Genomic DNA, 49,842 nt, shown 5'->3' with positions numbered 1-49,842 from the left:
TCAAGTTGAGAGTGGGGTATATATAGTTAAAATATTTTAAAAACGCTACGGTACTGCTTGTATAGTTTTTTTGCAGCCTCTGTCTGCGTAGGCTCAGCAAGCAAGAAAAAACTATACAAGCAGCGTGTGGTGTATCGATATTACTTTTCATTGACTATAGTTATCAAAAAGACATAAAAAAACCGCTTATCAATTAAGATAAACGGTCATATGACATTTACTCAGCGAAACGCTAATTATAGCTGCGCTTGCACGTAATCAATGGCTTTTTGAACAGTCGTTAATTCTGCTGAATCTTCATCAGGAATCGTGATGCCAAAGTCGCTTTCGAATGACATAACCAATTCAACTAGGTCTAATGAATCAGCACCTAAGTCTTCCATGAATGAAGCATCGTTGTTGATATCTTCAACGTTCATACCTAATTGTTCCGCTACGGCAGATTTAACTCTTAGCTCGATATCATTACTCATGTAGATTTCTCCTTTTTGATCTATTATTTTGACAAATTGCCATCGTGTTTTGATAAAGCACCATGGCAATATATATAAAATGGGCTGGTCAAATTATCATGGCTGTCAGAGTGCCTGATAACAAATTATACATTTTGACGGATGTCTGTTAAAACCTAGCTATCATACAGGGCTTTGACAAAAAAGTATTCGCCATTATAGCACCCTTTATTATAGTTTACACTCGTTCACAGAGTTTTTTATTATCAGTATGTAACGCCCACACAGTTCAGTTATTGCAAGTATTGCAGCTAGGATTCAAATCCTAACCATTACATGTACATGCCACCATTGACAGGAATAACAGCGCCGGTGATATAGCTGGCCTCATCACCTGCTAAGAAAAATACGGCTGCGGCTATGTCTTCTGGCTGGCCAAGGCGGCTAATCGGTACCGCATCAAGCATTGAATTGAGTAAGCGCTCATCAAGCTCATCGGTCATATCGGTTTCAATAAGGCCTGGAGCGACACAGTTAATCGTTACTTGTCGTGAGCCGATTTCGCGCGCCAGCGTCCGACTAAACCCTTCAACGCCCGCTTTAGTGGCAGCATAGTTAGATTGACCTGCATTGCCCATTTGTGCAACCACAGAGGTGATATTGATGATACGGCCACGGCGCGCTTTCATCATACCGCGTACCGCTCGCTTACTCATACGATAAACCGAAGTCAGATTGGTATCGACAACATTGTCCCAATCTTCATCTTTCATACGCATCAATAAGCCATCCTGGGTAATACCGGCGTTATTGACCAGTACTTGCACGGCGCCGTAAACGCTTTCGATCTCTTCAAACAGCTTATCAATCTGCGCCGTATCGCGCACATCTAACACACGTCCAATACCGCCACTGTCATTTAGGTAATCTTCGATAAGCGCTGCGCCTTTTTCGGTGGTAGCGGTGCCAATGACAAAGTGCCCTTCTTTGGCAAAACGTTTGGCAACGGCTTTACCAATACCGCGGCTCGCGCCCGTCACCAGTGTAATCGTACGGCTCATGATAATACCTCCATCAATTTATCTAATCGGGCGGGCTTGTCGGTCGGATAGCTGGCAATAGGGTGCGCCTGACGCTTAGCCAAGTTGCTGAGAACATTTCCGCTACCGCATTCGATTAATATGTTAATTTGTTTGTCCGCCAGTTCTTGCATGGTTTTTGACCAGAGGACGGGTTCACTTAACTGCTCGGTTAATGCTTGCTTGATAGCGACTGCATTGCTTTCAACGCGGGCATGACGGTTTTGAATTACGGGAATGGCCGCTTGATCGAACTGAATGGCCGCCAACTCGTCAGCCAAGGCACTGGTCGCAGGTTCCATAAGGGCACAATGCGACGGCACACTAACCTTTAATGGGATGGCTTTTTTGCCGGTATTTTGTACTTTATCAATCACCGCATTGACGCCTGCAGCATTACCTGAAACCACCACTTGACCTGGACTATTGAAGTTTGCGGCCCCAACAATAGCGTTATCAACATGTTCGGTTGCTTGCTCACATAAGTTTTCGACGCGGTGATCTTCAAGGCCCAGCACCGCGGCCATTGCCGTATCGACACCAACCACCGCCTCTTGCATCAACTGACCACGTTTATGCACCAGCTTTACCGCATCCGCAAGGGATATCACCCCAGCAGCACACAAGGCGCTATACTCGCCCAGCGAGTGACCCGCTAAGTAACAAGGCTTATCTTCTATTTTTTGTTGTAGGATGCGCCAAATTGCCATGCTAGCCGTTAATAATGCTGGCTGGGTGTATTGAGTCTGGTTAAGTTTGTCCTCGTCCTGACAGATTGCCCATAAATCTTCGCCAAGCGCAGCGCTCGCTTCAGTAAAAGTATCACGAATTTCAGGGTACGTTTCGGCAAGCTCACTGAGCATACCGACAACTTGCGAACCTTGCCCTGGGAACAGGACGGCAATACGGGTGGGTTGTTTTTTTATCATATCGGGTACAGAGGCCATAACCAATATTCCTTATTTAATTGGAAATACCCCTAAATGAATGGGGTTTATTATAATATTAAAGACTAATGAGAAGGTTTATTCTAGGAGCATTTGCTATCATTATTCCTTTAAGACAGCTGATTGCTATTAAACTATACACTGATGCAGACAATTAGCATAGCCGTCAAAAATCTGAAGGTCTAAAATGAGGTATTTCTAAAACCTATACCTGATAAAAAATGCATAACAAAAAGCCAAGTTATCTAGCCTCATAATATATGATAGCGAAATAACTTGGCTTTCGTTTACTCAAACTGCTTGCGCGATAATAACTGTGTAAAATCAACGATAGTCATCAGAACTACCATCATTTTGCACCAACCATCAATGAGCAAATAACTTAAGCGTCTTGACTAACTTTGAAAAGCTGGCGACCACGATAGAAACCATCTTTAGTCATGTGATGACGACGATGTTTTTCACCAGTAGTAGCGTCGATGCTTAATTCAGCCACTTCCATACGATGATGTGAACGGCGCATGTCACGACGAGAACGACTTTTACGACTTTTTTGAACAGCCATGATATAGCTCCTATACTTAAAAGGGTTAAGCTTGAAATTCAGCTTTAATCGATACCGACAGAGGCTATATAATCACCACAACCTAAGTCTTACGCATCATTAGTTAAATAGATTGCCACACGTATTAAAGTGCTGACTACGTCTAAAATCTATAGTTCGTTTGCGAAGCCAGCTTCTCTCTGCCAGCGGCAGGTTGCTAGAATGCAATAAACGGGACATTATACGCATGTTTAGCGAATTAATAAAGCCCTGCTTTTCACTCTTGGGCAAAAAGCTGATAAAAGGTGGAAAGTAACGATTTACCGACGTTATACTGCCAATTATTCGGCTATAACTTGCCTTTTAACGAAGCTAACGCCGCAAAAGGATTTTCACTTTCCTCTTCTTCTGGAATGTCACCAAACTGCTCAACGCTCATCTCACAATCATCATGTTTTGGCGCCATCGGCGTTTTTAGTAAAATCTCATCTTCGATCAATTTTTTAAACGGTAATAAACGCTCTGGGGCAGGCTCAGTGATAATTTCATCAAGCAATAGATAATCCTGCTCTTCACCAACCAAGCGCACTTGGCTCTCATTATCAAGTAGGGCGATATCGTAATCATCGGTCAAATCGATAGCGACGGGTTGCAAGCAGCGCTGGCAGGTCAACCATACCTCACCCGTTAAGGTAAAAGATAAATGCAACACGTTATTGTGGCGATATAGATCGGCTTTAAGCTGAAGGTTTGACTGCTCATGCTCGGTCGTCAATATGGCATCGAGGCGCTCAAAAGAACGCGGCGCAACCTGTCCCGACCATTCAAAACCGCTGTCTTCCCACTTACTTAAAGAAATATCTTCTGGCAAGTTGGACGACATCGCAGCTGCTGTTTTGTCAGCCTGAAGCGCTGACGGCTTGTTTATTGGAGTGCTTGACATGCGCGGCCTCATTCATCAAAAACGGTGTATAATATTGCCTGCCATACTAACGGAAAGCGCCGTTTAGCGCTAGGGCTAGTATGTTAAGATTTTTTGAACCTGATTTCAGCAATAATTCCAGCACTGTTTTAAGCACTGATTTTGATAGCAGTCTTTGTACTGGTTTCTCCTCTTTCTTCATATTACTTTTCGTCTATACAAAGCTCTCTCTGTTTCACTTATTTTATTTGGTTAATATTTTTATATGATATCGCCTGTTGTTGCTCCTAACTTTTCTCGCTTGCTTACTGCGTCTGACGCCAAACAGTTGCTAAAACGCCTAAATTCATTAGAAAGTAAAAAATCTGCTGCGCCCATAAATCCTATCGCACAGTTACCGCTGCAAGAATTGTCAGAACAATGGCAACAACTTATTCACGCTCCACTTATAAACAGTGCTGAGGATAAGGAAAAAGTGGCGACCGATTGGCTGATAAACTTATTTAATATGCTATTTTCTCATCAACAAGTTATCCTCGTGCGCGGTGATAGCGAACCAGAATACTTTCCTGCCAAGGATAATGAGGCCGCACGCATTGAGTTTGCCCATGGTTTCTTTCAAAGCGCCTTGCATGAGCTAAGCCACTGGTGCGTCGCTGGCAAAGAACGTAGAAGGCTAAGCGACTTTGGTTACTGGTACGCTCCTGATGGGCGCACAAAGGCGCAGCAACAGGCGTTTGAGCGCGTAGAGATTAAACCACAAGCATTAGAATGCTTATTTACTTTAGCGTGCAATCGTAACTTTCAAGTATCACAAGACAATCTGTTTGCTGACTTTGATACCAGCAGCAGCACCTTTGCACAAGACGTGTATCAGCAAGCTAAAAACTATATTACCGACCCGCACACCCTGCCGCGCGACGCTAAGACGTTATTGCAGGCGTTATTACGTATTTGTACTGCTGATTAATTTAGAAATATTCCTTTGCTTAGTTCCTTAGCGCTTACTTATCTTTGTTAAGCCAGCATTTATAGCGTTAACGTTTCCCTACTCATATTAACGCCTTGCTAATAAACTTATATTTGCTTTACGTTATACTATCTTAATAATAGCCCTATCTCAGTAGCAACGCTATCTTTTGATAGCGTTAATCAAAAAGTGCACTATTAAGGTTAATCAAATCAAACAAGTTTATCTGTTAGAAAATTCCGTATAAAGAAATCTATAATTATAAAATAAGGAACCATTATGCAAGTATTTTACATTCATCCCGACAACCCGCAGCCGCGGCTTATTGAACAAGCGGCGGACTTATTACGCGGTGATCAACTGCTTATCTACCCTACCGATACCAGTTATGCGTTTGGTTGCCGTTTGGGCGCCAAAGACGCGCTAGAGAAACTAAAACATATCCGTGAGCTTGACGATAAACACCAATTTACCTTGTTATGCCGCGATTTGAGTGAAATTGCCAACTATGCCACGGTGGATAATGTACAATTTAAACAGCTAAAAGCGCATACCCCGGCGCCGATTACCTTTATTTTAAACGCCACCAAAGACGTTCCTAAAAAATTGGCCCATCCTAAGAAAAAAACCATCGGCATACGGGTACCAAGTAACCCCATTGCACAAGCACTGCTAGCAGCGATGGACGAGCCTATTCTAACCAGCTCCTTAATATTACCGCATCGCGATGAGATATTGGACGATCCCTTTGAAATCGAGGAACTACTTGGTAGCCAACTGGATGGTTTAATCAACGCAGGTATTAAGACCACCAAGCTGACTACCATCGTAGATATGACCAGTAAACAGCCTGAGATTGTCAGACAAGGTGCTGCTGACGTCAGCTCGCTGGTGTCATAAATAAAAGCTTTTATAAATAAACACGCATAAAAAAAGCTCCAAATAATTGGAGCTTTTTTATTATAAGACTTTATTACACAATTCTATTACACGATGAGCGTATAAAATTAGTCGCGATCAACCAATTCTACATAAGCCATTGGCGCATTGTCACCATCACGGTAACCGCATTTTACGATACGCAAATAACCACCTGGACGCGCTTGGTAACGAGGACCTAGCGTGCCAAATAATTTGCCTACCATAGCTTTGCTACGCATACGGCTAAATGCCAAACGGCGATTAGCAACGCTGTCTTCTTTAGCCAAAGTGATCAATGGCTCAGCAACACGGCGCAATTCTTTTGCTTTTGGTAAAGTTGTTTTGATCAGTTCATGCTCAAATAATGAGTTGGTCATGTTCTGAAACATTGCCTTACGATGACTGCCGGTACGACCCAGCTTGACTCCACTCTTACGATGGCGCATAGTCAAAAATCCTTAAAGTTTAACGGCTACGATAAGAAAAGCGATCATCAACACGAAGGTCAGCTGGTGGCCAGTTATCTAGGCGCATTCCGAGCTCTAAATCTTTAGACGCTAATACGTCCTTGATTTCCGTCAATGATTTCTTACCAAGATTTGGGGTTTTTAGAAGTTCAGTCTCTGAACGCTGTACCAAATCACCGATATAGTAAATGTTTTCAGCTTTCAAGCAGTTGGCTGAGCGAACCGTTAGTTCAAGATCGTCCACAGGGCGTAAAAGCACCGGATCAACCTCTTCTTTTTCTTTCACAGGCTCAGGCGCTTCTTCAGCTTCTAGGTCAACAAAGATAGAAATCTGTTGTTGTAAAATAGTGGCTGCTTTACGAATTGCTTCTTCTGGATCGATAGTGCCATTAGTTTCAAGCTCGATGATAAGACGATCAAGATCGGTACGTTGTTCTACACGTGCGTTCTCAACCTGATAAGCAACACGTAGTACTGGACTAAAACTTGCATCAAGTTTTAAGCGTCCAATCGCTTTAGTGTCGCCATCTTCACGGCGCTGGTTTGCTGGCTCATATCCACGACCCATTACCACACGCAAACGCATCTTAAGATGACCACGATCGCTTAATGTACCCAATACCAAGTCTGGATTGATAATGTCGACATTATGCGGCAACGTGATGTCTGCAGCAGTAATAGTGCCTGGACCTTGTTTATCCAAGGTCAAGAATACTTCATTTTGGTCATGAAGCGTGATTGCCAAGCCTTTTAAGTTTAAAAGCAAATCAAGCACGTCTTCTTGTAGTCCTTCAAGCGTTGAGTATTCATGGTCAACACCATCAATCTCAGCTTCAATGACTGCAGCACCAGGTAATGAAGATAACAAGATGCGACGTAAGGCATTACCTAAGGTATGCCCAAAGCCGCGTTCTAACGGTTCGAGCGTGACTTTCGCAATCGTTTCATTAACCGTATCCACGTTAATGGCGTTCGGCGTTAGAAACTCAGTTGCACTTAGCATCATGATGTCACCTCGATTTATTAAACTGGTTTAATGAACGTTGATAGCTCAATGCTATTTTTATAACATCGAGCAGTACGTTACTTACTTAGAGTATAGCTCAACGATCAAGCTTTCGTTGATTTCAGCAGGTAGATCAATGCGATCAGGCGCTTGTTTAAACGTGCCTTGTAGTTTGCTGTGGTCAACGTCTAGCCATTCTGGAATACCACGTTGTGTCGCTAGTTCAATAGCGTTTTTAATACGTAGTTGTTCGCGAGACTTCTCACGGATAGCGACGACATCACCATCTTGCAACTGAATTGATGGAATGTTCACACGAACAAACTCATCACGGCCAGCTTTTTTTACCATAACAGTGCGATGGCTAACGAGCTGACGCGCTTCAGCGCGAGTTGAGCCAAAGCCCATGCGATAAACGACGTTATCAAGACGACTCTCAAGCATCGCTAGTAGGTTTTCGCCAGTAGCGCCACGCTTACGAGCGGCTTCTTTATAGTAGTTTGCAAACTGACGCTCTAATACACCGTAGATACGCTTAACTTTTTGTTTTTCGCGTAACTGTAGAGAATATTCTGAGCTCTTATTACGGCTAACACCATGTTGACCAGGTGGACGAGCCGCTTTTTTCGTTTTTACGTCATATGGTTTAACACCAGACTTAAGGCCTAAGTCTGTACCTTCACGACGTGATAATTTGAGTTTTGGTCCAATATAACGGGCCATTGTTATGTCTCCTATAAGCTCTTATGATAAAAAGCTTCGTCTTTAATATTAGACGCGGCGCTTTTTCGGCGCACGGCAACCATTGTGTGGGATTGGGGTTACATCAGAGATGCTGTTAACTTTATAACCCAATGCACCAAGTGCTCTTACCGCAGACTCACGACCCGGTCCTGGTCCTTTGACCAAAACGTCGATATTCTTAACACCGTATTCTTGAGCTGCTTTACCAGCAACTTCAGCTGCAACCTGAGCTGCAAAGGGTGTAGATTTACGTGAACCACGGAAGCCTTGTCCACCTGAAGTGGCCCAAGCCAGTGCATTACCTTGACGATCGGTAATCGTAACAATGGTGTTATTAAAAGACGCATGGATATGGGCAACGCCCTCCGATACTGAACGACGAGTCACTTTTTTGCGACTACGAGTGTCTTTAGCCATCTTTTAGCTTCCTAAGTTAATTATTTTTTAAGAGGGCGTGTCGGACCCTTGCGAGTACGAGCGTTGTTCTTGGTATTCTGACCTCTAACTGGTAGGTTACGACGATGGCGGATACCACGGTAACAACCAAGATCAACCAAGCGCTTGATATTCATTGACACTTCACGACGAAGATCACCTTCAGTCATGTAATTTGCAACTTGTGCACGGATAGCATCTAACTGTGTATCATCTAACTGGCTAACTTTAGTAGTAGGGGCAATGCCAACTGCTTCTAAGATTTTCTGAGCAGTGGTACGACCTATACCAAAGATATAAGTTAGTGAAATAACAGCATGCTTATTATCCGGAATGTTTACGCCGGCAATACGAGCCATTGATTTCTCTCCATTAAAGAAAAATAAGCGTTATTTATCAATAAGGCGTTATTTTTCAGATTTGTTGCTGTCAATACCAAAGCTTTTATAATTTTTATCGCTGCTTCGACTTAACAAGTCTATTCATTGACCATTTATAAAAGATTTCGCATAAACTACGGCAAGTGGCGGATGATATCGCATCCGCCGTCATTTTTCAAGTGTTAATTTTATAAATAGGATAAGTTTAGCGCCTTATCCTATTAAGACATTAACCTTGACGTTGCTTGTGGCGAGGTTCTGCGGTACAAATAACATGTACACGGCCTTTACGGCGCACAACTTTACAGCTACCACAAATCTTTTTAACTGATGCTTGAACTTTCATAGCATACTCCTTTGAGATATCGTACCGCTCATTTAAGATTGAGTGGGCGATTGAATTAATGTCTGATCATGATATTGATGGGTCATCAAATGCGCTTGGATTTGCGAGATGAAGTCCATTACTACAACCACCATAATCAGTAATGACGTACCACCAAGTTGAAACGGTACACCAAACGATGACTGCACGACCATTGGCATTAAACAAATAACCGTCATATACATCGCGCCAATAAAGGTCAGTCGGTTTAATACATGATCAAGGTAACGCTGAGTTTGTTGTCCGGGGCGAATACCTGGGATATACGCACCACTACGTTTAAGGTTTTCGGCGACTTCACGCGGACTAAATACCAATGCCGTGTAAAAGTAACAGAAGAAAATAATCATTGCACCAAACAGAACCAAATATAGCGGCTGTCCTGGAGACAACACTAATGCCATATTTTGTAATATCTTTTGGGTAAAGGTAGGATCAGCAGACTGACCCACCCACTGCCCCAAACTTGCTGGGAACAACAATAACGAGCTGGCAAAAATGGCGGGAATAACCCCGGCCATGTTTAGCTTAAGCGGCAAGTGTGACTGCTGCTGAGCATAAATTTTGCGCCCTTGTTGTTGTTTTTGGGCATAGTTTACCGGAACACGGCGCTGCGCACGTTCAATATAAACGATACCAGCAGTCACTGCGACGCCTAACAATACAAAGATAAAAAGCACAATCAAGTTCATTTGCCCTTGATTGACCTGTTCGATAGACTGCGAAATCATACCTGGCGTACCAGCCACAATACTCGCAAAAATGAGCATTGAGATACCATTACCTACGCCGCGCTCTGTAATCTGCTCACCAAGCCACATTAAGAACATAGCGCCTGCTACCAGTGAGGTAACCGCTGGAATATAAAACGTCAAACCAGTAGATAAGGTAAGATTCTGACTGATTAAGCCAGCACACATTCCTAATGACTGTACCAGCGCTAATCCAAGCGTGCCTTGACGGGTGTACTTGTTTAGCTTACGTCGTCCCGCTTCGCCTTCTTTTTTGAGGGCTTCAAGCGATGGCAACACTGCAGACATCATTTGTACAATAATCGATGCTGAGATATATGGCATGATACCAAGCGCCATGATGGACATACGCTCTAGTGCACCACCTGAGAACATGTTAAACATGCTCAAAATGGTATTTTCGTTGCGCGAAAACAGATCAGCCAAATTAACCGGATTGATACCCGGTACAGGAATATGCGACCCTAAACGATAAACAATCAATGCGCCGATTAAGAATAATAAACGCGTCCATAATTCATCATACTTACGTATAAATGCAAATGGATTGAGCGGTATACCAGTCGATGACATTGATTGTTTTGACACGTTATTACTCCTCGATGCTACCACCAGCAGCTTCGATTGCTTGCTTGGCGCCTTTAGTCACTTTGATACCTTTAAAAGTATAAGCTTTAGTGACTTCGCCTGACAACATAATACGCACGCGTTTCATGTCATGACGGATAACGTTAGCTGCTTTTAATGTTTCAATGCTAACCACATCGCCTTCGACTTTGTTCAGTTCAGACAGACGAACTTCAGCAGTTGTCATCGCCATTTTACTGGTGAAGCCAAATTTTGGTAGGCGACGATATAAAGGCATTTGACCACCTTCAAATCCTGAGCGAATGCTAGAACCTGAGCGCGATTTTTGACCTTTTACACCGCGACCACCGGTTTTGCCAAGACCTGAACCGATACCACGACCACGACGTTGGGCAGTTTTTTTCGCGCCAACACCTGGTGATAATTCATTTAATCTAAGTCCCATTACGCTTCCTCCACTTTTACCATGTAGTTGACGCGATTGACCATACCACGGGTTGAAGGAGTATCTTCTACTTCAACAGTATGACCAATACGGCGTAAACCCAATCCTTTCAAGCTCGCTTTGTGGCTCTTGAGGCGATGGGCACCCGATTTAAATTGAGTGACTTTCATTTTTTTCATCGTAACTCACCTAGTTTCTAAGTTAACCCAAGATTTCGTCTACAGATTTACCACGTTTTGCTGCCATCTTTTCTGGAGTTGACATATCACGTAAACCGTTGAACGTTGCACGTACAACGTTTGCCGTGTTGGTAGAACCATGAGATTTCGTTAAAACGTCTTTAACACCGGCAACTTCTAATACCGCACGCATTGCGCCACCAGCGATTACGCCAGTACCTTCAGATGCAGGCTGCATGTAGACTTTACTAGCACCATGACGCGCTTTGATCGGATGGAACAAGGTTGCACCATCAAGCTCAACAGTAATCATGTTGCGCTTAGCAGCTTCTAGAGCTTTTTGGATAGCAGCTGGCACTTCACGTGCTTTACCACGACCAAAACCAACACGGCCATTGCCATCGCCCACTACGGTTAGCGCAGTGAAAGAGAAAATACGACCACCTTTAACCACTTTTGCAACGCGATCAACGGTAACTAAGCGTTCTACTAGACCGTCAGTCTGTTCATTTTTATCATTTTTATCATTTCTAGCCATGATTAAAACTCCAATCCGTTTTCGCGAGCAGCTTCAGCTAAAGCTTTTACTCGACCATGATATTTAAAACCACTACGGTCAAAGGCAACTTTAGTAATACCAGCTGCTTTTGCGCGTTCTGCGATCAATTGGCCCACAGACGTCGCTGCATCAACGTTACCAGTCGCACCTGAACGTAAGCTGCTGTCTAAGGTAGATGCCTGAGCAATCACTTCACCACCGTTCGGAGAGATAATTTGGGCATAGATGTGTCTTGGGGTGCGGTTAACCGTTAAGCGATTAACGCCTAAGAAACGGATGTGCGCACGGGTTTTCTTTGCTCGACGTAGACGAGCTGCTTTTTTATCAAACATTTCAACTCACCTTATTTTTTCTTGGCTTCTTTGCGAATCACATGCTCGTCACTATAACGAATACCTTTACCTTTATAAGGCTCTGGTGGGCGGAAAGCGCGGATATTAGCCGCTGCTTGACCAAGCTGCTGCTTATCGTTTGATTTTAAAACGATTTCAGTTTGCGATGGCGTTTCAGCTGACACACCTTCAGGTAGCGTATATTCTACTGGATGTGAGTAACCAACGTTTAACGTTACTTTATTACCAGTAGCTTGAGCGCGATAACCAACACCAATAAGTTGAAGGCGTTTTTTGAACCCTTCATTGACGCCTATTACTAAGTTGTTTAGTAAAGAGCGCATGGTGCCAGTATGCATCATGGCTTCTTTTGAATCGGCTGCAGGTGAGAGAAGAATTGCATCATCTTCCTGTTTTAGCTCGACCAATTCATGCAGGCGTAAAGACATATTGCCATTTTTGCCTTTAACTTCGACCTGCCGATCGTTCAAAGTAACACTTACGCCGCTAGGCAGTGCTACTGGGGCTTTAGCCACACGAGACATAGGAATATTCCTTAAAAAAATTAACTTGCTTTTATTAGCGAAAAAACTAACAGGCTAAAAAGCGTGTTAGTTTAGCATAATTGACTGCATTAGGCACCCATCAATGTTAAAAAATATTTATTATAAAATTGATAAGTACCCAATGATGATCAAGTAGACTTTATCGTCGCGTTACCGCTAGCAATGATTACTAATTAGGCAACGAATGCAACGATTTCACCACCGATACCAGCAGCGCGTGCAGCACGATCGCTCATGATACCTTGGCTCGTTGATACGATAGCAACACCCATACCTTGTTTAACAGTAGGGATAGCGTCTTTACCGCGGTGCTGGCGTAAACCAGGACGGCTATAACGTTGAATCATTTCGATGACAGGGCGGCCTTCGAAGTATTTCAATTCGATGGTTAACGTTGCTTTGTTGTTGTCTTCTTCAGTCACAACAGCGCTGGCTACATAACCTTCACTCACCAATAGGTCAGCGATTGATTTACGTAGTTTAGAGCTCGGCATTGCTACCGATACTTTATTAGCCATTTGTGCGTTACGAATACGGGTTAGCATATCCCCAACGGTATCTTGCATACTCATATCGTTACTCCTTACCAGCTTGCTTTACGAACACCAGGCACATCGCCTTGCATGACACGCTCACGCAGCATATTGCGTGATAAGCCAAACTTGCGGAAGTAACCGTGAGGACGACCTGTGATAGCACAACGGTTGCGCAGACGTACTGGTGAGGCATTGCGTGGTAGCGCTTGTAGCTCTAACATCGCGTCCATACGCTCTTCGTCTGATGCGTTGATATCACTGATAATTTCTTTTAGCTTGATACGCTTTTCAGCATACTTAGCAACCATTTTTTCGCGTTTTAATTCGCGGTTAATCATGCTCTTCTTTGCCATAACGTCTTTACCTTATTTAAATGGGAAGCCGAATGCTTTAAGCAACGCACGACCTTCTTCATCAGTACCAGCTGACGTGGTGATGGTCACATCCATACCGCGGATACGATCAATCTTGTCAAAATCTACTTCTGGGAATACGATTTGTTCTTTGATACCCAATGAGTAGTTGCCACGTCCGTCAAAGGCTTTAGGTGAAAAACCGCGGAAATCACGAATACGAGGAATTGCAATGGCAATGAGACGATCTAAAAATTCGTACATTTGCTCACCGCGTAGCGTTACTTTACAGCCAATTGGCCATTCTTCACGAATCTTAAAGCCAGCAACTGATTTGCGCGCTTTAGTGACGACAGGTTTTTGACCGGCGATTGCGGTCATGTCAGCTACTGCACCTTCAAGCAATTTTTTGTCTTGAGCTGCGCCGCCTACACCCATGTTAAGTGTGATTTTAGTGATTTTAGGCACTTGCATCACATTCGCCAAACCAAGCTCTTCTTTGATTTGCTGCTTTAATTCTTCGTTATATAAAGATTTTAATCTTGCCATTACCATTACACCCTTAGTGTCTTACGCAGTCGCCACTACTTCACCGTTCGAACGATAGACGCGTTGTTTTTTGCCGTCTTCATCGAACTGATAAGTAATACGATCAGCTTTTTGGGTTTGCGCATTTAATATTGCGACATTTGAGATATGCAAAAAAGCTTCTTGCTTAACAATACCACCCTCGCTACCAGTTGCCTGGTTTGGCTTCTGATGTTTGGTGACAATATTAATGCCTTCGACTTTAATACGATCGTTTTTTACAGCTAGTACAGTACCTTGTTTGCCTTTGTCTTTCCCAGCAATCACGATAACTGTATCGCCTTTACGTAATTTTGACATGGATTACCTCACAATACTTCTGGTGCTAGTGATACAATTTTCATAAACTGATCACCACGTAGTTCACGAGTTACCGGTCCAAAAATACGAGTTGCTATCGGTGCTTTGTTTTGGTTTAACAATACCGCAGCATTGTCATCAAAACGCAGAACTGAACCATCAGGACGACGAACGCCTTTTTTGGTACGTACAACTACAGCATTCATCACGTCGCCTTTTTTGACACGACCACGCGGAATGGCTTCTTTAACCGTTACTTTAATAATGTCGCCAACTGATGCATAACGACGATGAGAGCCACCCAGTACTTTAATGCACTGAACTCGTCTTGCACCGCTATTGTCTGCAACTTCCAGCATCGATTCAACCTGAATCATAGCGTTACTCCACACGTATGAGCAATAAAAACCAGTTGCTGCCGCTAGCACAGTATGAGTAGTCGGCATTTTAATAATAATAACCGCTGCTACTCTTAATGTGAGTGATATACGCTCGGCGCAATCAGCATCCTTAAAAAGGCGGCTATTTTAACAGCTTCTGGCTTTTAATGCAATTTACTTAGATTTTTTCTACTTTTTCAACCACATCAACCAAAGTCCAAGACTTAGTTTTTGAGATTGGACGCGTTTCTTTGATGCGGACAAGGTCGCCTTGTTGGCAAACGTTATTCTCATCATGGGCTTTGATTTTTGTAGAACGACGAAGCTGTTTGCCATATAAAGGATGACGAACCAGACGCTCAATCAAAACCGTGATGGACTTGTCCATCTTGTCGCTGACAACTCGTCCTGTCAATACGCTAGCGTTAGCTGTTTGATTGTTATCGCTCATGAGTCGCCTCGTTGTTTCTCGTTAATCAAAGTCTGAATCTGAGCAATCGTACGACGATTGCTTCTGACTTCATGGGTATTACCCAACTGACCAGTTGCTTTAGCCATACGAATACGGAAAGCATCAAGTTGCTTTTCATCAAGTAACTGAGTCAGTTCTTCTAATGATTTATCACGTAATTCACTGATCTTCATTACATTATCGTCCGCTTAACAATGGTAGTTTTAAAGGGCAGTTTTGCTGCAGCAAGCGTTAACGCTTCGCGAGCAAGTTCTTCTGAAACCCCTTCGAGTTCATATAGCACTTTACCAGGTTTGATTTCGCATACCCAATACTCGACTGGACCTTTACCTTTACCCATACGTACTTCTAATGGTTTGTTGGTAATAGGCTTGTCTGGGAAGACACGAATCCAAATCTTACCGCCACGCTTAATTTTACGAGTGATGGTACGACGTGCTGCTTCAATTTGACGGGCAGTCATACGACCACGAGTCAACGATTTTAGACCAATTTGTCCGAATGCAACGGTGCTTCCACGATGAGCAAGACCTGTGTTACGACCTTTGTGCATTTTACGAAACTTGGTACGTTTTGGCTGTAACATAGTTTAACCTCTGTCTGAGTTTCGACGGTTTCCGTTTCCACGACCACGGCGTTTTGGCGCACGAGGCTTCTCTTCGTTGACGGGATTATAAACGCTGTTCATACCGTCAAGGATTTCGCCACGGAAAATCCAAACTTTTACACCGATAGTGCCGTAAGTTGTCTCTGCACGAATTGACGCGTAGTCAATATCAGCGCGGAGTGTATGCAATGGCACACGACCTTCACGGTACCATTCAGTACGAGCAATCTCAGCACCGCCAAGACGGCCAGACAGCTCAACTTTAATACCTTTAGCACCAGAGCGCATGCTGTTCTGTACTGCGCGTTTCATCGCACGGCGGAACATAACACGGCGCTCAAGCTGGCTGCCGATACCGTCTGCTACCAAACGTGCATCAAGATCAGGTGATGTGATTTCTTCAATGTTGACCTGAGCAGGTACGCCCATGATTTTGGTCAATTCTTTTTGAAGTCTTTCGATATCTTCGCCTTTTTTGCCGATAACGATACCAGGGCGCGCAGTGGCGATGGTAATTTTAGCAGCACCAGTAGGACGCTCTATCATGATGTTGCTGATCATCGCGCTGTCTAGTTTTTTGCGTAGATACTCACGAACTTGAATGTCGTTGATGAGGTATTCTGAGTATTGTTTAGGGTTAGCATACCAGTTTGCGTTATGCTTTTTGACAACACCAAGACGAATTCCGATTGGATGTACTTTTTGACCCATAACTTATTCTCCTACCTTTATAGTGATGTGACAAGTGCGCTTACTGATACGATCAGCGCGACCTTTAGCACGTGGTAGGATACGTTTTAGCGTAATGCCTTCATCAACATAGATGGTTGATACTTTAAGCGTATCAATATCTAAACCGTTGTTGTGTTCGGCATTGGCGATGGCTGAGTCAAGACATTTCTTAACGAACACAGCGCCTTTTTTATTACTATACGTTAGGATATCCAAAGCACGCTCGATAGATTTGCCACGAACTTCATCAGCAACGAGTCTAACTTTTTGTGCCGATATGGCGGCACCGCGTAATTTTGCAGTTACTTCCATGGTAAGCACCTTATCTCTTAGCTTTTTTGTCAATGCCATGACCACGATATGTACGAGTCGGGGCAAATTCACCTAGTTTATGACCAACCATCTGCTCGCTTACGATAACCGGTACATGAGTACGGCCGTTGTGAACAGATAAGGTTAGGCCAACCATTTGTGGCAAAATCATCGAGCGGCGCGACCAAGTTTTAATTGGTTTGCGTGAGTTGGTGTCTAATGCATTCTCAACTTTAGCAAATAAGTGCGCGTCTATGAATGGACCTTTTTTCAATGAACGAGGCATGAAACTCTTCCTTTATTTCTTCTTGGCGCGGCGGCGGATGATCATACTGTCAGTACGCTTATTATGACGCGTTTTAAGTCCTTTCGACTTCTGACCCCAAGGGCTGGTTGGATGGCGACCTTTGTTACGACCTTCACCACCACCATGTGGGTGATCAACCGGGTTCATAGCGACACCACGAACAGAAGGACGAACACCGCGCCAACGTGAAGCACCGGCTTTACCAAGTGATTTCAAGTTGTTTTCAGTGTTAGAAACTTCACCAATAACAGCACGGCAGTTCACGTGTACGCGGCGAGTTTCACCTGAACGTAGACGTAGAATAGCATAAATACCGTCACGACCTAATAGCTGAACACTGGCACCCGCAGAGCGAGCCATCTGTGCACCTTTACCGATTTTAAGCTCGATATTGTGAATCACAGTACCCAATGGGATGTTTTTTAGCGGTAGGCAGTTACCTGGACGGATTGGAGAGTTCTCTCCTGACATAACGGTATCACCAACTGCTTGTTTTTTAGCAGCAATGATATAGCGACGTTCGCCATCAGCGTACTTAAGTAAAGCAATGTGTGCAGTACGGTTTGGATCGTATTCAATACGCTCAACCACAGCTGGGATATTGTCTTTAGTACGTTTGAAATCGATAACGCGATAATGATGCTTATGACCACCACCGATATGACGAGTTGTTATGCGACCGTTATTATTACGACCACCTGACTTACCTTTTGATTCGACAAGTGCTGCAAACGGACGACCTTTGTAAAGGTGTGGATGCACCACTTTTTCAACAAAACGACGGCCTGGTGATGTTGGCTTTGCTTTTACGATAGGCATGAGTGTAATCCTTATTCGTTGTTCGCTGTTTCACTAGTAGAAGCAGTCGTATTTGCGACTTCTTCACCAGCATCAGCCATTTGTACATCTTGACCAGCTTTTAAGGTAACATAGGCTTTTTTATAGTCGTTACGACGGCCGATACTTTTACCAAAACGCTTTGTCTTACCTTTAACATTCAAAGTGTTTACTTTAGTAACTTCAACACCTTCAAACATCAACTCAACTGCTTTTTTGACTTCAAGCTTAGTAGCGTTAGAATCAACTTTAAATACCTGCACACCAAGTGAGTCGCCAAGCATTTGAGATTTTTCTGAGAATACAGGCCCTCTTAAGACCTGATAAAGTCTTGCGTTATTCATGCTAGTGCTTCCTCAAATTGTTTCGCAGCTTCAACTGACATGATTACTTTATCAAAAGCAATCAAGCTCACTGGATCCACTTCGTTTGTACCAAGTACATTGACGTGTGGAATGTTGCGCGCAGCTAAGTATAAGTTTTCGTCAACTTCTTTGGTGACGATGAGTGCACGAGGTGCATTAAGCTCATTTAACTTTGCAATCAGCTCTTTGGTCTTAGGGCCAGAAACGCTTAGCTCTTCAACCAAAATCAAACGCTCTTGACGAATCAATTCGGCTAGGATGCACTGCATCGCACCGCGATACATTTTGCGGTTCACTTTCTGTGACCAATCTTGTGGTTTGGCTGCGAATGCACGACCACCAGAACGCCAAATTGGGCTACGAATAGAACCTGCACGAGCGCGACCAGTACCTTTTTGGCGCCATGGCTTGATGCCACCGCCAGAAACTTCGGCACGGGTTTTTTGAGCGCGTGTACCTTGACGGCTACCTGCAAGATATGCGGTGACGACCTGATGCACTAATGCTTCGTTGAATTCACGACCGAAAGCCGTATCAGAAAGCTCAACTGCCGCCCCTGTAACTGTTTTTAAATCCACGTTAATCCCCTTGCTTAGGCTTTGACTGACGGACGTACGATGACATCGCCACCGGTGGCACCAGGGATTGCACCCTTGATGACAAGTAACCCTTTTTCAACATCAACCGATATCACTTCTAGGCCCTGGACGGTAACGCGTTTGTTACCCATTTGACCTGGCATTTTTTTGCCTTTGAAGACTTTACCTGGTGACTGGTTTTGACCAGTTGAACCAAGGACACGGTGAGAAACTGAGTTACCATGAGTGGCATCTTGCATGCTAAAGTTGTGACGCTTTACGCCGCCTTGAAAGCCTTTACCTTTACTCTGTCCTGTGACATCTACAATCTGACCTTGTTCGAACAAGTCAGCTAGGATCTCACCACCAATCTCACGACCTTCAAGATCGCTGTCATTGGCACGAAATTCCCATACACCACGACCAGCTGCAACGCCAGCTTTCGCGAAGTGACCTTTTTGTGCAGCAGTTACGCGGCTGTCACGACGAGTACCTGTGGTAACTTGAATGGCTTGATAGCCATCTACTTCAGTATTTTTTACTTGAGTAATGCGGTTAGCATGGACCTCAACCACTGTGACAGGGATAGATTCGCCTGCTTCAGTGAAGATACGGGTCATGCCGCATTTTTTACCGACTAAACCGATCGCCATTTTAGACCTCTTTATATCTTATATTAATGGGTTGGGTGTGTAATGTGCATTAACCCAAAGCAATTTGAACGTCAACACCCGCCGCTAAGTCTAACTTCATTAGCGCATCCACAGTTTTGTCGGTAGGCTGAACGATATCAACCATACGCTTATGAGTACGGATTTCGTACTGGTCACGAGCGTCTTTATTAACGTGTGGAGAGGTTAGAACGTTGAAGCGCTCAATGCGAGTCGGCAACGGTACAGGACCACAAACTTGCGCACCGGTGCGCTTTGCAGTATCAACAATCTCTTGTGCAGATTGATCAATCAAACGATGATCAAAAGACTTAAGACGGATACGGATTCTCTGGTTAGCCATGCCAGCAAGCTCCTAATATGTGCTTTTGTCATTCTTATTTTGAAGATATGAGCAAAAGCCGTTTGGTTAAATATTCACTTTAAGCGGCCTTCTGTTCTTAACCAGAATGAGTTCTTTACCGGAACTTATAGCGTGCCAAAAGCAAAATAGTTTAAAGCCCCGCCGACCCTTCCGTTATAGGATGTCAGCAAAGGCATAATGAAATAGTGCTAGAAACGATGCTCTAGCTGTCATAGCGCCAGCTGTTTAATTGGCTGCGCATATATAATTCAGTGGTGTGTATTATACATAGTATTTCACTCATTGCAAGAGTAATATCGGCGGTGTTTTGAGATATTACCCTTTATAAACAAGCCTTTTTACCTACAATATCATTCTTTAAAATTTAGCTAAACCTTTCAATAGTGGCCACCATTTTGGTCTAGCGCTAGTCTAAAACGATGTCATACTGCTCTTGGGTATAGAGGTTTTCTACGTCAAATGTAATGACTCTACCCAATAGATATTCTAGTTCCGCCACGGTATCTGATTCTGAGGTCAACAGTAAATCAATCACGGCGGCATGGGCGACCACGGTGAATTTCTTCGGCGAGTTGTAAGTACGGGCACAGCGCATGATTTCGCGAAATATCTCAAAGCAAACGGTTTCAGCCGTTTTCACAAAGCCGCGGCCTTGACAGGTTGAGCATGGTTCACAAAGCTGCTGACCAAGTGATTCACGGGTGCGTTTACGCGTCATCTCAACCAGTCCAAGCTCACTGACTTGGGTGATTTTGGTTTTGGCGTAGTCTTGCGCTAGTTGCGCTTGCAGGCTCTCTAGAATGTCGTCTTTATGCTGCTGCTCAAGCATGTCGATGAAATCTAGGATAATGATGCCGCCAAGATTACGCAAACGTAGCTGGCGCGCGATGGCATGAGTGGCTTCAAGATTGGTTTTATAAACCGTATCCTCTAGCGAGCGTCCGCCGACAAAGGAGCCAGTATTGACATCAATCGTCGTCATGGCTTCGGTTTGATCGATAATCAAGTAGCCGCCCGACTTTAAATCAACCCGGCGCTTTAGGGCATCACGCAAATCGTCTTCAACGCGGTGAACATCAAACAATGACGGCTCTGCGGTGTAATGTACAATACGGTCATATATAAAAGGCACAAATTCTTTGGCAAAGTAGCGCACTTGCTCATAGATTTGCGCATTATCAATCACCACTTTTTCGGTATCGGCATGTACCAAGTCACGGATGGAGCGTAGCGGCAGCGATAATTCTTGATAAATAAGCTCAGAGCTTTGGTTTGGTCTGGTTTCTTGACGACGGGCGCAAATGGTGCGCCATAGCTGCAATAGATAGTAAATGTCTTCTTCAAGTTTATCGACGGGCACGCGCTCAGCTGCCGTACGCGCAATCAGTCCGCCTTTGAGATTGACCGTCTGCATCAGGCTAGCCAGTTCCGTTTTTAGCCGTGTGCGCTCATCAATGCCGTCGATACGCTGTGAGATGCCAATATGGTCGCTCGATGGTAGATACACCAAATAACGCGATGGCAGCGATATATTGGTGGTTAAGCGGGCACCTTTGCTACCGAGCTGGTCTTTGGTGACTTGTACTAAGATACGCTGGCCTTCATGCAGCCGATGTTGGATAAGGGTTTTTGAAACGGCTACGACCTCGGTACTTTGTGCACTAACAACGGGCGGCGTCACCGCCAAATCATCCGCAGAGGCTTCTATAATAGAGCGTTCATTAGCGGTATTTTCTGAGGTCTTGTGCTTATCTTCATTGACGGGACGCGGCTCGCGCTGCATGTCATTAACATGTAAAAATGCGGTGCGCGACTGGCCAATATCGACAAAGGCTGCCTGCATACCAGGAAGCACCCGTACTACCGTGCCCAAATAAATGTTGCCGACCAAACCCAGTTTATGATGACGCTCGATATAAATTTCGCCCAAGACACCGTTATCCAACACGGCGACGCGCGATTCCATGGGACTAATATTAATCAGCAGCTCTTCGGACATAATATTTTCTCTTATCACTCAGTTTTCTTGTGAAGCGTTCATCGTTTGGTAGCCTCACAGTGTACCAAATGCACCTTGTGTTTGCCCATTATCCTAGCGTGTCATTATGTGCAGAGAGTTAAATCGAGCTGCTGCTAATCTCACTTAAAGTCGCCCGTTTAACCGCTCGTAATTAAATGCGCTCTACTCTCACCGCTTTGCTTGTTAAGTATTTAAACTTTTTTATTAGTGTCAGCATCTGTGATATTTTTAATTAACGCCAACGTTTGCGCAAGCGGTAACCCAACCACATTGGTATAGCTGCCATTGATACGGCTGACCCATGCCGCGCCCAAACCTTGAATGCCATAGCCACCAGCTTTATCGGCAGGCTCGCCACTGTCCCAGTAATTACGCATCATCTCTTCGGTTAAGGGTACAAAGGTCACTTCGGTGCGCTCAGTGATTTGTTGCTGATTCACGATTTGCCATACTGGCTCATGAGTTGGGTTGTTAGCCGCTTTAGAAGTCAATGACACAAAAGTTGCTTGTACCGCTGTCCATACTTGGTGAGTATTATCCGACATCTGCTGCCACATGCGATAAGCATCTTCACGGCTATCAGGCTTAACCAATACCGTTTTGCCATCGGCTAAGACGCCGATGGTATCAGCGGTTAAAATAATAAAGGACTCAGATAAATCAGCGCAATCAGCATGGTTAGCTTTTAATTCTTTATTTAACTGTTTTAGCGCGGCCTCTGCTTTGGTAGCAACCATACGTTCAATATAAACTTTAGGCGCTTCATTAGCATGCGGCGTTTCATCAATATCGACGCTCATGACCGTAAAGTCTAGTTGCGCCCTTGTCAGCAGCTCACGGCGACGCGGCGAGCCAGACGCTAAAATGAGGTTCATTGTTTTCTCTTATTTTATCAATTTGTGGTTTTGCAGCTTTTTGGTTTTACAGGCAAATGGTATACAAAGCTAGCGAGCAAATTTGCGTAATGTTAATAGCACCAATGGCCAACTGATAATACTCATGAATAACGACAGTGCAGATTGCGCGACAAAGGTGTTTTGGATAAATAGCTGTAGTATCCATAAGCTGACTTGGAAAACAATCAATCCAAGACTTGCTATAAGCCAAGCGCTAATCGTATTAAGCTGTCTGATATAAATACTGGTGACTTTTATCATCAGTGCCACCATCACCGCCGCAAAGGCTTGCTGACCTAAGTGGGTATCCATTAATAAATCGGCGATAACACCGATAGCAAAGGCGCTAAAAACCCCGACATAACGCGGCTGAAACAGTAACCAAAAGATGAGCACCATGACCATAATCATCGGGCGCAGTGTTGCCATACTTGGACTTAAAGGATAAACACTCAGCGATGAGGCGACAATAAAGCTTAGTATAATCAAGGCAGGGAGCACCCCAGTTGCATTATCAGAATCCGCATATGCCATGAATACTTACCTTTAGCGAGAGTTTAGCAGCAGCTATGTAATAGTTAATTCAGTATTGAAGGGGATAACTATGCTGGTTAACAAAGTAACTTTCGACGATAATTTATTATCTTATCTGTCTGTCCATACGCCTATGCTATAAACAATGAAGCGCTATGCAGCTTACGAATAAGCTAGCAAGGTATTATTGTTCTTTAATACCCGCATTTTTTTTATTGACCAACTTATCTTGCAGTATCAACACATAAGCATTGTCGATAAAATTTGCCGCTGGCGTGACTTCAATGCTTCGAAAGTTATCCTCCTGCGTGTCTTCAATGTGCGCAATACGACCAACGCGGTAGCCCGCGGGAATACGGCCGCCTAAGCCTGATGACACCAGCTCATCGCCGACGCGCACATCCGAGGTTTTAAAAACGTAGTTGAGGCGTAATGAAGTTGGTATGCCTTCACCGGTAACAATAGCACGCTGACCAGTGCGTTTGACCGTCACGGCAACGGACTGCTGCTCATCGGTAATCAGCAACAAACGACTGGTATTGGGGTAGACATTAATAATCTGACCTAAGATGCCCACTTCATCGATGACCGTTTGACCGACTTGCACGCCATCTTGCTGACCTTTATTGAGCACCACAATTTGCCTGAGCAGATTGGTGTCAGTACCAATTACTTGCGCTAGGTTTAAATCAAACTGTTCGGGGCGCGTGGTCGATAAAATACCTTGCAGGCGCGCATTTTGCGCCAAGATATAATCTTGCTGCTGCAGTTTGGCTTGGGCATGAATAAGCTGCGTTTTTAGCTGCATATTTTCGCGGCGTAGCGCCTCTTTTGATTGTAAGCTGCCACTTGACCAGTGTTTTGCGTAACTTGGTAATAACGATAGCTCATAAATAGGCTGCATCGCGGCATGCGTGGTCGAGCGTATCGGCTTAAACCATTCAAGATTTTTGCTATCAACCCACATCAAGACTAGCGCCACTATCAATACAATAGCAGTCTTACGAAGCGCGAGCGGCTGGCGAGCAAAAATACTTGGTATCATAATTGGTCTAATCTAGAGGTTTTAATATGAGCTATGGCTGGCACTTGGCATAACAGCAAAAAATATCAGCATATATCGTCGGTTCGCAATAAAAACGATACGTTAATAGCCGCGTGTGACTGCTACCGTACTGATACGTCATTTTGGCATGGGTAAATGTCATTAAAGGCAACCTTATTGGCTACCTTTAATAGGATAAAACGATTTTTGTAATCGACCACTCGATATAACTCTGGCTTTAAGCAAGCAAGGCAAATATAGCCATGCCTGCTGAATGAGCTTTAAACAAAAATCATATTTAGACTTTTGTTGTTGATAAAATCAAGCGCAATACCACCGCCGCGGCTTACGCAGGTCAATGGCTCTTCTGCAACGGTCACAGGCAGACCGGTTTCTTTAGAGATCAGTTTATCTAAATCACGCAGCAACGCCCCGCCACCCGTTAAGACAATACCGCGCTCAGCGATATCTGATGACAGCTCAGGTGGCGTTTGTTCAAGCGCTGCCTTTACCGCACTCACAATGCCGCTTAATGGATCGCTTAGGGCTTTTTGCACTTCTTCTGAATTGACTGTAAACGTCTTTGGTACGCCTTCTGCCATACTACGACCACGAACTTCGACCTCTAATTGACTGTCTTCATTTAACGCCGAACCTACTTCTTGCTTGATACGCTCAGCGGTGGTTTCACCAATCACGCAGCCATGCGTACGGCGCACATGAGTAATAATCGCTTCATCAAACATATCGCCGCCAATACGAATCGACTCGGCATAAACGCAGCCTGATAGTGCGATGACAGCAATCTCAGTGGTGCCACCACCGATATCAACGACCATCGAACCACTGGCTTCATGCACGGGCATGCCAGCACCGATTGCCGCGGCCATTGGCTCTTCGAGCAACAATACTTTGCTCGCGCCCGCTGACGATACCGCTTCACGAATCGCTTTACGCTCAACCAACGTCGATTTGCATGGCACACAAACCACCACGTTAGGCTGCGCCATAAAACGCTTGGCTTTTACCTTAGTGATAAAGTGCTTGAGCATCTTTTGCGTCACTTCAAAGTCTGCAATCACGCCATCTTTTAAGGGGCGGATAGCCGTAATATTGGCAGGCGTACGTCCCAGCATCTGTTTGGCATCAATACCAACGGCGGCAACAGTAGGGTTTTGGGTACGATTACTTCGTAGCGCGACTACGGTTGGCTCGTCGAGCACCACCCCTTTACCAGGAATAAAAATAAGGGTGTTCGCAGTACCGAGGTCGATTGCGATATTATTTGATAAAAATCCAAACGGGTTCATGGCTAATATATCCAGCGTCTTACAAGTGAGGCGAATGAGGCGAACGAAATTGACCGAGGGTTACTCGTCAGTGTTGAGCAGGTCGTCGTTAGACATGACCTACGGCGCGAGTTTATCATCGCAGCAAGTCAAACCGAAGCAATAATGATGAAATGAAAAAACTGAGCTAAATTATACCGATTTAGCTCAAAAAAAACACAGATATTTGCATCAGTACGTGAGGATTTTGCCCTTAAACGCGAAAAGATGTTACAAAGTTTAAATGACAGACAATACCATGCCATTTAATGAAACATCATTTAATTCAATCATTAACAAGGTGCAAAAGCCAAATATGATTTTTGCTGCGCGTTTTGAAGGCATTTACTTAGCATTTGGCTTAGCAGTGGGGGCATACTGTAACGTATTTTATAACGAAATGGTATGTAATTGGTCATCTATCTATAGCCATAAGTTTAATAACTCAGCTTTATAAAACATTCTAACTTTGGTGATATTGTGCAGCAATCAATCCCCTGCTCTGTAATCTTGGGTGAGATGCTTTATAATAAGGTACTTTCTATAAAAAACTCATATAGCCCCTTGTGTGAGTATTTTTTAGTCATTAACCACTTTAACGGTTACCTATTTTTTATACCTACTCTAATAAAAACCGTCCTTCACTGGAGAAATTATGTCACAGCCAACCCTCGCGACTGAGAATAATGTCAGCCGTCAAGAGATCTTAGAAGTTGCCCGCCTTGCGCGCCTAGGTGTCGATGAAGATACTGCCAGTAGCTACGCTGATGATATCAGCGATGTATTAAAACTGATGCAAACGCTTGCTAATGTCGACACAACCGGCATTAAACCCTTGGCAAACATTCATGAAGCCTGCCAAGAGTTGCGCGCCGATGTCGCCAAACACGATATCAATCGCGAGCGCAATCAATCGGTCGCGCCTGCCGTAGAAGCAGGTTTATACCTTGTGCCCCAAGTGATTGAATAATTGCCTCAATAATTTTTACCGTATTCCACTTTATTTAATGTTATTCACATTTTGACGGACGACACCTTATGTCTGAACTTCACCTTTTAAGTACCCAGCAGCTGATTACGGGCTTGCAAGACAAACAATTTAGTAGCGCGGAATTAACTGAGCACTATATTAAGCGTATCGACGCGCTAGATAGTAAGATTAATAGCTTTATCACCCATACCTCTGAAACGGCGCGCGCACAAGCACAAGCTGCTGATGAGATGCGTGCCCAAGGTGACAAGCGTCCCCTGCTTGGTGTGCCGATGGCGCATAAAGATATATTTTGTACCCAAGGCGTCTTAACGACGTGTGGCTCAAAAATGCTACATAACTTTATTTCACCTTATGATGCCACTATCGTCACCAATATCGATAAAGCCGGCATGATTAGCCTTGGTAAGCTCAATATGGATGAGTTTGCGATGGGCTCGGATAATGAGAGCTCTTATTATGGCGCGGTACACAATCCTTGGAATCTTGAGCGCGTGCCAGGTGGCTCATCAGGTGGTAGTGCCGCTGCCGTTGCTTCAGGATTTGTTCCGGTTGCTACTGCCAGTGATACGGGTGGCTCTATTCGCCAACCTGCGTCATTTTGCGGCCTAACGGGGATTAAACCCACTTATGGTCGCGTTTCGCGTTTTGGTATGATTGCTTATGCGTCAAGTCTTGATCAAGCAGGCAGCTTGGGCCGTAGTGCGATGGACTGCGCTTATTTGCTGCAACCGATGATTGGTCACGACCCACGCGATGCCACTTCTATTAAGCATGATATGCCTGATTATGTGCAAGACTTAAACCATGCTGTCGCTACCGCTGGTGACAGCGCCAAGCCATTAGAAGGCTTACGTATTGGCGTTGCAAAAGAGTACTTTAGCAAAGGACTCGATGCTGAGGTCGAGCAAGCGGTACGTGCGGCGCTAAAACAATACGAAGCGCTTGGGGCGACGATTGTAGAAGTCAACATCACTGACCCTGAAATTACCCTTGCCACTTATTATATGCTCGCCCCTGCTGAAGCATCATCGAACTTATCGCGTTTTGATGGCGTGCGTTTTGGTTATCGCTGTGAAAACCCAACCGATCTTATCGATTTATACACGCGCTCACGCTCAGAAGGCTTTGGCCCTGAAGTACAACGCCGTATTTTGACGGGGACTTACGCGCTATCAGCGGGTTACTTTGATGCTTATTATACTAAAGCACAAAAAGTGCGCCGTCTGATTGTGCAAGATTTTGAAGACGCTTTTGTTAATTGTGACGTCATCGCCAGTCCAACTGCGCCGACCGCTGCTTATAAGCTTGCTGAAGACCTTGACCCTGCGACCATGTATTTGGGCGACGTGTATACCATCGGCGTCAATTTAGCCGGTCTCCCTGCGCTTAGTCAGCCTGTTGGTTTAACCTCAAACGGCCTGCCAATTGGTTTGCAGTTGATTGGACAATATTGGCAAGAAAGCAAATTGCTGTCTACCGCGCATTTATTCCAGCAGCATACAGACCACCATTTACAACACTCTACCATCGCGAAGGAGACGGTATAATGAACACCGCAACGACTACTGATAATGCCGCTCAGCAAGATATCGTCCGCAAAGAGCTGTTCGTTGATGGCTACGAAGTGGTCATCGGTATCGAGATTCACTGCCAGCTAAATACGGAAAGTAAAATATTTTCAAACGCGCCAACCGATTTTGGTCACGAGCCAAATACCCAAGCCAGTATCGTAGATTTAGGCCTGCCTGGCGTCTTGCCCGTACTTAATACTGGCGTCGTCGATCGTGCCTTAAAATTTGGTATGGGTATCAATGCTGAGCTGGGTTTGTTTAATACTTTTGACCGTAAAAACTACTTTTACCCTGATCTACCAAAAGGCTATCAAATTACCCAAATGGCCAACCCTATCGTTGGCAAGGGTTATATCGATGTCATGGTCAATGAAGGCGAGAAAAACGAATACCCTAAACGCATGGGCATCACTCGCGCGCATTTAGAAGAAGATGCTGGTAAATCCGTGCACGATGCCGTCGTTGATATGACGGGCGTTGACCTTAACCGCGCAGGCACGCCACTTATCGAAATCGTCTCTGAGCCTGATATGCGCTCAGCTGCTGAAGCGATTGCCTATATCAAAGCCATTCACCAGCTGGTCACGTGGCTTGGTATCTCAGATGCGATTATGGCAGAAGGCTCATTCCGCTGCGACTGTAACGTCTCTGTGCGTAAGCCAGGCGCGGATTTGGGTACACGTACTGAGCTGAAAAACCTCAACTCATTCCGTTTTATCGAACGCGCCATCAATCGTGAAATCGAGCGTCAAATCGACATCATTGAAGATGGCGGTAAAGTTATCCAAGCGACGATGCTATATGATCCTGAGCGTGACGAAACGCGCACCATGCGTACCAAAGAAGACGCTAACGACTATCGCTACTTCCCTGATCCTGACTTGCTGCCTGTCCGTATTGAGCAGCATACGGTCGACGAGATTAAAGCGGCGATGCCTGAGTTACCTGTCGCCCGCCGTGCACGTTTTGAAGAAGCACTTGGGCTTTCAGAATACGACGCGCGTATCTTAACTGCTAGTCGTACACTTGCTGATTACTTTGAAAATGTCGTCAATGAGATCGGACAACAAGATGCCAAAATGGCGGCTAACTGGGTCATGGGCGATCTGCTCGGTGCCCTTAATAAAGATGATAAAGATATCGCCGACTCGCCTATTAGCGCCAAGCAATTGGCTGGTATGCTGGCGCGAATTAAAGACGATACTTTATCAGGCAAATTGGCTAAAAAAGTCTTTAGCGCCCTCTATGAGCGCGAAGGCGGCGATGCCGATGACGCAGCAGATAAAATCATCGAAGAAAAAGGTCTTAAGCAAGAAACCGATACGGGCGCAATTAAAGCCATGGTTGAAGAGGTCATTGCAAAAAACCAAGCGATGGTCGATGAGTATCGCGGCGGTAAAGAAAAAGCCTTTAACGGTCTGGTTGGGCAAGTGATGAAAGCCAGCCGCGGCAGTGCCAACCCGCAACAAGTCAACCAAATCCTAAAAGAGCTATTGGGTTAAGGTTGAATGACTATGTATGCAACCGACTATGATCAGTAAAATGCCATTGTAGATTTTGGCTAACATAAATAGCCCTTGCAATATGCATAATTTTGCGTAAAATAGTCAGTCATTCGGGGCGTAGCGCAGTCTGGTAGCGCACCACACTGGGGGTGTGGTGGTCGCAGGTTCAAATCCTGCCGTTCCGACCAAACATAGATATAGGGCAGACCGTCATTGACCGTCTGCCCTTTATTTTGCCCGCTTGTAGGCTAAACACTTTCCATAGCACTCCATCATAAAACATAGTAATCCATGTAAAATTGCGGTATATTTTACGGTATATTTTATACCTTCATGGAAATATACCGTCATGTCCTTAACTGATAGCCAAATCAAACGCCTTAAGCCGTCCGATACTTGCACACCTAGCCGACCTGACAAATATAGTGACGGTAATAACCTGCGCCTATGGGTTCGTAGCACTGGCAGCAAGGTATGGGTATGTGACTATAAGTATGCTGATAAGCGCCAAAGCCTAACCATTGGTAAATATCCAGCAATGAGCCTTGCCGATGCTCGCCAGCGTAACCAACAGATAAAAGATCTGATAGCGCAAGGGATCAACCCAAAGCACGACAAGAAGCGACAACAAGCAGACAATGACGGATCAAGGGCGTTCGATAACATAGCCCAGCGCTGGCACGATGACCGCAAAGCACACATAGCCCTCACTACCTATAGCCGTGATTACTCACAATACCAGCGCGATATTAAGCCCGTCATTGGTCACATGAATATAGAGGACATAACCGCGCCCGATGTTTTAGCTATTGGAAAGGCTGTAGAAACAAGGGGCGCTACTGATATGGCACGTAGAGCAATACGCCAAACGGGGCAGATATTCAAACAAGCTATACGTGAGGGTTTGACCACCCACAATCCAGCCACTGACTTAACGGAAGCTCTGCAGCCGCATAAAGTTAAGCACCATAGCCGCATTACCAGTCAGCAGTTACCCAAATTACTACAAGATATCGATGCTTATGGCGGCGATGTGCTGGTCAAGCTGGGTTTTTGGTTCATGTGCTACACGTTTGTACGAACGCAAGAGCTTCGTCTTATGGAATGGTCGGAAATAGATTACAAGGCCAAGATATGGCGCATACCGGCCGAGAAGATGAAAATGGATAGACCGCATCTAGTACCGCTCGCGCCACAAGCAATGAAGATATTGCAAGAAATTAAGGCGATGAACTTTTCAGATAAGTATGTGTTTTTTAATACAACAACGCGCAAACCATACAGTACCAATGCCTTCATTACTGCCCTATGGCGCATGGGCTACAAAGGACGCATGACTGGTCACGGATTTCGCGGGCTTGCCAGCACTACCTTACATGAACAAGAATTTATGCACGAAGCAATAGAGCTGCAACTGGCACACGAGAAAGAGAACAAAATAAGTAAAGCTTATAACGGAGCGCAGCACTTGCCTTATCGAACAGACATGATGCACCAATGGGCGAATTTTATTGATGCTTCTTACGCTGGCAAGACTGATAACGTAATACATGGTAATTTCAAACAAAAATCACAAAAGCTGGGCTAAGACTTAGTTATATCGATTATGCAAGGCTAGGACTAGTTATCCTAACGATGGCTATTTAACTCCTCAAGCTATTACCGTCTTGCACTTATTTTTATTTAAGAATGTAAAGGTGTGAATTGTGAGTGATGAAGCTAAAAAAATTACTATGGAAGACGGGAATAAGAACATATATATAGCTATGGCGAGCAGCCTACGTTTTCCATTAAATGAGATAGTAGCATGGGCTATATTTGGTGATGGTATATTTGTAGAGGACGGCTCTTTACTGTATTCAAACTATGCTGATGGATGTCTCGACACCGATTTAGTCAATTTAGAGCATTTAGAGCTAATGGATAATATTGAAAAAGATATAAAACAATATATAGATAAAAGTATTAATGATGTCGATTTCTCAACAATTAATAGTGCCAAAAAAGGTATCACAAATATATTAGATAAATTTTTACCAACTAAATATAAAGAACTTACTTCGTTAGCTTACAAGAGAAACAGCTCTTTCAAAGGGTTTCCTATCTGGTGGGCAGCTTTGATAATAGCGTATAGAGAAATGGGAATTTTTGCCTTTAAAAATGGTAGCTATTTTGTGGCAATACAATTGAATGACTTTTGCAAAGAATGCCAATCACAAGCAATGTTCAAAAACATAGCGTTTATCAACGCCTATCAAAAAAAGTTATCTGAAAGACATAAAGAAAATGGTTCAAAAGGAGGTTCTAAGAAGGGGGTTAATTATAGAGAACCTAAAGAAAAAGCCCTTGATTATCATGATAAGCATTTTAGTAAACAACGTGAAAATGGCAAGTTTATTTATTCGAATGCCGACGCAGCTAGAAAAATTGTAAGCCACTTTGACAAAATAGAGCAATCATTAGGCTACGAAGATAATTCACTTGCTAATATCATCTCGAAACATAGAAAACAACATTTTACTAAGTAAAATCCCACTTTACTCACTCTAATCCCGCAATTAATTTTATATCTTATTAGTCTATCCATATCCGCAGTAGAACATTGCGGCACATTATGGAACTAGACACATGATCAATCTAAATCCCAACGTTATCGTCTCCGTTGATAGCACCTCAAAAGATAATGAGCAAATAACTAACAGCCTAAATTCACCCTATTTACCACCGCAAGGCATGTCACGTGCCAGCCAACTTATACCGTTCTTACCGTTTGGTAGCAGTACCTTATGGGCATGGTCACGTGATGGCCGTTTTCCAGCGCCAGTAAAGTTATCTCCTACTATGACGGCATGGCGTAACGCTGACGTTATCGAATGGTTGAATAATCAAACTATTTTTAACGATGGTGAGGTGTAAGTCATGAAAACACCACAGCTAAAAAAACGAACTTATTGCCAAATTATTCTTGATCATATGCTGACAGGTCAAACTATCTCAGATATGCAAGCCTACGAATTATATGAAATGACTAGCTGTATAAGACGTATCAGCGAGTTGCGCGCCGCAGGAGTACCTATCAAAGATAAATTTGTTAAAGGTAACGGTAAACGCTTTAAGAAGTATTGGATATCTAAATCTGATATGCCTAAAGCTTATGAGGTAAAAAAATGAGTCTACATAATGGATTTATGAATCATTTGAATCCCCGTAAGTCTAGCTCGAAGTTACTGGCGGCGTTACCCATATCCTTAGCAAGTCTTTGCGTGGTTTTAGTTATTCCAAATTGTCAGCAAACACCACCGCAATTAATAGCTAAAAAATTCGACTCTGGTGATTTAAAACAGCAAGAGGAAGAAACATGAAAAATAGGCCAAGACAATCTAAAACCAATGAAAAAGCCCACCTTATTGGGGTGGGCTTATCTAATATCTTGATCAACTATGTACTGGCAGATGCGATTCAACCAACTAAGTTAGCTGCTAATGGTGATAATAGCATATCTCACGCCAGCAATGTTGCAGGGGGCACATGATGCACTACTATAGCTTCCATATAGCAGACTATAAAAAAGACACCGACTACCTAAAGCCTATAGAGCATTATGTTTATCGTTCATTGATTGATCGCTACTACCTAGATGAAATACCTATACCAAAAGAAACCCAGTCGCTTTTGCGTAGGTTAAAACTGGAATCCGAAATAGAGGTTGAAGCTTTGGATTTTGTACTGAGTGAATTTTTTACGCTAAAAGACGATGGTTATCACCATCGTCGCATTGACAATGACATTAAAAAATATCAGGCAAATGCTGAAAAAAATCGTAAGAATGGTAAAAAAGGAGGTAGGCCACCTAAGAATAAACCTAAAACAATCCAGTCGGTTATTAATGGGTTGCCAGTTAATAGCCAAAACAACCCTAACCAAAAACCACTAACCATCAACCAAGAACCATTAACTAGCTTACCTTTTGATGATTTTTGGAATGCTTACGATTATAAGAAAGGAGGTTTAGCAAAACCGAAGGCTAAGTGGCAATCACTTACTACCGAGCAGCAAAAGTTAATCATGGCTCATGTCCCAAGCTATGTTAAGTCAACGCCTAACAAGAGTTATCGCAAGTACCCTATGACTTACTTGAATAACGAAGGCTGGCTTGATGAAATCACAGAGCCAGATAACACCAACACAGAGCAAAGCAGTAGTGCTCGCCCCCACAGTAACCGTAGTGACTCGTTCGACTCACAGCCACAGACTAAGAGCTTAAGCCGTGAGGAGCAGATAGCAGCAAACAAAAAGATCATGGAAAAAGCGGGGTTAAAAGTATGAACTTTTATAATATGGACATAGAAAAGGCACTATTAGCTTCGCTCATGAGCATAGAAAAGTCTTTGGGGCATGTTATCAGTAAGATTGATGCTAATGACTTTGCAGCAAGCAAGCATGAGTTAATATTTACAGCGATCAAGACGTTAGATAAAGATGGTCAGCCGTATGATGCTGTTATGGTTCACGATTGGTTGGTGGCTAATGAATATGGTGATGACGTTTCTGATGGTTATCTTGCCGAGATATTGAGCACAAGCCCAGCTACATTGTTTAACCTTGTGGCCTACGCTGAACGCATACTTGAGCTATCAAAGTATCGAGCTGTTAATCGTGTGCTTATACAAGCGCAGGACGAATTAAAGCAAGCTGATACTCGTCTCGACGATAAGGTAAACGGTATTACAGAGCAGCTAACGGCTGTTATCGACACTAACAAAAGCGGTAGCGGTGCGCGGTCAGTTGGCTCAATGATGGGTGACTTCTTCACTAGCCTGCAAGCAGTAAGCAAAGGAGAATTAATACCGTTTTCGCCTACTGGCTTTATTGATCTTGATAACCGATCACCAATACAGAACGGTGACTTAGTGGTAGTGGGAGCGCGTCCCTCGATGGGTAAGACTACGTTCGGGCAGAACATTGTACAGAATATGGTTAAAGACAGCTTTTATACAGATAGCAAAGGTAATTACAAGCGCAAGGCTGGCGTGTTCTTTAGTTTGGAAATGACAGGTTCATCTGTTATGCAACGCTTCATGTCGTCAATGGCAGGAGTAGATTTAGGCGTTGTTAGAAGTGGCATGAATGTTAGTACTGACGATTGGGCTAATCTGAACAACACAGTCAGAGACTATAGCAAAGAATATCCTATGTTCATCGAGTCGAGATCATTAATCACTTATCATCAGATGCGAACGTCTTTGAATAGAATACGTAATCAACATGGTGAGATTGGGGTCATCATGATCGATTACTTGCAGATCATGGGCGGTATTGATGGTAAGGATCGAGTGAATGCACTTGGTGAAGTCACAAGGCATCTAAAAGCGTTCGGTAAAGAATTTAACTGCCCTGTTATACTTTTATCACAGTTGAACCGCAGTCTAGAGAGCCGACCTAACAAGCGGCCTATTATGAGCGACTTAAGGGAGTCAGGCGCAATCGAACAAGAAGCCGATATAATTATGTTTTTATATCGTGATGAAGTGTATAACGATAAGTCAAAGGATGTGGGCGTAGCGGAGGTGATTATCGCTAAGAATCGCCAAGGCCAAGTTGGTACCGTGCGACTAGGTTTTGAAGGCAGGTACTCGCGCTTTACTAACTATATGCCAATGATGCGCGACTTTAATGCAGTTCCTGATTTTGGCAGTAACTCTTAGCTGGCAAGTAAGTGTTGTTATGATAACGAACTCTATTAATATTCAAGCGGTCTATGTTAGACATACGCCTTTTTAGACTCCCCCTACCAACCGCCCTCATTTACTATTTTTGACACTATAAATTAGGAAGCAAAATTATGGAATCAAGAAATTTAGGAAGCAAAAATCACCTTTTCTGAAATATTGGAATCACAGCAATCGCCTATTGTGCAATAGGTACAGCGGAATTAAGGAAGGAAATAGGAAGCAGAACAAGGTATTTATCCATCTGGGTAAATACCCCTCCTAAACGACTGTCTTTCCTATACCTGCTCACTCAACTTCGTATCAAGCATCAATCTAATGAACTTCTTAAACTGATCAGGGTTGGACAGTAAGTGCATGGTCATACCTTCGTAGGCTTCTTGGCTCTCGAATAGCGCATCCATCGCCGCATCAGGATAGCCGCCTAGCATGATCTGATCGGTACTGTTATTACTAAACTGCTTTACCACGATCTCATTTTCAGTCACTTTATCCCAAATCGTGTTTTGGAAGTTGATCATATCTTTATCGGTAAAGTCCTCGCCAGCGAATACCTCATTTAATCGATTAATGACCTTTGATAACAGCTCTTCTTTCTGATCCTTTGGTTTTCCTGTACCGCCACCGCCGCCAGCTTCTAATTCACCGCTACCCTCCTGTAGCTTTAGATCCTGCTGGTGCAGCTTTGAGACGCGGTAATGACTCATAGCGATGTTGGTTAGATCAATATCATCCTCATTGTCCACACTTTCGCGTAATAATGGCCGCAGGTTACGGGCGTATAAGCTCAGCTTTTCTAGCTCTTTATCGTCATAGTCCACGATTTGCGACATAAACTCATATTGACGGGTAAATGTACCTAAGTCCTTTTTAAAGATCTCTAGCGCATCTTGATCAGCCTTAAAACCTTTGTAGTCATTCTCGGCATTGGTCATCAGCACCACATCGCCTGTCGCTTTGGTACGCTCAAGCATTTCCTTAGCGTGCTGGGCTTGCTCGCGTGCTAGCTTATAGCGTTTCTGCCAACGCTCAACCGCTGGCTTACAGATGTTACTAATGGCAGCGTTAGACTTACTCTTACTATAAAAAGCCTCAACAAACTGCTCGACCTCATGCCATAAGAATATACCGCTGGCGCGTAGTTTCTCATACAGGTCATACACCTGATCGGGGTCAGACACATTCACTAAAGTGGCGGTCTCATAATACGGCTGGAAGGCCTCCAAAATATCTTCAGGATCATTAAAGAAGTCGAGCACAAACGTGCCACTCTCTGCTTTACCCTTATAGGTACGGTTGAGCCTTGAGAGGGTCTGTACGCAGTCCACGCCTGTCAGCTTCTTATCGACGTACATGGCGCATAGTTTCGGCTGATCAAAGCCTGTCTGAAACTTATTGGCCACGAGCATCACTTGATAGTCATCAGTATCAAAGGCTTTACGCATATCACGGCCTTTGAGACCGATATTCATATTATGCTCAGTGAACTTCTCGCCAAGTAGTGCGCCGCTATCAGGGTCATTATCGTTAAAGGTGACTTCCCCTGAGAACGCGACCATGGCATTGATGCCGCGATAGCTGTGCTTAGCGATATAGTCATCAAACGCCAGCTTATAGCGTACCGCTTCTTTACGTGAGCCTGTCACCACCATGGCTTTGGCTTGCCCGCCGAGTAAGCCTTTGATGTTGTCGTTAAAGTGCTCAATGATGATCTTAACTTTCTGCGCGATATTGTGCTCATGCAGTCGCACCCAGCTACCCAGCTTAATCTTGGCGCGGCGGGCATCGACTTCATCGTCATCGCTAGCCAGCTTTTGCTTAAGCTGATACATCACTTTGTAGTTGGTGTAGTTTTTTAGCACATCTAAGATAAAGCCTTCTTCGATCGCTTGGCGCATAGAATAGACATGATAAGCGGCTGGTAGGTTATCGCTAGCAGCTGGCAAGTCAGGATTGGGCAGACGGCCAAACAGCTCGATAGTTTTTGGCTTCGGCGTGGCGGTAAAGGCGTAATAACTTAGGTTCGGGCTGCTACGGCGCGCGGCAAGCGTGGCGTCCAAAACATCTTCACTAGAGAGCGGCTTATCGTCATCTGTATTACTCTCTATATCACCTGAGACCAGCACTTCTTTGAGCTGGCGTGCGGTAGAGCCTGTCTGTGATGAGTGCGCTTCATCGGCGATGATGGCATAACGGCGCGACTTTAGGACGCTTGAATCTTCAATCGCTTTGAGCACAAATGGGAAGGTTTGAATGGTGACGATAATAATCGGCTGGGAGTTGACCAATGCTTCGGCAAGCTGCTCAGACTTTGAGCCGTCACCTTCTTTACGGTTGATTTTGCCGACTACGCCATCGGCATGTTCAAACTGATAGATAGTATCTTGTAGTTGGTCGTCCAGTACAGTGCGATCGGTAATCACAATGACCGAGTCAAACTGCTTATCGCCGTCGCTGTTGTATAAGGTGGATAACTGATGCGCCGTCCATGCGATAGAGTTAGATTTGCCTGAACCCGCACTATGCTGAATCAAATACTTTTGCCCAGCGCCCTCAACAATGGCCGCATTAACAAGCTTAGTCACCACATCCCACTGATGATAGCGCGGAAACATCATGGTCTCTTTTTTGGTCTTGCGCCCGATCGCGTCCTCTTCCTCGTCGATCTGCAAGTGCATAAAGTGACCGAGGATAGCCAGCAAGTTATCAGGCGTCAGCACTTCATTCCATAGGTAATCGGTGGCATAGCGGCTGCTATCGGCTGGCACGTCATTACCCGCGCCGCCATCCGCAGTGCCTTTATTAAACGGCAAGAAGTAAGTGCTATCACCTGCCAGCTTCGTGGTCATATAGACTTCATACTGACTGACGGCGAAATGTACCAGTGCGCCGCGCTTAAAGGTCAGCAGTGGCTCAGGTTTTTTGGTATCAGGGTCTTTCGGCAGGCGGGTGCGCTTATACTGAGTAATGGCATTTTGTACCGCTTGCTTAAACTCAGACTTGAGCTCCATCGTGGTGACGGGCAAGCCATTGACGAATAGCACGATATCGATACGGTTACGCTTAGCGACCTTGCCATTAGCGTCAGCGCCGTCTTTAAGGCTGGTATAAGGGCTATACACTACTTCAGGTACGACGCGGCAGATATTGGCCTTATAGCGTGCCATGGTCTCAGGGTTGAGGCTGTGCTCAGGCTTAAACTGGCACAAACTAAACCGCGCGTTACGAATCTTTAGACCGTGACGTAAGACGCCTAGTGTGCCATAAGTGCGCGAGGCTCTATCGGTGGCGTGCGCGTCTGCCTTATTAAGCTGCTTAACCAATGCAGCGATAAAGTGGCGCTCTGAGTCGATAGGAAAGGTGCGGCAAAACTTCTGCCACTCTTGCGGCTGGGTACCCTGCACAAAGTCGAGCACGTCTTGTTCATATAGCGCCGTTTCTGCTTGATAGCCGCTGGCATGTCCTAACTGCCAGCCTTGCGCTTGCATCTGATTGACAATATCGGCTTGGAAGACAGATTCGTAGGTAGTATCGGTCATAGTTTTTTCTTATTATAGTTAGGAAGATTAAGTTATGATTAGATAAGTATTTTTTACTCCAACTACTCTTTCTGATATTTCTATTTTTCAAGAAAATCTGAAATAATAGTATAGTTAATACCTTTACGTTCAAACTCTGACTGCATCCAACTCAGTAATTTAAGAACTAGAACCATAAAAACTATAATTATCTTTTTATTTAAATCAGCATCTTCATATTTATAATTTCTTTCTATATTTTTACCAGTTGCTGTGTCAGTCTTTCCAATGTAAATAGAAAAATCTTTACAAGGTAACAGATTCTCAGATATATGTAAGTCATCTACCAATAAAATCAGTGCATCTAGACGACTTTGTTCTAAAGTATATCTTCTATTATGCGAATAACTATTTCTAATCTTATTAAACCTATCTAATACTTCAAAAATCTTACTATCTAACCCTAGGTTCTGAGCTATAGACAACTTTGACCTAAAACCAATAAAAGGTCCTTTAAATAGATCTTCACTTCCTGATGTTTTGGAACACCAAATATTAAGAAAATCTTCTAAAATTAAATGTGCTCTTAAAACGACTCCAGCTGTGTCTGTTGAATCAACCAAAGCCAAATAGTCGTTATGATCTAATACATTAGCAAAATCACCACCGACACCGATATAACTTGAGCCATTGCCATCTCCAAAACTCGTCATTTGAACAACCTTTAATTTAATAAAAACATCCTAATAGAAGTATAACTTAAACTTTTCTTTACTTTAAATTGGTATTAGATATTGTCAGGCGCTTGCCAGCCTCTCACATCAATCTTACCCGTAACCGCAGCAGAGATTAAAGCGGTGCGGCGTTCTTGCATGAGTTGGATGGCTTTTTTAGCATTTAGTTCAATATCGTCAAAGCTTAATTTCAACTTCTCAATATGACTATGAATTTGTGAAATCTCATCTGAGGGAGGAACTAGAACAGGAATATTTTGAACTTGCTCAACTCTCAAATGGCTTACAGTACTTCCATGTGACACGCTATTGATATATCTATCAAGACAATCTGAAATTAAATAATCAAAAAGATAGTTAGTATAGCTTTGATCATGTGCAATGAAATTCATCATTCTTTGACCCATGCAAAACTTCAGATCTTCTGGCACTAGACAAACCTCACCTGTAGGCGCTTCACGAGTAAAAAGAATAGAACCAGCTGGAGGTACTCCTCTTTGTGTCCATATATCAAAATTTTTCTTATCCGTGTATAAAGCACCATTAAAGTTTAATTTCTGATTCCTTACGTTTGTTGTTCTGACCACAAAGTACTCGCCATTTTCAAAATATTCGGGAGTTTTATTACGACAGTCAATAATGTCACTTACAAACTTGAGCTTTGAAACTTCCCAATGCTCAGGCACCTCCCCCAACCACTCAACCCCCGAATCTTTCATCGGCACATCAGGATTTAAGCCTTTGGTCACCGCATGACTAATCACTGCTTGGCGCTTTTCTTTTAACAGTTGAATCAGGGTTTGCTGTTTTTCGATTATGGTATCGATTTGGGCAGTTTCGTGGTCGAGGAAGTTGGCAATTTGAGCTTGCTCTTCTTTTTCAGGAAAAACAAACTTTTCCATCAAATAAGCTTCTGAATCTAAATTTTGAATTCCTGTAGTCTGCTTGATTGAAGCATAGTTCACTCTACCGTCATAGAGTAGAGAGAAAGCATACTTTAAAAAACTGCTTTCATGACCAACCTTCGGTGTCATTTTAGCTACAAAGTTTGAAGTAACAGCTCTAAAATCTTTTTCAAAAAGAACTACGCAACCTACTAAGGTTTTATCCCCTCCTCCTGACTTTTCTATCAATAAGTCACCTTTCTTCAATAGACGATTTTCTCTTTCTTTCGGTGAAATATTTCTCAATGTCAGATTTTCTTCGCTGATTTCTAATTTATTTCTATCAAAATCAGCGACACGTAATACTACTGTATTGTCAGAACTTTCTTCTGGCTCTGAACCCCAAATACCATTAGTACAGCCATCAACGCATCTTTTTAAAGATGATAAGTTCCAATGACTAGGAATCTTCCCCAACCACTCAACACCTGAATCTTTATACTCTTCATACTGTTGATACTTCGCCATTATGAATGCACCTCACCCAATAACTGCATAATCTCGCTACTGACCGCATCCAAGTCCGCATCAATCTCAGCAAGCGGACGCGGCGGCTCATACACATAGAAATGACGGTTAAACGGTATTTCATAACCGACAATACCAATCTCTTCATCGATAGCATCTGTCTTGTTGCTATCGATCCACGCATCAGGCACATGCGGCTGCACTTCACGGGCGAAGTAACTTTCGATCAGCTCAGTAGTAGTCACCTCAGGATTCAGAGGCACGTTTTCATAATCGCGTAAGTCACTATCGGTTTGGAACTCTACAATTTTCGTCTTGCTGGCAGGATCGGTATAGCTAAATGCGCCATAGAGCGGACTTTCAACCTTGACCGCTTTTTTGATGACAGGTTCTGCTTCAGGGTTTTTCCATGTGATGGCATCCATCAGCTGTTTCTTTCCTTTGGTGTCCAAGCTGACATCAGCATCTTTTAACGCTTGTTTGAACACTTTTTCAAACTCATTGAAGTCATCGAATTGGCGCGTGCCGATAGCCTTTTGTAGAGCTTTGGCTTTATTCATGATCTCAAGCTGATCTCGCCATACTTTAGAGTCAAGCACGTCTTTGATTTGCTTTTCTTTCAACTCAGAGAAGTCCGCCTTAATCATCGCACGCGCCTCAGTCGTAACCGCTGATAAGTCGCCGTAGCTGTCAGTCGTCCAATTACCACCAAACGCCTCATACAGCGCTGGCATGACTATATCGAACGGTTTAGGTGCATAACGTAGGGTCTCTAACGCGCTATCTGACAGCTGCGCAGATAGCCGTAGCGGCCGCTCAATGGTGATACGGCGATAGCCAAATTCATGGGTTTTAAAGATTTTACTGGCGAAGGTCTTAGCAGTCTCAGATTTAGGATTGGCGGACTGACGGCCACGGTTAGATTTCACTTCTTCTGGCTTATCTAGTACGCGCGCATCAACCACCTCAAAGTCGCCAAAGCTACGGGTAATGGTCTTGATATCGTCATCATTCATCTCATTACGCTTAGAGCCAAGAGATTTACGCATTTTGCTGTATAGGTTACTTCCATCAATCAATTGCACTTTGCCGCGACGTTCAGGGGCTTTCTTATTGCTTAATATCCAGATGTAGGTCGCAATACCCGTGTTATAAAACATATCGTTTGGCAAGGCGATGATGGCCTCTAGTAAATCGGCCTCAAGGATATAACGACGAATCTCACTCTCACCGCTCCCTGCGCCGCCCGTAAATAATGGTGAACCATTTAAGATGATACCGATACGGCTGCCTTGATTGCTGTTTTGAGTGCTACTGATATCTGTCGCTTTATCATCGCCAGTAATCGGACGCATCTTGCTCAGCAAGTGCATAAGGAATAATAGCGACCCATCAGACACGCGCGGCAAGCCAGCCCCAAAGCGACCATCAAAACCTTTTTGCTCGTGCTCATCGTTGATTTCACCTGATATCTTTTTCCAGTCCACCCCAAACGGCGGGTTCGATAGCATGTAGTCAAACTTCTCAGCGACCAGCTGATCATTGGATAAGGTATTACCCAGCTTAATGTTATTCACCTCTTGCCCTTTGATCAGCATATCGGCTTTACAGATCGCATAAGACTCAGGGTTTAGCTCTTGACCATAGGTACGCATCACCGCGTCAGGATTCAGCTCTAGCACGTATTCCATACCAGAAGATAGGAAGCCTCCCGTACCTGCTGTGGGGTCGTAGATAGTGCGAATAATGCCATCTTTGGTCAGTGCGTCATCATCTTCCATAAATACCAATGAGGTAGTCAGGCGCACGATATCGCGCGGGGTAAAGTGCTCCCCTGCCGTTTCGTTTGAGCTTTCAGCAAAGCGGCGGATCAGCTCTTCAAACACAAAGCCCATTTCATGATTGGAGATAGTCTCAGGACTAAGGTCGGTATTGGCGAACATCTGCACCACTTTATAAAGTAGGTTAGCATCCGCAAGTTGGCCGACAAACTCTTCAAATTTGAAATGCTCAAATATCTCACGCGCGTCTTTAGAGAAGGATTGCACGTAGGTATTGAGGTTATCCTTGATGTCGCTTTGACCCATCTTGCTCAGATCCATCGGCGAGGTATTATAAAAAGGTCGCTTGCTGGCACGTATCAAGAACTTCTCTTGCGCTTCCTCAGGCAGACCCATATCAGCGATACGCTGACTCTCAGCGACTACATCTGCCTTAGTATCTTCTAATACGCACTCTAGGCGGCGTAATAGCGTAAACGGCAGGATAATGCGGCCATATTGAGACTGCTTAAAATCACCGCGTAATAAGTCAGCGACAGACCAGATGAAAGCCGCTGTTTGAGAGAAGTTTTTGGTCATTGAATTGTCTTATTGTTTGTTGGGCAAGGGATAAATGCTTGGGATTGTATAGCAGCCTTAAAAAATGGCTCACACGTACTGCGATGGTATACATCGACTTATGACGGTTTATAGAAATCATTGTATGATAGTAGAGGATATAAACGCTAGCATGGAAGCAGAATTAAGAGTCTTATTTAATAAAAGCATTCTTATTTAAATAAAAGAGTTCTTATTAATAATAAGCGGTAGTATTGGAAGCAAAATGGATGAAAATAGGAATAATAGGAATAAAAAATCACTATTTTAGAGCTGTATCTCAAAATAAAAAACCACCTCTAAGCCAATGAAATAGGTAGCTGGCGTTGGAATAAAAAAATTTCTTAGGAAGCAGAAAATGGAAAAATCACTACTTTTTTAGTAGTCGTCTTACATAGTGAATGACACACTCAAAATACATGCGAATTTATCCGTTTATCTATTGCTAAGCACTAAGAAACATTTCAAAGGAACCGATAAATATAAGAAAACTTGTAAATAAAAGTAACAATAAGCAATCTTAGTTATTTATACCGGCTAACAGATCTTCGTTATTTTTATATACTGATGGCCGCTAAGTCCAAAGTGACTTTCGCAAATTGCGGTATATTTTGCGGTATATTTATATTTTATAAAAATACAATCCTTTAATACCAAAGGACACAGGCAATGATTTGCTTCCTGCCGTTCCGACCAAACATAGTGTTAAAGAAAAAAGCCAATTATTGATTTCAATGATTGGCTTTTTTTATGCTCATTATTCTTCATTAAACATTACAAAGGCGCTTTAGTAATGGCACTTAGCGCTTCATTGATACTAAATACTTTAGATTTTATGTTTTTAAAACCAAATGAAGTCAGTCTTTGGGTATGTTTCTCTAAATATCGGTTGGCATCGTCCAAATTATCGAACACATAAATACCGCCCGCTTCTTGCGTCTCTTCATTCTCCGTCCATAGCTTATAGACCAGACCGGGCTCGGTTGCGATGTCTTCAGCCAGCTCTTTCATAGCATCAAAAAATTCACCACCAAAAGGGCCGCTATAAGGGAAGTCAATTTGCAAAAGGTATTTCATAAGTGAATCCTCATTATTGTTGAATAATTGGCAATCATATATCCTGCCAGATGATTACAACCTTAACATATTACGATTTGCTATAGACTTTTAATAAGCGAGCCGCTAGGGTAAATACTTTATTTTTACTCTGGTTCGACCTATGCCTGAGCTTAGCACGCCACGCCCTTTAACTCTCGCCAATGACGTCCCTTGGGAAGCATTCCAGCGTCCCTTCGTCCGCGACTTGGCGTACGTACTTGCCTGCCCTAACGTCTTAACCAGATGGCTCGACTTTGCGCCGTATCAAAACACACATGCTATCTCAGTACACAGCGCAGACTTTTGGCAGGCGCAGTTTGAGGCGTATAAGCCGCGCTTAAAAGAACTGGATAGCACTTATGCTTATCAGGCGCTAACTCGCTATTTATTAAAACGTCCCAGCCCCAATCGCTTGGGTTTTCATTTTGAGGGCTTATTGTCATTTTGGCTAGAGGATGGTTTTGCGCGCAAGCTGCATCCATACGAGACGCTCGCTAATAATGTGCAGTTATACAATGGCAAGCAAACAACGGGCGAGCTTGATTTAATTTTGTACAATCATGAGGACAAGCTTGTTGAGCATTGGGAATTGGCGATTAAATTTTTTATGGGCTCAGCGCCGTTTGCGCCGATAAATTGGGTTGGTATCAATTCTAACGATAATTTACAGCGCAAAATGACCCATATGCAAACCAAGCAGTTTCGTACAGTGTGGCTAGATACCGAGGCGCATGGGCAAGTTAAGATTGATAAGCGTTATGGCGTTATTAAAGGGCGTTTCTTTTTGCCAATGAACATTACTGGTTTTGTCTACCCTGCTTGGCTAACACCAAGCTTTCCTATGCACGAGTGGTGCGATAAGACCGATAATGCCACTCTTGCCACAATTGATATCCCTGCCTTGCGCGCCGCTCATTATATTGAATGGTTTAGCAAACGTGACTTCTACGACAATCATGAGTTACCCCTTATCTATTCTGAAAACGGTGTTCTAAGAACAGGACTGTATTTTGAAGAGAATCGACCAATCGTTATTTATCTTGAAAAGCCTGACAGAATAGATAACTGATTTTAAATCGACTCTATTTAAGTAGTTATATTTCTCGACAACCAATCATTTTGTTTTAATTGGACTTTTACCAAGCGTAACGTCCGTATAAACTAATCTCACTGCGCTTGGCTTTTTCTGCATCAATGTCATCCGTCAGCAATTTTATACCGCCATATTTGCTATCTAACGTTATACCTAATGCTTTAGTTTGTGGCTCTATCAATCCAGTGATAGCTACAGGATAATGAAAATTAGCAAATTGATAACCTACTGACAATTGATACAAGTCTTGAATATCATTTATTTGCCCATGAGCGCCAAGTTGCCACTGATTATTTAGTTGATGCATCAGACTACCTTCAACCCGCCATGGTAACGTCTGTGTGACATCTTTAGTATCAAGCTGGCCTTCAATCGTATATAAAGGTCGACCGTTAACATCATAATCTAATGTATAGCGAGTGTTTGGCATATCTTTCCAATGCATACGTCCAAGGACATCGTAGCCACTAATTATGACCTGTGTTTTGTCAGATAGCTTTCCTACCAATTGTAAATCTAAAGAATAGCCATAACCTGATGGCTTAGTAGGATTCCAGTTTAAGTTTTCTTCACCAAGGGCAGGCTTATCATAATAGTAATCAACATAGGCATCAGCTTTATTAACGCTATCTCTTATGTTACTAACTTCACTGTCAGGTAGCCCCCTTGTAGTTAAGTCACCTGAAACCTTGCCTTCAAGCGCATGTAATCCTTGCCAAATATTGGCATGAGTCGTTAATTGCCAATTAGAATTCAGGGGCTGGGTAAAACCGACATTAGCGCCAAATCTCTCATTATGCTTAGCATCTAAAAATAATGGGTATGATTGGCTAGTGCTCGATGGCTGTTTGTTTTCATATTGCCAATATACTTCTGCTGTCTCTTCGCTAAAGCTCATCAAGTAATCGTAACGCCAACCCAGACCATAGCTAATCAAGCTTCCTGCAGGGCGTACTTTTAAGTCTGCACGTCCTTGTAAATACGCATGATCTCCTGATTCTAATGGCGCATCCCAATCGCCAATAAAAGCAGTAATAGGCTGTACTGGGCTGTGTGCCGTTGCTATTATTGACCAATCAATCTGCGACTTTTCGTTTATATTCTGATTATTTAACCAATCGTTAGTAGGATTAGATGGCGAGTTGAAATTAGAGTATAAGTTAGGATTTTCACTCTGAGCTAAAGTAGACGTTGACGCCATCATAGCGATTGCTGTTGGAACAATAAATGACAGTTTACGTTTGGCGAAAAACGGTAGATCCTGTTGTGAAAAGCTATAGATAGCTCGGCTAAAGAATGACATAAATTTCTCACGTTTATTAGAGTGCATAAAAAAGAGACAGTACTAGTCGTCTCTTTTTTTTTATTGCTCGAATAATATTAAAAATGATTGAGCACTGCCATTAGACTTATATTGGTTATAGAACGATTAAACTGTTATCTTTAAATTTAGCCGTGATTTTGCCATCATTATCCATTAAATCACCATAGTCTTTACCGTCGACCATAATGTCACCTAGCTTACCCATTTTATCTTTAACAAAATCACCATTGGCATCAACCTTTAATTCAATCGATGCTTTATTTTGCTCAACGGTAAATTCGGTACTAACCACATCATAATCATTATCTAAGTTAGACTTACCTGTGACAAATAAATCTTTACCTTCTACGCTAGCCTTTAATCCTTTAAGGTCAATGACGTTACGAGCAGTACGTTCAAGATTGGCTTGGAAATCAAGCGGAATCGTTGTTGACCCTTCTTTAGTTACATTGCCTTTAATATTTAACACTATTGTCATGCCAACATATTTATTGGCTTTCTCTTCAAGATTACCAGCATCAGTGACGGTCAAAAAGTTTTTAATATCAGCGTCGTTAGCGGTCGCATTGAGTGTGATTGCAACATTCGTTTTAGGTTTCTGCTTAGTCATTTGACCTGTTATAGCAAGTTTATAAGGAATCGTTCTCACCACTAGACTACTATCTGCTAACTTCTTACTAATATCTAAGGCAGCAAACTCTAAGTCTTTTGCTTCAATCACACTATCATTAGCAGTTAACTTTAAGTTGCCTAATTTTACGATAGCCTTTTCTAAAGTAATACCTTCTCTGTTAATATCATTAAGATCAAATTCGTCATCAACCACGACTTTATCACTGAACTGACCGCTGACGGTAAAGCCTTTATTAGAGCTCAGCGTCACGATATCAGCGCCAGAAGCAATTTTTATACTCTTGAATCCAATGCCACCATTAAAGCTGGCACTATTAGTATTAGAAACTAAGGCATTTTCAAAACCATCAAACGCAGTTGTAAAAGTGTCTCGATTAATAATTTCTTCATATCTATCCGTCGTTGGATTATATGCATAATCATATTCCTCAACGTTTACCTTAGTAGTACCCGAAAGCTTAAATTGTCCATCAGCATTCAGATTCGCAACAAAACCTTTTTCTGGCACCAAAGCTACGTTACCTAACGTATTATTGAACTTTTTATCATTGGCCAAAGCTATAATGTCAGCTGCATTTAGTTGTGATAGACCATTTTTCTGCATGTAATAATAAAGAGAGTTTGGTACCTCAAAAGTATAGCTAAGTCGTGACGCTTGCTTTTCTGTCAGGATATCACTTACGTCTTTATAAGCCTCTGTTACCGCTTTATTGTCACTAACAAAAAGTTTAGCCGTGCGGATCATCTCTTTTGCTTGTTCAATTTCTGTAAGATTGTTGTTGACAGGTGGTTTGGTAGGAACGTTAGGAGTATTAGGGCCATTACCATTATTGTCGCTATCACTACCACAGCCTGCCAAGGCTAAAGTACTGGCGAGAGCTAATGCGGTTATTTTAAAAGCTTTCATTATGTATTCCTTATATTTTAAATATATTCCGAAAAATGGTTAGAAAAACAATCCAAGTATTTAGGTCATAAAGGCTCACTTGAAAGTTTAGATTGCATCTTTCACAAAAAACTTAAGTTTACTCCTTAATAGAAGTAATAAGCTATTTATTTTTGGAATTTATCTATAAAGTAAAGAAATATGTGAATAATATTACATAATCATTGTTAGGTATTCAAACAACATTGCCTGATAGTAAAGTAGCTCTAATTAATAACTCTCAATCACCTGCATCAGCTCATACCTAAGCATATCGGCGCTCGGCATACGCTCAGCGTGAAAGCGTACGATAGCGATACCGGCACTGGCAAGCGCCTTATCTTTTTTATCATCGGCCTTTTGCCGCGCTTTACTATTATGCGTCCAATCATCAAGCTCAATGGCGAGTAAGGTAGTCTGTGCATCCATATCCACGATGACATAATCAACGCTTTGGCGGCAAATGCGGTTAAACCAAAAACTACGCTCGGATGTCTCGTCGCTATTGGCTTCGATAATACGTGACAGCTGAACTTGCACAAAAATATGATACTCCGGCAAAGCATTTTTTAGCTTATTAAAAAAGATCACTTCCGTGTCCGTCATAATAGGCATCGGCGCAAACGGCCAAATAGCCAGCTCATCACCGCGCACAGGTGGCGGCTCAGGTTCGGCGACTTGTTTGCTAGAAAACAGTTTTGGTAGGGTGATTAGCCCCACAAACCCAACTGCCAGTATTAAAAATATAACGCCAAATGACATGGTTTTACCTTATACATAATAAAAGCGGTCAGCTATGTGTAATGATGTCGGTAAAAAAAGTGACGACACATATCTGACGGCAACAGGTCAGCCCTTGTAGGCTGACAGGTTATACAGCAAAGAAACAGAAAAACAGCGGCGCTTATCGTAACGAAGCTTACGCCAGTCGGCAAACCCTAAAACAAAAAACACGACAATAGATGTCGTGTTTGCATAAAATCAGCTAAAACGATAAAAATATAAACGCACCTAGGGCGTGTCATCAATT

At 43.3% G+C, this 49,842-nt stretch carries 60 protein-coding genes and 1 tRNA gene; 15 read left to right on the top strand and 46 right to left on the bottom strand.

The window, feature by feature from the left end:
• Positions 1-236: 236 nt before the first annotated feature.
• From acpP to B4240_RS05265, 5 genes are all read right to left on the bottom strand, one after another.
• The gene (gene acpP / locus B4240_RS05285) at positions 237-473 is read right to left on the bottom strand and encodes an acyl carrier protein (protein ID WP_071003168.1); all 237 of its coding nucleotides are present in this window, start codon (positions 471-473) and stop codon (positions 237-239) included.
• A gap of 311 nt (positions 474-784) precedes the next feature.
• Positions 785-1,519, bottom strand: a complete 735-nt coding sequence (gene fabG, locus B4240_RS05280; RefSeq protein WP_296237192.1) for a 3-oxoacyl-ACP reductase FabG — start codon at positions 1,517-1,519, stop codon at positions 785-787.
• Positions 1,510-2,478 carry an ACP S-malonyltransferase gene (gene fabD / locus B4240_RS05275; RefSeq protein ID WP_296237188.1) on the bottom strand — a complete coding sequence of 323 codons (969 nt, stop codon included), beginning with the start codon at positions 2,476-2,478 and terminating at the stop codon, positions 1,510-1,512. Before fabD ends, fabG begins: the two co-directional genes overlap by 10 nt.
• 382 nt (positions 2,479-2,860) lie before the next feature.
• On the bottom strand, positions 2,861-3,043 hold the full coding sequence (gene rpmF / locus B4240_RS05270) for a 50S ribosomal protein L32 (protein ID WP_068408434.1): 183 nt from the start codon (positions 3,041-3,043) through the stop codon (positions 2,861-2,863).
• A 328-nt stretch (positions 3,044-3,371) separates the two neighbouring features.
• Complete coding sequence (locus B4240_RS05265) at positions 3,372-3,965, bottom strand: YceD family protein (RefSeq protein ID WP_296237185.1); 594 nt, start codon at positions 3,963-3,965, stop codon at positions 3,372-3,374.
• Between the two features lie 244 nt (positions 3,966-4,209).
• On the opposite strand from B4240_RS05265, the gene B4240_RS05260 reads away from it, so the two are divergent.
• Together B4240_RS05260 and B4240_RS05255 are read left to right on the top strand one after the other, a co-directional pair.
• Positions 4,210-4,914 carry an elongation factor P hydroxylase gene (locus B4240_RS05260; RefSeq protein WP_296237183.1) on the top strand — a complete coding sequence of 235 codons (705 nt, stop codon included), beginning with the start codon at positions 4,210-4,212 and terminating at the stop codon, positions 4,912-4,914.
• 279 nt (positions 4,915-5,193) lie between these two features.
• On the top strand, positions 5,194-5,814 hold the full coding sequence (locus tag B4240_RS05255) for an L-threonylcarbamoyladenylate synthase (RefSeq protein ID WP_296237181.1): 621 nt from the start codon (positions 5,194-5,196) through the stop codon (positions 5,812-5,814).
• 107 nt (positions 5,815-5,921) lie between these two features.
• Here the strand turns inward: B4240_RS05255 and rplQ are convergent, their stop codons facing one another.
• The 33 genes from rplQ to B4240_RS05090 all read right to left on the bottom strand — a co-directional run bounded on the left by rplQ (position 5,922) and on the right by B4240_RS05090 (position 25,889).
• Positions 5,922-6,281, bottom strand: a complete 360-nt coding sequence (gene rplQ / locus B4240_RS05250; protein ID WP_296237179.1) for a 50S ribosomal protein L17 — start codon at positions 6,279-6,281, stop codon at positions 5,922-5,924.
• Positions 6,282-6,300: 19 nt separating this feature from the next.
• Entirely contained in the window at positions 6,301-7,308 is a 1,008-nt protein-coding gene (locus tag B4240_RS05245) for a DNA-directed RNA polymerase subunit alpha (protein ID WP_296237178.1), read from the bottom strand.
• A gap of 81 nt (positions 7,309-7,389) precedes the next feature.
• Complete coding sequence (gene rpsD / locus B4240_RS05240; RefSeq protein WP_068408447.1) at positions 7,390-8,031, bottom strand: 30S ribosomal protein S4; 642 nt, start codon at positions 8,029-8,031, stop codon at positions 7,390-7,392.
• Between the two features lie 48 nt (positions 8,032-8,079).
• On the bottom strand, positions 8,080-8,469 hold the full coding sequence (rpsK, locus tag B4240_RS05235) for a 30S ribosomal protein S11 (RefSeq protein WP_058368279.1): 390 nt from the start codon (positions 8,467-8,469) through the stop codon (positions 8,080-8,082).
• 20 nt (positions 8,470-8,489) lie between these two features.
• Entirely contained in the window at positions 8,490-8,846 is a 357-nt protein-coding gene (rpsM, locus tag B4240_RS05230) for a 30S ribosomal protein S13 (protein ID WP_296237175.1), read from the bottom strand.
• Positions 8,847-9,096: 250 nt separating this feature from the next.
• Entirely contained in the window at positions 9,097-9,213 is a 117-nt protein-coding gene (gene rpmJ / locus B4240_RS05225) for a 50S ribosomal protein L36 (protein ID WP_011279805.1), read from the bottom strand.
• A gap of 32 nt (positions 9,214-9,245) precedes the next feature.
• Positions 9,246-10,577: a preprotein translocase subunit SecY gene (gene secY, locus B4240_RS05220; RefSeq protein ID WP_296237190.1), complete on the bottom strand. Its 1,332-nt coding sequence runs from the start codon at positions 10,575-10,577 to the stop codon at positions 9,246-9,248.
• 19 nt (positions 10,578-10,596) lie between these two features.
• Entirely contained in the window at positions 10,597-11,037 is a 441-nt protein-coding gene (rplO, locus tag B4240_RS05215; RefSeq protein ID WP_068408451.1) for a 50S ribosomal protein L15, read from the bottom strand.
• Positions 11,037-11,216, bottom strand: a complete 180-nt coding sequence (gene rpmD, locus B4240_RS05210; protein WP_068408453.1) for a 50S ribosomal protein L30 — start codon at positions 11,214-11,216, stop codon at positions 11,037-11,039. The genes rplO and rpmD overlap by 1 nt, the downstream gene beginning before the upstream one ends.
• A 22-nt stretch (positions 11,217-11,238) precedes the next feature.
• On the bottom strand, positions 11,239-11,754 hold the full coding sequence (gene rpsE, locus B4240_RS05205) for a 30S ribosomal protein S5 (protein WP_068408455.1): 516 nt from the start codon (positions 11,752-11,754) through the stop codon (positions 11,239-11,241).
• Positions 11,755-11,756: 2 nt separating this feature from the next.
• Positions 11,757-12,107, bottom strand: coding sequence for a 50S ribosomal protein L18 (rplR, locus tag B4240_RS05200; RefSeq protein ID WP_068408457.1), 351 nt, complete (start codon positions 12,105-12,107; stop codon positions 11,757-11,759).
• An 11-nt stretch (positions 12,108-12,118) separates the two neighbouring features.
• Entirely contained in the window at positions 12,119-12,652 is a 534-nt protein-coding gene (gene rplF / locus B4240_RS05195; RefSeq protein WP_296237173.1) for a 50S ribosomal protein L6, read from the bottom strand.
• A 194-nt stretch (positions 12,653-12,846) separates the two neighbouring features.
• Positions 12,847-13,245 (bottom strand): 30S ribosomal protein S8, encoded by a 399-nt coding sequence (gene rpsH / locus B4240_RS05190; RefSeq protein WP_296237172.1) that lies wholly within the window; start codon positions 13,243-13,245, stop codon positions 12,847-12,849.
• A gap of 11 nt (positions 13,246-13,256) precedes the next feature.
• Positions 13,257-13,562, bottom strand: coding sequence for a 30S ribosomal protein S14 (gene rpsN, locus B4240_RS05185; RefSeq protein ID WP_296237170.1), 306 nt, complete (start codon positions 13,560-13,562; stop codon positions 13,257-13,259).
• A 12-nt stretch (positions 13,563-13,574) separates the two neighbouring features.
• Entirely contained in the window at positions 13,575-14,111 is a 537-nt protein-coding gene (gene rplE, locus B4240_RS05180; protein ID WP_296237169.1) for a 50S ribosomal protein L5, read from the bottom strand.
• A gap of 21 nt (positions 14,112-14,132) precedes the next feature.
• Positions 14,133-14,450, bottom strand: coding sequence for a 50S ribosomal protein L24 (rplX, locus tag B4240_RS05175; RefSeq protein ID WP_296237166.1), 318 nt, complete (start codon positions 14,448-14,450; stop codon positions 14,133-14,135).
• A gap of 8 nt (positions 14,451-14,458) precedes the next feature.
• Complete coding sequence (gene rplN / locus B4240_RS05170; protein ID WP_010196702.1) at positions 14,459-14,827, bottom strand: 50S ribosomal protein L14; 369 nt, start codon at positions 14,825-14,827, stop codon at positions 14,459-14,461.
• Positions 14,828-15,008: 181 nt separating this feature from the next.
• A complete protein-coding gene (gene rpsQ / locus B4240_RS05165; protein WP_010196699.1) occupies positions 15,009-15,281 on the bottom strand; it encodes a 30S ribosomal protein S17 in 273 nt (90 codons plus the stop codon).
• Positions 15,278-15,475 (bottom strand): 50S ribosomal protein L29, encoded by a 198-nt coding sequence (gene rpmC / locus B4240_RS05160; RefSeq protein WP_068408469.1) that lies wholly within the window; start codon positions 15,473-15,475, stop codon positions 15,278-15,280. Before rpmC ends, rpsQ begins: the two co-directional genes overlap by 4 nt.
• Positions 15,475-15,888, bottom strand: a complete 414-nt coding sequence (gene rplP, locus B4240_RS05155) for a 50S ribosomal protein L16 (protein ID WP_068034608.1) — start codon at positions 15,886-15,888, stop codon at positions 15,475-15,477. The genes rpmC and rplP overlap by 1 nt, the downstream gene beginning before the upstream one ends.
• 3 nt (positions 15,889-15,891) lie before the next feature.
• A complete protein-coding gene (gene rpsC / locus B4240_RS05150; protein WP_296237162.1) occupies positions 15,892-16,620 on the bottom strand; it encodes a 30S ribosomal protein S3 in 729 nt (242 codons plus the stop codon).
• A 3-nt stretch (positions 16,621-16,623) separates the two neighbouring features.
• Positions 16,624-16,953 carry a 50S ribosomal protein L22 gene (gene rplV, locus B4240_RS05145; RefSeq protein ID WP_068408473.1) on the bottom strand — a complete coding sequence of 110 codons (330 nt, stop codon included), beginning with the start codon at positions 16,951-16,953 and terminating at the stop codon, positions 16,624-16,626.
• Positions 16,954-16,963: 10 nt separating this feature from the next.
• Complete coding sequence (rpsS, locus tag B4240_RS05140) at positions 16,964-17,239, bottom strand: 30S ribosomal protein S19 (RefSeq protein WP_010196682.1); 276 nt, start codon at positions 17,237-17,239, stop codon at positions 16,964-16,966.
• A gap of 12 nt (positions 17,240-17,251) precedes the next feature.
• Entirely contained in the window at positions 17,252-18,079 is an 828-nt protein-coding gene (gene rplB / locus B4240_RS05135; RefSeq protein ID WP_296237160.1) for a 50S ribosomal protein L2, read from the bottom strand.
• 11 nt (positions 18,080-18,090) lie between these two features.
• The gene (gene rplW, locus B4240_RS05130; RefSeq protein WP_071003149.1) at positions 18,091-18,441 is read right to left on the bottom strand and encodes a 50S ribosomal protein L23; all 351 of its coding nucleotides are present in this window, start codon (positions 18,439-18,441) and stop codon (positions 18,091-18,093) included.
• Positions 18,438-19,040: a 50S ribosomal protein L4 gene (gene rplD / locus B4240_RS05125; protein WP_296237157.1), complete on the bottom strand. Its 603-nt coding sequence runs from the start codon at positions 19,038-19,040 to the stop codon at positions 18,438-18,440. The genes rplW and rplD overlap by 4 nt, the downstream gene beginning before the upstream one ends.
• A gap of 14 nt (positions 19,041-19,054) precedes the next feature.
• A complete protein-coding gene (gene rplC / locus B4240_RS05120; protein ID WP_296237156.1) occupies positions 19,055-19,693 on the bottom strand; it encodes a 50S ribosomal protein L3 in 639 nt (212 codons plus the stop codon).
• Between the two features lie 49 nt (positions 19,694-19,742).
• Positions 19,743-20,054, bottom strand: coding sequence for a 30S ribosomal protein S10 (rpsJ, locus tag B4240_RS05115; protein WP_010196670.1), 312 nt, complete (start codon positions 20,052-20,054; stop codon positions 19,743-19,745).
• Between the two features lie 427 nt (positions 20,055-20,481).
• Positions 20,482-22,074 (bottom strand): Rne/Rng family ribonuclease, encoded by a 1,593-nt coding sequence (locus B4240_RS05110; RefSeq protein WP_296237155.1) that lies wholly within the window; start codon positions 22,072-22,074, stop codon positions 20,482-20,484.
• A 212-nt stretch (positions 22,075-22,286) separates the two neighbouring features.
• Positions 22,287-22,970: a Maf family protein gene (locus tag B4240_RS05105; protein WP_296237154.1), complete on the bottom strand. Its 684-nt coding sequence runs from the start codon at positions 22,968-22,970 to the stop codon at positions 22,287-22,289.
• 69 nt (positions 22,971-23,039) lie between these two features.
• Positions 23,040-23,525, bottom strand: a complete 486-nt coding sequence (gene mreD, locus B4240_RS05100) for a rod shape-determining protein MreD (protein ID WP_296237153.1) — start codon at positions 23,523-23,525, stop codon at positions 23,040-23,042.
• A 184-nt stretch (positions 23,526-23,709) separates the two neighbouring features.
• Positions 23,710-24,570, bottom strand: coding sequence for a rod shape-determining protein MreC (mreC, locus tag B4240_RS05095; protein ID WP_296237152.1), 861 nt, complete (start codon positions 24,568-24,570; stop codon positions 23,710-23,712).
• 281 nt (positions 24,571-24,851) lie between these two features.
• Positions 24,852-25,889 (bottom strand): rod shape-determining protein, encoded by a 1,038-nt coding sequence (locus B4240_RS05090; protein WP_414706782.1) that lies wholly within the window; start codon positions 25,887-25,889, stop codon positions 24,852-24,854.
• Positions 25,890-26,142: 253 nt separating this feature from the next.
• On the opposite strand from B4240_RS05090, the gene B4240_RS05085 reads away from it, so the two are divergent.
• The 12 genes from B4240_RS05085 to dnaB all read left to right on the top strand — a co-directional run bounded on the left by B4240_RS05085 (position 26,143) and on the right by dnaB (position 35,673).
• Complete coding sequence (locus B4240_RS05085; RefSeq protein ID WP_296237151.1) at positions 26,143-26,355, top strand: hypothetical protein; 213 nt, start codon at positions 26,143-26,145, stop codon at positions 26,353-26,355.
• A 198-nt stretch (positions 26,356-26,553) separates the two neighbouring features.
• Positions 26,554-26,868 carry an Asp-tRNA(Asn)/Glu-tRNA(Gln) amidotransferase subunit GatC gene (gatC, locus tag B4240_RS05080; RefSeq protein WP_296237150.1) on the top strand — a complete coding sequence of 105 codons (315 nt, stop codon included), beginning with the start codon at positions 26,554-26,556 and terminating at the stop codon, positions 26,866-26,868.
• 68 nt (positions 26,869-26,936) lie between these two features.
• Positions 26,937-28,439, top strand: coding sequence for an Asp-tRNA(Asn)/Glu-tRNA(Gln) amidotransferase subunit GatA (gatA, locus tag B4240_RS05075; RefSeq protein WP_296237149.1), 1,503 nt, complete (start codon positions 26,937-26,939; stop codon positions 28,437-28,439).
• The gene (gene gatB, locus B4240_RS05070; protein ID WP_296237148.1) at positions 28,439-29,965 is read left to right on the top strand and encodes an Asp-tRNA(Asn)/Glu-tRNA(Gln) amidotransferase subunit GatB; all 1,527 of its coding nucleotides are present in this window, start codon (positions 28,439-28,441) and stop codon (positions 29,963-29,965) included. Before gatA ends, gatB begins: the two co-directional genes overlap by 1 nt.
• A gap of 114 nt (positions 29,966-30,079) precedes the next feature.
• Positions 30,080-30,156 (top strand) — tRNA-Pro (locus B4240_RS05065).
• Between the two features lie 161 nt (positions 30,157-30,317).
• Complete coding sequence (locus tag B4240_RS05060) at positions 30,318-31,556, top strand: tyrosine-type recombinase/integrase (protein ID WP_296237147.1); 1,239 nt, start codon at positions 30,318-30,320, stop codon at positions 31,554-31,556.
• Positions 31,557-31,674: 118 nt separating this feature from the next.
• Entirely contained in the window at positions 31,675-32,496 is an 822-nt protein-coding gene (locus B4240_RS05055; RefSeq protein WP_296237146.1) for a hypothetical protein, read from the top strand.
• 100 nt (positions 32,497-32,596) lie between these two features.
• A complete protein-coding gene (locus B4240_RS05050) occupies positions 32,597-32,884 on the top strand; it encodes a helix-turn-helix transcriptional regulator (RefSeq protein ID WP_296237145.1) in 288 nt (95 codons plus the stop codon).
• Between the two features lie 3 nt (positions 32,885-32,887).
• The gene (locus B4240_RS05045; protein WP_296237144.1) at positions 32,888-33,139 is read left to right on the top strand and encodes a helix-turn-helix domain-containing protein; all 252 of its coding nucleotides are present in this window, start codon (positions 32,888-32,890) and stop codon (positions 33,137-33,139) included.
• A gap of 187 nt (positions 33,140-33,326) precedes the next feature.
• The gene (locus tag B4240_RS05040; protein WP_296237143.1) at positions 33,327-33,500 is read left to right on the top strand and encodes a hypothetical protein; all 174 of its coding nucleotides are present in this window, start codon (positions 33,327-33,329) and stop codon (positions 33,498-33,500) included.
• Complete coding sequence (locus B4240_RS05035) at positions 33,497-34,294, top strand: YdaU family protein (RefSeq protein WP_296237142.1); 798 nt, start codon at positions 33,497-33,499, stop codon at positions 34,292-34,294. The genes B4240_RS05040 and B4240_RS05035 overlap by 4 nt, the downstream gene beginning before the upstream one ends.
• The gene (gene dnaB, locus B4240_RS05030) at positions 34,291-35,673 is read left to right on the top strand and encodes a replicative DNA helicase (RefSeq protein WP_296237141.1); all 1,383 of its coding nucleotides are present in this window, start codon (positions 34,291-34,293) and stop codon (positions 35,671-35,673) included. The genes B4240_RS05035 and dnaB overlap by 4 nt, the downstream gene beginning before the upstream one ends.
• Positions 35,674-35,975: 302 nt before the next feature.
• Here dnaB and B4240_RS05025 read toward each other — a convergent pair whose 3' ends face one another.
• The 5 genes from B4240_RS05025 to B4240_RS05005 form a co-directional block, all read right to left on the bottom strand.
• Complete coding sequence (locus tag B4240_RS05025; RefSeq protein ID WP_296237140.1) at positions 35,976-39,236, bottom strand: type I restriction endonuclease subunit R; 3,261 nt, start codon at positions 39,234-39,236, stop codon at positions 35,976-35,978.
• 80 nt (positions 39,237-39,316) lie between these two features.
• Positions 39,317-39,928: a hypothetical protein gene (locus tag B4240_RS05020; RefSeq protein ID WP_296237139.1), complete on the bottom strand. Its 612-nt coding sequence runs from the start codon at positions 39,926-39,928 to the stop codon at positions 39,317-39,319.
• 74 nt (positions 39,929-40,002) lie between these two features.
• On the bottom strand, positions 40,003-41,361 hold the full coding sequence (locus B4240_RS05015) for a restriction endonuclease subunit S (RefSeq protein ID WP_296237138.1): 1,359 nt from the start codon (positions 41,359-41,361) through the stop codon (positions 40,003-40,005).
• Positions 41,361-43,721 carry a type I restriction-modification system subunit M gene (locus B4240_RS05010; RefSeq protein WP_296237137.1) on the bottom strand — a complete coding sequence of 787 codons (2,361 nt, stop codon included), beginning with the start codon at positions 43,719-43,721 and terminating at the stop codon, positions 41,361-41,363. The genes B4240_RS05015 and B4240_RS05010 overlap by 1 nt, the downstream gene beginning before the upstream one ends.
• 792 nt (positions 43,722-44,513) lie before the next feature.
• Positions 44,514-44,816: a monooxygenase gene (locus B4240_RS05005; protein WP_296237136.1), complete on the bottom strand. Its 303-nt coding sequence runs from the start codon at positions 44,814-44,816 to the stop codon at positions 44,514-44,516.
• Between the two features lie 142 nt (positions 44,817-44,958).
• On the opposite strand from B4240_RS05005, the gene B4240_RS05000 reads away from it, so the two are divergent.
• Positions 44,959-45,906, top strand: coding sequence for a DUF1853 family protein (locus tag B4240_RS05000; RefSeq protein WP_296237135.1), 948 nt, complete (start codon positions 44,959-44,961; stop codon positions 45,904-45,906).
• Positions 45,907-45,973: 67 nt separating this feature from the next.
• Here B4240_RS05000 and B4240_RS04995 read toward each other — a convergent pair whose 3' ends face one another.
• The 3 genes from B4240_RS04995 to B4240_RS04985 all read right to left on the bottom strand — a co-directional run bounded on the left by B4240_RS04995 (position 45,974) and on the right by B4240_RS04985 (position 49,574).
• Positions 45,974-47,260, bottom strand: a complete 1,287-nt coding sequence (locus B4240_RS04995) for a hypothetical protein (protein WP_296237134.1) — start codon at positions 47,258-47,260, stop codon at positions 45,974-45,976.
• Positions 47,261-47,348: 88 nt separating this feature from the next.
• Positions 47,349-48,794 (bottom strand): hypothetical protein, encoded by a 1,446-nt coding sequence (locus B4240_RS04990; RefSeq protein WP_296237133.1) that lies wholly within the window; start codon positions 48,792-48,794, stop codon positions 47,349-47,351.
• 249 nt (positions 48,795-49,043) lie between these two features.
• Complete coding sequence (locus tag B4240_RS04985; protein ID WP_296237132.1) at positions 49,044-49,574, bottom strand: DUF2726 domain-containing protein; 531 nt, start codon at positions 49,572-49,574, stop codon at positions 49,044-49,046.
• Between the last annotated feature and the right edge of the window lie 268 nt (positions 49,575-49,842).

It is taken from the genome of Psychrobacter sp. UBA5136, assembly GCF_002414005.1.
Classification (GTDB): domain Bacteria; phylum Pseudomonadota; class Gammaproteobacteria; order Pseudomonadales; family Moraxellaceae; genus Psychrobacter.
Note: the sequence above shows the minus strand (reverse complement) of the source record. Positions and strands in the feature narration are given on the sequence as shown.

Excerpts from the sequence above, each read along its gene's own strand:
- acpP (WP_071003168.1), bottom strand. The coding sequence starts at position 473 with ATGAGTAATGATATCGAGCTAAGAGTTAAATCTGCCGTAGCGGAACAA.
- fabD (WP_296237188.1), bottom strand. The coding sequence starts at position 2,478 with ATGGCCTCTGTACCCGATATGATAAAAAAACAACCCACCCGTATTGCC.
- rpmF (WP_068408434.1), bottom strand. The coding sequence starts at position 3,043 with ATGGCTGTTCAAAAAAGTCGTAAAAGTCGTTCTCGTCGTGACATGCGC.
- B4240_RS05265 (WP_296237185.1), bottom strand. The coding sequence starts at position 3,965 with ATGTCAAGCACTCCAATAAACAAGCCGTCAGCGCTTCAGGCTGACAAA.
- B4240_RS05260 (WP_296237183.1), top strand. The coding sequence starts at position 4,210 with ATGATATCGCCTGTTGTTGCTCCTAACTTTTCTCGCTTGCTTACTGCG.
- B4240_RS05255 (WP_296237181.1), top strand. The coding sequence starts at position 5,194 with ATGCAAGTATTTTACATTCATCCCGACAACCCGCAGCCGCGGCTTATT.
- rplQ (WP_296237179.1), bottom strand. The coding sequence starts at position 6,281 with ATGCGCCATCGTAAGAGTGGAGTCAAGCTGGGTCGTACCGGCAGTCAT.
- B4240_RS05245 (WP_296237178.1), bottom strand. The coding sequence starts at position 7,308 with ATGATGCTAAGTGCAACTGAGTTTCTAACGCCGAACGCCATTAACGTG.
- rpsD (WP_068408447.1), bottom strand. The coding sequence starts at position 8,031 with ATGGCCCGTTATATTGGACCAAAACTCAAATTATCACGTCGTGAAGGT.
- rpsK (WP_058368279.1), bottom strand. The coding sequence starts at position 8,469 with ATGGCTAAAGACACTCGTAGTCGCAAAAAAGTGACTCGTCGTTCAGTA.
- rpsM (WP_296237175.1), bottom strand. The coding sequence starts at position 8,846 with ATGGCTCGTATTGCCGGCGTAAACATTCCGGATAATAAGCATGCTGTT.
- rpmJ (WP_011279805.1), bottom strand. The coding sequence starts at position 9,213 with ATGAAAGTTCAAGCATCAGTTAAAAAGATTTGTGGTAGCTGTAAAGTT.
- secY (WP_296237190.1), bottom strand. The coding sequence starts at position 10,577 with ATGTCATCGACTGGTATACCGCTCAATCCATTTGCATTTATACGTAAG.
- rplO (WP_068408451.1), bottom strand. The coding sequence starts at position 11,037 with ATGGGACTTAGATTAAATGAATTATCACCAGGTGTTGGCGCGAAAAAA.
- rpmD (WP_068408453.1), bottom strand. The coding sequence starts at position 11,216 with ATGAAAAAAATGAAAGTCACTCAATTTAAATCGGGTGCCCATCGCCTC.
- rpsE (WP_068408455.1), bottom strand. The coding sequence starts at position 11,754 with ATGGCTAGAAATGATAAAAATGATAAAAATGAACAGACTGACGGTCTA.
- rplR (WP_068408457.1), bottom strand. The coding sequence starts at position 12,107 with ATGTTTGATAAAAAAGCAGCTCGTCTACGTCGAGCAAAGAAAACCCGT.
- rplF (WP_296237173.1), bottom strand. The coding sequence starts at position 12,652 with ATGTCTCGTGTGGCTAAAGCCCCAGTAGCACTGCCTAGCGGCGTAAGT.
- rpsH (WP_296237172.1), bottom strand. The coding sequence starts at position 13,245 with ATGAGTATGCAAGATACCGTTGGGGATATGCTAACCCGTATTCGTAAC.
- rpsN (WP_296237170.1), bottom strand. The coding sequence starts at position 13,562 with ATGGCAAAGAAGAGCATGATTAACCGCGAATTAAAACGCGAAAAAATG.
- rplE (WP_296237169.1), bottom strand. The coding sequence starts at position 14,111 with ATGGCAAGATTAAAATCTTTATATAACGAAGAATTAAAGCAGCAAATC.
- rplX (WP_296237166.1), bottom strand. The coding sequence starts at position 14,450 with ATGTCAAAATTACGTAAAGGCGATACAGTTATCGTGATTGCTGGGAAA.
- rplN (WP_010196702.1), bottom strand. The coding sequence starts at position 14,827 with ATGATTCAGGTTGAATCGATGCTGGAAGTTGCAGACAATAGCGGTGCA.
- rpsQ (WP_010196699.1), bottom strand. The coding sequence starts at position 15,281 with ATGAGCGATAACAATCAAACAGCTAACGCTAGCGTATTGACAGGACGA.
- rpmC (WP_068408469.1), bottom strand. The coding sequence starts at position 15,475 with ATGAAGATCAGTGAATTACGTGATAAATCATTAGAAGAACTGACTCAG.
- rplP (WP_068034608.1), bottom strand. The coding sequence starts at position 15,888 with ATGTTACAGCCAAAACGTACCAAGTTTCGTAAAATGCACAAAGGTCGT.
- rpsC (WP_296237162.1), bottom strand. The coding sequence starts at position 16,620 with ATGGGTCAAAAAGTACATCCAATCGGAATTCGTCTTGGTGTTGTCAAA.
- rplV (WP_068408473.1), bottom strand. The coding sequence starts at position 16,953 with ATGGAAGTAACTGCAAAATTACGCGGTGCCGCCATATCGGCACAAAAA.
- rpsS (WP_010196682.1), bottom strand. The coding sequence starts at position 17,239 with ATGCCTCGTTCATTGAAAAAAGGTCCATTCATAGACGCGCACTTATTT.
- rplB (WP_296237160.1), bottom strand. The coding sequence starts at position 18,079 with ATGCCTATCGTAAAAGCAAAGCCAACATCACCAGGCCGTCGTTTTGTT.
- rplW (WP_071003149.1), bottom strand. The coding sequence starts at position 18,441 with ATGAATAACGCAAGACTTTATCAGGTCTTAAGAGGGCCTGTATTCTCA.
- rplC (WP_296237156.1), bottom strand. The coding sequence starts at position 19,693 with ATGGCGATCGGTTTAGTCGGTAAAAAATGCGGCATGACCCGTATCTTC.
- rpsJ (WP_010196670.1), bottom strand. The coding sequence starts at position 20,054 with ATGGCTAACCAGAGAATCCGTATCCGTCTTAAGTCTTTTGATCATCGT.
- B4240_RS05110 (WP_296237155.1), bottom strand. The coding sequence starts at position 22,074 with ATGTCCGAAGAGCTGCTGATTAATATTAGTCCCATGGAATCGCGCGTC.
- B4240_RS05105 (WP_296237154.1), bottom strand. The coding sequence starts at position 22,970 with ATGAACCTCATTTTAGCGTCTGGCTCGCCGCGTCGCCGTGAGCTGCTG.
- mreD (WP_296237153.1), bottom strand. The coding sequence starts at position 23,525 with ATGGCATATGCGGATTCTGATAATGCAACTGGGGTGCTCCCTGCCTTG.
- mreC (WP_296237152.1), bottom strand. The coding sequence starts at position 24,570 with ATGATACCAAGTATTTTTGCTCGCCAGCCGCTCGCGCTTCGTAAGACT.
- B4240_RS05085 (WP_296237151.1), top strand. The coding sequence starts at position 26,143 with ATGACAGACAATACCATGCCATTTAATGAAACATCATTTAATTCAATC.
- gatC (WP_296237150.1), top strand. The coding sequence starts at position 26,554 with ATGTCACAGCCAACCCTCGCGACTGAGAATAATGTCAGCCGTCAAGAG.
- gatA (WP_296237149.1), top strand. The coding sequence starts at position 26,937 with ATGTCTGAACTTCACCTTTTAAGTACCCAGCAGCTGATTACGGGCTTG.
- gatB (WP_296237148.1), top strand. The coding sequence starts at position 28,439 with ATGAACACCGCAACGACTACTGATAATGCCGCTCAGCAAGATATCGTC.
- B4240_RS05060 (WP_296237147.1), top strand. The coding sequence starts at position 30,318 with ATGTCCTTAACTGATAGCCAAATCAAACGCCTTAAGCCGTCCGATACT.
- B4240_RS05050 (WP_296237145.1), top strand. The coding sequence starts at position 32,597 with ATGATCAATCTAAATCCCAACGTTATCGTCTCCGTTGATAGCACCTCA.
- B4240_RS05045 (WP_296237144.1), top strand. The coding sequence starts at position 32,888 with ATGAAAACACCACAGCTAAAAAAACGAACTTATTGCCAAATTATTCTT.
- B4240_RS05040 (WP_296237143.1), top strand. The coding sequence starts at position 33,327 with ATGAAAAATAGGCCAAGACAATCTAAAACCAATGAAAAAGCCCACCTT.
- B4240_RS05035 (WP_296237142.1), top strand. The coding sequence starts at position 33,497 with ATGATGCACTACTATAGCTTCCATATAGCAGACTATAAAAAAGACACC.
- dnaB (WP_296237141.1), top strand. The coding sequence starts at position 34,291 with ATGAACTTTTATAATATGGACATAGAAAAGGCACTATTAGCTTCGCTC.
- B4240_RS05025 (WP_296237140.1), bottom strand. The coding sequence starts at position 39,236 with ATGACCGATACTACCTACGAATCTGTCTTCCAAGCCGATATTGTCAAT.
- B4240_RS05020 (WP_296237139.1), bottom strand. The coding sequence starts at position 39,928 with ATGACGAGTTTTGGAGATGGCAATGGCTCAAGTTATATCGGTGTCGGT.
- B4240_RS05015 (WP_296237138.1), bottom strand. The coding sequence starts at position 41,361 with ATGGCGAAGTATCAACAGTATGAAGAGTATAAAGATTCAGGTGTTGAG.
- B4240_RS05010 (WP_296237137.1), bottom strand. The coding sequence starts at position 43,721 with ATGACCAAAAACTTCTCTCAAACAGCGGCTTTCATCTGGTCTGTCGCT.
- B4240_RS05005 (WP_296237136.1), bottom strand. The coding sequence starts at position 44,816 with ATGAAATACCTTTTGCAAATTGACTTCCCTTATAGCGGCCCTTTTGGT.
- B4240_RS05000 (WP_296237135.1), top strand. The coding sequence starts at position 44,959 with ATGCCTGAGCTTAGCACGCCACGCCCTTTAACTCTCGCCAATGACGTC.
- B4240_RS04995 (WP_296237134.1), bottom strand. The coding sequence starts at position 47,260 with ATGCACTCTAATAAACGTGAGAAATTTATGTCATTCTTTAGCCGAGCT.
- B4240_RS04990 (WP_296237133.1), bottom strand. The coding sequence starts at position 48,794 with ATGAAAGCTTTTAAAATAACCGCATTAGCTCTCGCCAGTACTTTAGCC.
- B4240_RS04985 (WP_296237132.1), bottom strand. The coding sequence starts at position 49,574 with ATGTCATTTGGCGTTATATTTTTAATACTGGCAGTTGGGTTTGTGGGG.